The 56,697-nt window shown below is 72.9% G+C and carries 53 protein-coding genes (2 of these 53 only partly in view); 39 read left to right on the top strand and 14 right to left on the bottom strand.

The annotated features are described in order from the left end of the window. The 12 genes from ACZ6JS_RS14430 to ACZ6JS_RS14375 all read left to right on the top strand — a co-directional run. Positions 1-694 carry the 3' portion of an MFS transporter gene (locus ACZ6JS_RS14430; protein ID WP_469297909.1) on the top strand. 569 nt of this gene lie to the left of the window's left edge, so 694 of the gene's 1,263 nt are visible here — the last part of the coding sequence; its start codon lies off the left edge, out of view; its stop codon occupies positions 692-694. A gap of 139 nt (positions 695-833) precedes the next feature. After that, a complete protein-coding gene (gene pafA, locus ACZ6JS_RS14425) occupies positions 834-2,195 on the top strand; it encodes a Pup--protein ligase (RefSeq protein ID WP_030655944.1) in 1,362 nt (453 codons plus the stop codon). 115 nt (positions 2,196-2,310) lie between these two features. Continuing rightward, the gene (locus tag ACZ6JS_RS14420) at positions 2,311-3,252 is read left to right on the top strand and encodes an FKBP-type peptidyl-prolyl cis-trans isomerase (protein WP_469297908.1); all 942 of its coding nucleotides are present in this window, start codon (positions 2,311-2,313) and stop codon (positions 3,250-3,252) included. 38 nt (positions 3,253-3,290) lie between these two features. Then, a complete protein-coding gene (locus tag ACZ6JS_RS14415; protein ID WP_469297907.1) occupies positions 3,291-3,671 on the top strand; it encodes an FKBP-type peptidyl-prolyl cis-trans isomerase in 381 nt (126 codons plus the stop codon). A gap of 131 nt (positions 3,672-3,802) precedes the next feature. Next, a complete protein-coding gene (locus tag ACZ6JS_RS14410) occupies positions 3,803-4,759 on the top strand; it encodes a helix-turn-helix transcriptional regulator (protein WP_469297906.1) in 957 nt (318 codons plus the stop codon). A gap of 120 nt (positions 4,760-4,879) precedes the next feature. Next, the gene (locus tag ACZ6JS_RS14405) at positions 4,880-5,848 is read left to right on the top strand and encodes a helix-turn-helix transcriptional regulator (protein WP_469297905.1); all 969 of its coding nucleotides are present in this window, start codon (positions 4,880-4,882) and stop codon (positions 5,846-5,848) included. A gap of 16 nt (positions 5,849-5,864) precedes the next feature. Continuing rightward, positions 5,865-6,092, top strand: coding sequence for a hypothetical protein (locus tag ACZ6JS_RS14400; protein ID WP_469297904.1), 228 nt, complete (start codon positions 5,865-5,867; stop codon positions 6,090-6,092). Between the two features lie 26 nt (positions 6,093-6,118). After that, positions 6,119-6,319: a hypothetical protein gene (locus ACZ6JS_RS14395; protein ID WP_469297903.1), complete on the top strand. Its 201-nt coding sequence runs from the start codon at positions 6,119-6,121 to the stop codon at positions 6,317-6,319. 166 nt (positions 6,320-6,485) lie between these two features. Continuing rightward, positions 6,486-6,776, top strand: a complete 291-nt coding sequence (gene tatA, locus ACZ6JS_RS14390; protein ID WP_469297902.1) for a Sec-independent protein translocase subunit TatA — start codon at positions 6,486-6,488, stop codon at positions 6,774-6,776. A 47-nt stretch (positions 6,777-6,823) separates the two neighbouring features. After that, a complete protein-coding gene (gene tatC / locus ACZ6JS_RS14385) occupies positions 6,824-7,789 on the top strand; it encodes a twin-arginine translocase subunit TatC (protein WP_469297901.1) in 966 nt (321 codons plus the stop codon). Positions 7,790-7,845: 56 nt separating this feature from the next. After that, complete coding sequence (locus tag ACZ6JS_RS14380) at positions 7,846-8,733, top strand: diacylglycerol kinase (RefSeq protein ID WP_469297900.1); 888 nt, start codon at positions 7,846-7,848, stop codon at positions 8,731-8,733. A 46-nt stretch (positions 8,734-8,779) separates the two neighbouring features. Beyond that, on the top strand, positions 8,780-11,620 hold the full coding sequence (locus ACZ6JS_RS14375; RefSeq protein ID WP_469297899.1) for a DEAD/DEAH box helicase: 2,841 nt from the start codon (positions 8,780-8,782) through the stop codon (positions 11,618-11,620). A 210-nt stretch (positions 11,621-11,830) separates the two neighbouring features. Here the strand turns inward: ACZ6JS_RS14375 and ACZ6JS_RS14370 are convergent, their stop codons facing one another. The 4 genes from ACZ6JS_RS14370 to ACZ6JS_RS14355 form a co-directional block, all read right to left on the bottom strand. Then, a complete protein-coding gene (locus ACZ6JS_RS14370) occupies positions 11,831-12,787 on the bottom strand; it encodes an RluA family pseudouridine synthase (protein WP_469297898.1) in 957 nt (318 codons plus the stop codon). Between the two features lie 19 nt (positions 12,788-12,806). Next, positions 12,807-14,345, bottom strand: coding sequence for a serine hydrolase (locus tag ACZ6JS_RS14365; protein WP_469297897.1), 1,539 nt, complete (start codon positions 14,343-14,345; stop codon positions 12,807-12,809). Positions 14,346-15,075: 730 nt separating this feature from the next. Beyond that, the gene (locus tag ACZ6JS_RS14360; protein ID WP_469297896.1) at positions 15,076-15,915 is read right to left on the bottom strand and encodes a siderophore-interacting protein; all 840 of its coding nucleotides are present in this window, start codon (positions 15,913-15,915) and stop codon (positions 15,076-15,078) included. A gap of 48 nt (positions 15,916-15,963) precedes the next feature. After that, positions 15,964-16,869: a 5'-3' exonuclease gene (locus ACZ6JS_RS14355; protein ID WP_469298119.1), complete on the bottom strand. Its 906-nt coding sequence runs from the start codon at positions 16,867-16,869 to the stop codon at positions 15,964-15,966. Positions 16,870-17,089: 220 nt separating this feature from the next. On the opposite strand from ACZ6JS_RS14355, the gene ACZ6JS_RS14350 reads away from it, so the two are divergent. Further along, on the top strand, positions 17,090-17,725 hold the full coding sequence (locus ACZ6JS_RS14350; protein ID WP_469297895.1) for a helix-turn-helix domain-containing protein: 636 nt from the start codon (positions 17,090-17,092) through the stop codon (positions 17,723-17,725). Next, positions 17,722-18,453 carry a helical backbone metal receptor gene (locus ACZ6JS_RS14345; RefSeq protein ID WP_469297894.1) on the top strand — a complete coding sequence of 244 codons (732 nt, stop codon included), beginning with the start codon at positions 17,722-17,724 and terminating at the stop codon, positions 18,451-18,453. The genes ACZ6JS_RS14350 and ACZ6JS_RS14345 overlap by 4 nt, the downstream gene beginning before the upstream one ends. A gap of 714 nt (positions 18,454-19,167) precedes the next feature. Here ACZ6JS_RS14345 and ACZ6JS_RS14340 read toward each other — a convergent pair. Beyond that, positions 19,168-20,280 carry a TDT family transporter gene (locus ACZ6JS_RS14340; protein WP_469297893.1) on the bottom strand — a complete coding sequence of 371 codons (1,113 nt, stop codon included), beginning with the start codon at positions 20,278-20,280 and terminating at the stop codon, positions 19,168-19,170. A gap of 70 nt (positions 20,281-20,350) precedes the next feature. Here ACZ6JS_RS14340 and ACZ6JS_RS14335 point away from each other — a divergent pair, with 70 nt between their 5' ends. Continuing rightward, positions 20,351-21,274, top strand: coding sequence for a LysR family transcriptional regulator (locus tag ACZ6JS_RS14335; protein WP_469297892.1), 924 nt, complete (start codon positions 20,351-20,353; stop codon positions 21,272-21,274). A 309-nt stretch (positions 21,275-21,583) separates the two neighbouring features. Here the strand turns inward: ACZ6JS_RS14335 and ACZ6JS_RS14330 are convergent, their stop codons facing one another. The 4 genes from ACZ6JS_RS14330 to ACZ6JS_RS14315 form a co-directional block, all read right to left on the bottom strand. Beyond that, a complete protein-coding gene (locus tag ACZ6JS_RS14330) occupies positions 21,584-22,393 on the bottom strand; it encodes a hypothetical protein (RefSeq protein WP_469297891.1) in 810 nt (269 codons plus the stop codon). 143 nt (positions 22,394-22,536) lie between these two features. Then, entirely contained in the window at positions 22,537-23,244 is a 708-nt protein-coding gene (locus tag ACZ6JS_RS14325) for a gamma-glutamyl-gamma-aminobutyrate hydrolase family protein (protein WP_469297890.1), read from the bottom strand. A gap of 55 nt (positions 23,245-23,299) precedes the next feature. Continuing rightward, on the bottom strand, positions 23,300-24,778 hold the full coding sequence (eat, locus tag ACZ6JS_RS14320) for an ethanolamine permease (RefSeq protein ID WP_469297889.1): 1,479 nt from the start codon (positions 24,776-24,778) through the stop codon (positions 23,300-23,302). Positions 24,779-24,914: 136 nt separating this feature from the next. Continuing rightward, positions 24,915-25,661, bottom strand: coding sequence for a FadR/GntR family transcriptional regulator (locus tag ACZ6JS_RS14315; RefSeq protein ID WP_469297888.1), 747 nt, complete (start codon positions 25,659-25,661; stop codon positions 24,915-24,917). A gap of 77 nt (positions 25,662-25,738) precedes the next feature. Between ACZ6JS_RS14315 and ACZ6JS_RS14310 the strand changes: the two genes are divergently transcribed. The 4 genes from ACZ6JS_RS14310 (at position 25,739) to ACZ6JS_RS14295 (ending at position 30,762) form a co-directional block, all read left to right on the top strand. Then, positions 25,739-27,109, top strand: a complete 1,371-nt coding sequence (locus ACZ6JS_RS14310) for a glutamine synthetase family protein (RefSeq protein ID WP_469297887.1) — start codon at positions 25,739-25,741, stop codon at positions 27,107-27,109. Between the two features lie 70 nt (positions 27,110-27,179). Continuing rightward, positions 27,180-28,526: an aldehyde dehydrogenase family protein gene (locus tag ACZ6JS_RS14305; RefSeq protein ID WP_469297886.1), complete on the top strand. Its 1,347-nt coding sequence runs from the start codon at positions 27,180-27,182 to the stop codon at positions 28,524-28,526. Positions 28,527-28,529: 3 nt separating this feature from the next. Then, positions 28,530-29,321, top strand: a complete 792-nt coding sequence (locus tag ACZ6JS_RS14300) for a 3-oxoacyl-ACP reductase (protein WP_469297885.1) — start codon at positions 28,530-28,532, stop codon at positions 29,319-29,321. Between the two features lie 88 nt (positions 29,322-29,409). Further along, on the top strand, positions 29,410-30,762 hold the full coding sequence (locus ACZ6JS_RS14295) for an HAD family hydrolase (protein ID WP_469297884.1): 1,353 nt from the start codon (positions 29,410-29,412) through the stop codon (positions 30,760-30,762). Here ACZ6JS_RS14295 and ACZ6JS_RS14290 read toward each other — a convergent pair. Beyond that, positions 30,713-31,915 carry an alanine racemase gene (locus tag ACZ6JS_RS14290; RefSeq protein WP_469297883.1) on the bottom strand — a complete coding sequence of 401 codons (1,203 nt, stop codon included), beginning with the start codon at positions 31,913-31,915 and terminating at the stop codon, positions 30,713-30,715. The genes ACZ6JS_RS14295 and ACZ6JS_RS14290 overlap by 50 nt on opposite strands. 758 nt (positions 31,916-32,673) lie before the next feature. Here ACZ6JS_RS14290 and ACZ6JS_RS14285 point away from each other — a divergent pair. The 3 genes from ACZ6JS_RS14285 to ACZ6JS_RS14275 are packed head-to-tail and all read left to right on the top strand — an operon-like array spanning position 32,674 to position 35,444. After that, positions 32,674-33,477, top strand: a complete 804-nt coding sequence (locus ACZ6JS_RS14285) for a hypothetical protein (protein ID WP_469297882.1) — start codon at positions 32,674-32,676, stop codon at positions 33,475-33,477. Next, the gene (mycP, locus tag ACZ6JS_RS14280) at positions 33,474-34,682 is read left to right on the top strand and encodes a type VII secretion-associated serine protease mycosin (protein ID WP_469297881.1); all 1,209 of its coding nucleotides are present in this window, start codon (positions 33,474-33,476) and stop codon (positions 34,680-34,682) included. Before ACZ6JS_RS14285 ends, mycP begins: the two co-directional genes overlap by 4 nt. A 21-nt stretch (positions 34,683-34,703) precedes the next feature. After that, positions 34,704-35,444 (top strand): SseB family protein, encoded by a 741-nt coding sequence (locus ACZ6JS_RS14275; RefSeq protein ID WP_469297880.1) that lies wholly within the window; start codon positions 34,704-34,706, stop codon positions 35,442-35,444. A gap of 71 nt (positions 35,445-35,515) precedes the next feature. On the opposite strand, the gene ACZ6JS_RS14270 is transcribed toward ACZ6JS_RS14275, so the two are convergent. Continuing rightward, positions 35,516-35,899: a DUF1844 domain-containing protein gene (locus ACZ6JS_RS14270; RefSeq protein WP_469297879.1), complete on the bottom strand. Its 384-nt coding sequence runs from the start codon at positions 35,897-35,899 to the stop codon at positions 35,516-35,518. A 325-nt stretch (positions 35,900-36,224) separates the two neighbouring features. Between ACZ6JS_RS14270 and infC the strand changes: the two genes are divergently transcribed. The 10 genes from infC (at position 36,225) to ACZ6JS_RS14220 (ending at position 47,354) form a co-directional block, all read left to right on the top strand. Beyond that, positions 36,225-36,938: a translation initiation factor IF-3 gene (gene infC / locus ACZ6JS_RS14265; RefSeq protein ID WP_469297878.1), complete on the top strand. Its 714-nt coding sequence runs from the start codon at positions 36,225-36,227 to the stop codon at positions 36,936-36,938. A 104-nt stretch (positions 36,939-37,042) separates the two neighbouring features. Beyond that, positions 37,043-37,237, top strand: coding sequence for a 50S ribosomal protein L35 (gene rpmI, locus ACZ6JS_RS14260; RefSeq protein ID WP_030012385.1), 195 nt, complete (start codon positions 37,043-37,045; stop codon positions 37,235-37,237). A gap of 107 nt (positions 37,238-37,344) precedes the next feature. Beyond that, the gene (gene rplT / locus ACZ6JS_RS14255; RefSeq protein ID WP_007263143.1) at positions 37,345-37,731 is read left to right on the top strand and encodes a 50S ribosomal protein L20; all 387 of its coding nucleotides are present in this window, start codon (positions 37,345-37,347) and stop codon (positions 37,729-37,731) included. 134 nt (positions 37,732-37,865) lie between these two features. Continuing rightward, positions 37,866-38,726, top strand: coding sequence for a TrmH family RNA methyltransferase (locus ACZ6JS_RS14250; RefSeq protein WP_469298117.1), 861 nt, complete (start codon positions 37,866-37,868; stop codon positions 38,724-38,726). 55 nt (positions 38,727-38,781) lie between these two features. Then, on the top strand, positions 38,782-40,023 hold the full coding sequence (locus tag ACZ6JS_RS14245) for a sensor histidine kinase (RefSeq protein ID WP_469297877.1): 1,242 nt from the start codon (positions 38,782-38,784) through the stop codon (positions 40,021-40,023). Positions 40,024-40,176: 153 nt separating this feature from the next. After that, positions 40,177-41,304, top strand: a complete 1,128-nt coding sequence (pheS, locus tag ACZ6JS_RS14240; protein ID WP_469297876.1) for a phenylalanine--tRNA ligase subunit alpha — start codon at positions 40,177-40,179, stop codon at positions 41,302-41,304. Further along, the gene (pheT, locus tag ACZ6JS_RS14235) at positions 41,304-43,832 is read left to right on the top strand and encodes a phenylalanine--tRNA ligase subunit beta (protein WP_469297875.1); all 2,529 of its coding nucleotides are present in this window, start codon (positions 41,304-41,306) and stop codon (positions 43,830-43,832) included. Before pheS ends, pheT begins: the two co-directional genes overlap by 1 nt. Positions 43,833-43,983: 151 nt before the next feature. After that, positions 43,984-45,087, top strand: coding sequence for a PP2C family protein-serine/threonine phosphatase (locus tag ACZ6JS_RS14230; protein ID WP_469297874.1), 1,104 nt, complete (start codon positions 43,984-43,986; stop codon positions 45,085-45,087). A 336-nt stretch (positions 45,088-45,423) separates the two neighbouring features. After that, positions 45,424-46,764 (top strand): transcriptional regulator, encoded by a 1,341-nt coding sequence (locus tag ACZ6JS_RS14225; protein ID WP_469297873.1) that lies wholly within the window; start codon positions 45,424-45,426, stop codon positions 46,762-46,764. A 53-nt stretch (positions 46,765-46,817) separates the two neighbouring features. Further along, positions 46,818-47,354 carry an NUDIX hydrolase gene (locus ACZ6JS_RS14220; protein ID WP_469297872.1) on the top strand — a complete coding sequence of 179 codons (537 nt, stop codon included), beginning with the start codon at positions 46,818-46,820 and terminating at the stop codon, positions 47,352-47,354. A 32-nt stretch (positions 47,355-47,386) separates the two neighbouring features. Here ACZ6JS_RS14220 and ACZ6JS_RS14215 read toward each other — a convergent pair whose 3' ends face one another. Further along, on the bottom strand, positions 47,387-48,280 hold the full coding sequence (locus ACZ6JS_RS14215) for a 3-hydroxybutyryl-CoA dehydrogenase (RefSeq protein ID WP_469297871.1): 894 nt from the start codon (positions 48,278-48,280) through the stop codon (positions 47,387-47,389). Between the two features lie 139 nt (positions 48,281-48,419). Between ACZ6JS_RS14215 and ACZ6JS_RS14210 the strand changes: the two genes are divergently transcribed. Next, positions 48,420-49,661, top strand: coding sequence for a glycoside hydrolase family 10-like protein (locus ACZ6JS_RS14210; protein WP_469297870.1), 1,242 nt, complete (start codon positions 48,420-48,422; stop codon positions 49,659-49,661). Between the two features lie 2 nt (positions 49,662-49,663). On the opposite strand, the gene ACZ6JS_RS14205 is transcribed toward ACZ6JS_RS14210, so the two are convergent. Together ACZ6JS_RS14205 and ACZ6JS_RS14200 are read right to left on the bottom strand one after the other, a co-directional pair. Then, the gene (locus tag ACZ6JS_RS14205; protein WP_030841812.1) at positions 49,664-49,861 is read right to left on the bottom strand and encodes a DUF1918 domain-containing protein; all 198 of its coding nucleotides are present in this window, start codon (positions 49,859-49,861) and stop codon (positions 49,664-49,666) included. A gap of 33 nt (positions 49,862-49,894) precedes the next feature. Further along, entirely contained in the window at positions 49,895-50,824 is a 930-nt protein-coding gene (locus tag ACZ6JS_RS14200; protein WP_469297869.1) for a DMT family transporter, read from the bottom strand. Here ACZ6JS_RS14200 and ACZ6JS_RS14195 point away from each other — a divergent pair. The 6 genes from ACZ6JS_RS14195 to ACZ6JS_RS14170 all read left to right on the top strand — a co-directional run. After that, complete coding sequence (locus tag ACZ6JS_RS14195; protein WP_469297868.1) at positions 50,823-52,271, top strand: aminotransferase-like domain-containing protein; 1,449 nt, start codon at positions 50,823-50,825, stop codon at positions 52,269-52,271. The two genes, ACZ6JS_RS14200 and ACZ6JS_RS14195, sit on opposite strands and share 2 nt — an antisense overlap. Positions 52,272-52,302: 31 nt before the next feature. After that, positions 52,303-52,878, top strand: a complete 576-nt coding sequence (locus tag ACZ6JS_RS14190; RefSeq protein WP_469297867.1) for a histidine phosphatase family protein — start codon at positions 52,303-52,305, stop codon at positions 52,876-52,878. Between the two features lie 265 nt (positions 52,879-53,143). Further along, positions 53,144-54,172, top strand: coding sequence for an N-acetyl-gamma-glutamyl-phosphate reductase (argC, locus tag ACZ6JS_RS14185; RefSeq protein WP_469297866.1), 1,029 nt, complete (start codon positions 53,144-53,146; stop codon positions 54,170-54,172). After that, positions 54,169-55,341: a bifunctional glutamate N-acetyltransferase/amino-acid acetyltransferase ArgJ gene (gene argJ / locus ACZ6JS_RS14180; RefSeq protein WP_469297865.1), complete on the top strand. Its 1,173-nt coding sequence runs from the start codon at positions 54,169-54,171 to the stop codon at positions 55,339-55,341. The genes argC and argJ overlap by 4 nt, the downstream gene beginning before the upstream one ends. Further along, a complete protein-coding gene (argB, locus tag ACZ6JS_RS14175) occupies positions 55,338-56,282 on the top strand; it encodes an acetylglutamate kinase (protein ID WP_469297864.1) in 945 nt (314 codons plus the stop codon). The genes argJ and argB overlap by 4 nt, the downstream gene beginning before the upstream one ends. After that, on the top strand, positions 56,279-56,697 hold the 5' end (the start) of the coding sequence (locus ACZ6JS_RS14170) for an acetylornithine transaminase (protein ID WP_469297863.1). It continues 787 nt past the right edge of the window; 419 of the gene's 1,206 nt are visible here — the first part of the coding sequence; its start codon is at positions 56,279-56,281; its stop codon lies off the right edge, out of view. Before argB ends, ACZ6JS_RS14170 begins: the two co-directional genes overlap by 4 nt.

Below are 56,697 nucleotides of genomic sequence, written 5' to 3'. Positions count from 1 at the left end.
CGAGCCGTCGCGGACGTGGCGCTCGGAGCCGCGGGAGGCCCACTGGCTGGGCGCGCTGCGCTCGCGCGGGCTGCTGGCGCTGTTGGGCGCATTCTTCTTCGTGGGTATGGCGCTGGGTTCGATCACGGTGGCCGGTGTGGCGTACGCGGACGACAACGGGGGCCAGGCGGTGTACGGCTGGCTGATGGCGGCGCTGGGGCTCGGCGCGCTGATCGGCGGCGTGTTCTACGGCGCGCGGCAGTGGGCCGGCGCGCCCGAGCGGCGGCTGCGCCTGTTGGTGGCGCTGCTGGCGGTGGGCTACCTGCCGCTGCTGCTGATCCCGGGGCCGGTGGCGATGACGGCGCTGGCCGCGCTGTCGGGCGTGTTCCTGGCGCCCTCCCTGGCGTGCGCGTTCATCGTGGTGGACCGGCACGCGCCGTCGGGCACGGTGACGGAGGCCTTCTCGTGGCTGGTGACGTTCTTCGGCGTGGGCGCGGCGATCGGTACGGCGGCCGCGGGGCCGGCCGTGGAGCTGGGCGGCACCGCGTGGGGCTTCGGCGTGGCGTGTGCCGCGGGCGGTGCGGCCCTGCTGGTTCTGATGGTGACTCAGCGGGCGCTGTCAACTGCGGGCCACAGCCGTGCGGTGGCGGGTTCGGCGCAGGGAGTGCCGGGCGGAGCCGACGAGGTGGCCCCGCAGGCCCGGTCGGCGCAGTGACGGGCGGGCGCGCCGGTGCGGCGCGCCGCGGCTTTCACCGGTCGCCTGCCCGGTGTTCGGCGGCCTCCTCGGGGGAACTGATCGAAACGGCGCCTGCGAACCCGGTTTCAGAAGAGGGCAGAAGGCGTAATGTTCAGTCATGGACCGCCGCATTTTCGGGCTGGAGAACGAGTACGGCGTCACGTGCACGTTCAGGGGACAGCGCCGACTGTCTCCTGACGAAGTGGCGCGCTACCTCTTCCGCCGTGTCGTGTCATGGGGCCGCAGCAGCAATGTCTTCCTGCGGAACGGCGCCCGCCTGTACCTCGACGTGGGTTCGCATCCGGAATATGCAACTCCCGAATGCGACAACGTGACCGAGCTGGTCACGCACGACAAAGCAGGCGAGCGCATTCTCGAAGGACTGCTCGTCGACGCCGAACGCCGCCTGCACGAGGAGGGAATCGCGGGCGACGTCTATCTCTTCAAGAACAACACCGACTCGGCGGGCAACTCGTACGGCTGCCACGAGAACTACCTGGTGGCCCGGCACGGGGAATTCTCCCGCCTGGCGGACATTCTCATTCCGTTCCTCGTCACGCGGCAGCTGATCTGCGGTGCCGGCAAGGTGCTGCAGACCCCTCGGGGTGCGGTCTACTGCGTGAGCCAGCGGGCCGAGCACATCTGGGAGGGCGTCAGCTCCGCGACGACGCGTTCCAGGCCGATCATCAACACGCGCGACGAGCCGCACGCGGACGCGGAGCGTTACCGCCGCCTCCACGTGATCGTGGGCGACTCGAACATGTCCGAGACGACCATGCTGCTGAAGGTCGGGGCGACCGACCTGGTGCTGCGCATGATCGAGGCGGGCACGGTGATGCGGGACCTGACCCTGGAGAACCCGATCCGGGCCATCCGCGAGGTGAGCCACGACATCACGGGCCAGCGCAAGGTGCGCCTGGCGAGCGGCCGGGAGGCCTCCGCGCTGGAGATCCAGCGGGAGTACTACGACAAGGCGGTGGACTTCGCCGAGCGGCGGGGCATCCGGACCGGCGTGGTGGACCAGGTGCTGGAGCTGTGGGGCCGCACGCTGGACGCGATCGAGGCCGAGGACCTGGACCGGATCGGCACCGAGATCGACTGGGTCATGAAGTACCAGCTGATCGAGCGGTACCGGGGCAAGCACAACATGACCATGTCGAATCCGCGGGTGGCTCAGATAGACCTCGCCTACCACGACATCCACCGCCGGCGCGGGCTGTACTACCTGCTGGAGCGCAAGGGGCAGGCGGCGCGGATCTGCAACGACCTCAAGATCTTCGAGGGCAAGTCGGTGCCTCCGCAGACGACGAGGGCGCGGCTGCGCGGCGACTTCATCCGGCGGGCGCAGGAGCAGCGGCGGGACTTCACGGTCGACTGGGTGCACCTGAAGCTCAATGACCAGGCACAGCGCACGGTGCTGTGCAAGGACCCGTTCCGGTCGGTCGACGACCGCGTGGAGAAGCTGATCGCCGGCATGTAGGCAGCCGGTGTGACGTCCCTCTTCTCACCAGGGCCCCGTACGTTTCTCGTACGGGGCCCTGTGCACGGCTTAGAGTGGCGGGCGACCGTCTTGCCGTCTGAGATCTGAGGAACCCGTGCGCCGACTTGCCGGCCTGCTTGTCGTACCCCTTCTGCTGCTGTCGACAGCGGCGTGTGGCGACGACAGCGGCTCCGACTCCGCCCAGATGAAGAACGGAGCGCCTGCGATCACCAAGGGCGCCGAGTTCGGGGAGACTCCCACCCTGTCGAAGGGGAAGGGCGAGCCGCCCAAGGAGCTGAAGGTGGTGACCGTCAAGGAGGGCACCGGGCCGGCGCTGAAGAAGGGCGACATCGCCCAGGTCAACTACTACGGCCAGGTGTGGGACGGCACCGAGCCGTTCGACCAGAGCTTCGGCAAGGGTCAGCCGTTCGACGTGACGATCGGCGCGGGCGCCGTCATCAAGGGCTGGGACCAGGGCCTCGAGGGTCAGAAGGTCGGCAGCCGTGTCCAGCTGGTGATCCCGCCGGACCTCGGTTACGGGGCCCAGGGCTCGCCCCCGAAGATCAAGGGTGATGCCACGCTGGTGTTCGTCGTGGACATCGTCAAGGGCGCCACGGTCCCCGCCTCGGCCACGGGCAAGGAAGTCGCCCAGGAGAACAAGGACCTGCCGAAGATCGGTACGAACACGGACGGCAAGGAAGTCTCCGTGGCCGTCCCGAAGGACGTCACCCCGCCGGCGAAGCTGGTCTCCAACTACGTCCTCGAGGGCGACGGCCCGGCCGTGACGGACAAGAACAGCGTCGTCGTCAAGTTCCACGGCAAGACGTGGAAGGACGACAAGACGTTCGAGAGCACCTACACCTCCGGCCAGTCGGTGACCTGGCCGCTGGAGCAGCTCCAGGTGAAGGGCCTCAAGGACGGCATCGTCGGCAAGAAGGTCGGCAGCCGCATCCTGCTGGTCATCCCGCCGGACATGGGCTTCGGCGACAAGGAGCAGGGGACCATCCCGGCGAACTCGACGCTGGTCTTCAGCCTCGACATCCTCGCGGTGATGTAAGACTGTCCCGGTTGTCCCATAGTTTGAGGAGCAGTTCCGTGAGCGACAAGCTCGAAAAGCCCGAGATCGACTTCCCCGAGGGCGAGGCCCCCGCGGACCTCGTGATCGAGGACATCTGGCTGGGTGACGGTGCCGAGGCCAAGGCCGGCGACATGGTCGCCGTCCACTACGTGGGCGTGGCCTTCTCCACCGGCGAGGAGTTCGACGCCTCCTGGAACCGCGGTTCCGCGCTCCAGTTCAAGCTCGGTGTCGGTCAGGTCATCAGCGGCTGGGACCGCGGTGTCCAGGGCATGAAGGTCGGCGGCCGCCGCAAGCTGGTCATCCCGGCCCACCTGGCGTACGGCGACCGTGGTGCGGGCGGTGCGATCGCCCCGGGCGAGACGCTGATCTTCGTCTGCGACCTGGTCAAGGTCGGCTGAGCGGAACATCCGCGAGCAGTGCAGGGGCCCCCGCCGTGAGGCGGGGGCCCTCGCTTTTTGTCCGGGACCGCCGGGGCGGTACGGTCAACGGTCACGAGTGTGTGTGTGTCGAGAACGGGGGATGGGCGTCGATGGCGATTGCCAAGGCCGAGCGTCTGATGAATCTGGCGCTGTGTCTGCTGGGGACCCGCCGGCCGCTGAGCAAGCGCGAGCTGCGCGGTTCCATCGAGGCCTACATGGAAGCCGGCAACGACGAGTCCTTCAACCGCATGTTCGAGCGGGACAAGGACGACTTGCGCGAACTCGGTCTGGTCATCGAGACGGTGGAGAACCTGGAGGGGGAGACGGGCTATCTGGCCCGCCGGGACAGCAACCGGCTGCCGCCGGTCTCCCTGGACGCCGAGGAGGCCGCGGCGCTGGGGCTGGCGGCCAAGGTCTGGCAGCAGGCCCGTCTCGCGGGAGCCGCCAGCGGCGCCCTGCAGAAGCTGCGGGCGGGCGGGATGCCGGAGGCGGACAACCCGTACGAGGGTCAGCACAGTGCCATCGAGCCGCGCATCCCGGTCCACGAGGCGGCCTTCGAGCCGCTGATGCTGGCCTGCCGGGACCGCCGGCCGGTGGTCTTCGACTACCGCAAGTCGACCGCCGCCCGGCCCGAGACCCGTCAGGTGGAGCCGTGGGCGCTGGAGTGCTGGCGCGGCCACTGGTACCTGGCCGGCTACGACCGTGAGCGCGGGGCGGAGCGGGTGTTCCGGCTCTCCCGGATCACCGGGAAGGTCCGCTCCCGCGCGGCGAAGTACACCGCCGACGTGCCGGACGTGGTGACCGTGCGGGAGACCGTGGCGAGCTGGGCAGGGGAGAGCGCGGACCGCTCGGCGCTGATCCGGTTGCGGGCCGGGGCGGGCTACCCGCTGCGGGCCAAGGCCACGTCGGTGCGCGAAGGCGCCGACGGCTGGGACGAGCTGGAGATCCCCTACGGGCACGGGCTCGACGCCTGGCTGGTGGAGTTCGGTCCCGACGTCGTCGTGGTCGGACCCGCCGATCTGAGGGCGGACGTGGTGGACCGGCTGCGGGCCGTCGCCGGGGCCTGACACGCTGTCCGGGTGACACCCGCCGTCCGGGTACCGCCCGCGGTGCGGGGCAGGTTCGCCCGCCGCACCATTCGAAACCGCGACATCCACAGACGTGCCCTGAGGGGGAGACGTACCAGCATGGCTGCCAACGCCATCGACCAGACCCGCCGGATGCTGTCCCTGGTGACGTACCTGCGCGAGCGCCCGGGTGCGCACGTGGCCGACGTCGCGCGCGCCTTCGGCATCACCGAGGACGAGCTGATCTCCGACCTCGACGTGCTGCCCATGTGCGGGACCAGCTTCCGGGGCGGGGACCTGCTCGACATCGACACCGACGGGGAGCGCATCTGGTGGCGCAATCCGGATGCCTCGGGGGAGTCCACCGCCGAGCCGCTGCGGCTCGCCGCCGACGAGGCGACCGCGCTGCTGGTCGCCGCGCGCGCCGTGGCGACCCTGCCGGGGCTGCGCGAGAGCGACCGGGACGCCCTGCTGCGGGCGACCGCGAAGCTGGAGGCTGCCGCGGGCGAGGCGGCCGGGGCCAGCTCCCGACTGTCGGTGACCTTCGAGTCCGAGGGCGGGGTCTTCGCGGACGTCGACCGGGCCATCGCGGAACGCCGGCGGCTGTGGCTGCGCTACTACTCGCCGGCCCGTGACGAGCTCACCGAACGCGAGGTCGACCCGATCCGGCTCTTCGCGGTGGGACACACCTACATGGAGGGCTGGTGCCACCTCTCCGAGGACCGGCGCACCTTCCGGCTCGACCGGGTGGCGGAGATCCGACTGCTGGACGAGCGGGCGGAGCCGCCCGCCATCGAGCCGCGCGACCTGTCCGAGGGCCTCGTCCAGCCGTCCGCCGAGGACCCGGAGGTCGTGGTCGAGGTCGGGCCCGGCGGGCGATGGGTGGCCGAGTACTACCCGCACGACAGCGCCGAGGAGCTCGCGGACGGCGGCCTGCGGATCACCCTGCGCACCCCGGACCCGGGCTCCCTGCGCCGCCTCGCGCTGCGGCTGGGCCGCGAAGGGCGGATCACGGCTCCCGCCGAGCTGGCGGACAGCGCGCGCAGCGCCGCCCGGGAGGCACTCGCGGGGTACGGGGAACAGGTCTGAGGGGAGGGCGGTCGAGATGTCGCCAACGTCCGGGCCGGTCGCGTTCAAGGCCTCCTGTCCCGAATGCCGCGCCCGGTTCGAGCTGGACGCGGGCGCCCTGCGGCTGGCCATCGGCGGCAGCCGCAGGGCCACCTTCTACTCCTTCACGTGTCCTGAATGCGGGTCCGCGGTCCGCAAACCGGCCGGGGACCGCATCGTGGAGCTGCTGACCGGCGGCGGCGTGAGCACCCTGCGGAGCATGTGAGGCGGCCGTGGCCTAGGCTCGGCCCCATGCTGTGGCCGATGTTCGCAATTGCCCTGGGTTTCCTCGGAGTGGCCGTGCTCGCCGTGCTGGCCGTGCGCGTGTACGCGGAGGTGCGCCGGCTCTCCGCGGAGGTCGCGCTGGCCAGCCGCCGGATCACCGCCGCATCGGGTGAGCTGGAGCGGGAGGCCCTCGGGCTGGCAAAGGCAGGCGGCGACGTGCGGCCGTAACGAATCCGACAGCCGTGTGACCGGGGGATTGACAACCGGCCAGGACGCAAGACGGGGTACGCCGGGGGATTGCCGGGCGTTAACCCCCTGGGGTTACGATCCTCGGTAGAGACATCCCAGGCGCCCGTACCGGTGCGCTGCAGACCTCGGAGAAAAGGAAGACTTCATGGGCAACCTCAGGGGTTGGGAAATCCTCGTCATCGTCGGCGTGATCATCCTGCTGTTCGGCGCCAAGAAGCTCCCCGACATGGCCCGCTCCCTCGGCAAGTCGGCCCGCATCCTCAAGAGCGAGGCCAAGGCCATGAAGAAGGACGGCGAGGCCGACGACGCGGCCGCCGCCCCCGCCGCCGACCAGTCCGCGCAGCAGCCGGTCGCCCCGCGCACCATCCAGGCCGCGCCCGGTGACGTCACCAGCTCCCGGCCGGTCAGCGAGCCGAACCGCACCGCCCAGGGCTGACGGACGCCCTTCACGCCAGTCATCTGCAACGAGACAAGGGACGTGGGTTGCTCAAGTCTGCCCGCAAGCAGGGGAAACAAGAACGAAAGGCAAAGGACGCCGAAGGGCGCATGCCTCTCGTCGAGCACCTGCGCGAACTGCGTAACCGCCTGCTGAAGTCGGTTCTGGCGATCCTCGTCATCACGATCGTCGCGGCCTTCTTCTACCGGGACATCATCAACTTCCTGCTGAAGCCGATGCTGGACTCCGTCGGCTGCACGAACGGTGTGGTGACCCAGCGCAACGGGCGCCCCTGCGCCGACATGACCGTGAACGGCCTGATCTCGGCGTTCTCGATCGCCCTGAAGGTCTCGCTGATGGCCGGAGTGGTGCTCTCCGCACCGGTGTGGCTGTACCAGCTGTGGGCGTTCGCCGCGCCCGGACTGCACAGCCACGAGAAGAAGTACGCTCGGAGCTTCGTCGCGGTCGGAGCGCCCCTTTTCATGGCCGGCGCCGTGCTCGCGTACAAGATCCTCCCGCAGACCGCGATGATCATGCTCGAGTTCACGCCCGACCACGCGCGCAACCTGCTGCCGGTCGACGACTACCTCGACCTGGTCACCCGCATGGTGATCGTCTTCGGTCTGGCCTTCGAGCTGCCGCTGCTGCTGATCCTGCTGAACTTCACCGGCGTCCTCACCGGCAAGCGCCTGGCGGGCTGGTGGCGGGGCATGGTCCTCGGCATCACGGTCTTCGCCGCCTTCGCGACGCCCACCGGCGACCCGCCGACCATGCTCGCGCTGGCCCTGCCCATCGTGACCCTCTACTTCGCGGCCGTCGGGCTCTGCCTCCTCAACGACCGCCGGCGCCGGCGCAGCGACCCCGACGCCGGACTCGGCGACGACGAGGCCTCGGAGCTCGACCTGACCCCGGCGCCGATCGGCGCGATGGACGCGGTGCCCGCCCCGGCCGCCCTGCCCGGACAGGCCGACGGCGGACGACAGCGGATCAACGGGTACGACGACGCCACCTGACGGGTACGCCCCCGGGGGCGCCCGGGACCGGGAACGGCCTCCGGTACATTCCCGGGGTGAGCTACGAGGTCACCCTCTTCGTCAATCCCACCGCGGGACGCGGCCGGGGCGCGCACGCCGCGCAGCCGGCCGCTTCCGCTCTGCGGGCGGCCGGTTTCTCCGTACGGACCCTGGTGGGCGCCGATGCCCCGGACGCGCTGGCCCGGCTGAGGGCCGCGGTCCGCGAGGGCACCGGCGCCGTGGTCGCGGTGGGCGGCGACGGCATGGTCTCCCTGGCGCTCCAGGCGCTCGCGGGCACCCCGGTGCCGCTCGGGGTCGTCGCGGCGGGCACCGGTAACGACTTCGCACGGGCCGCCGGACTGCCTGTGCGGGAGCCCGCGACGGCGGGCCGGATGGCCGCCGAGGCGCTCAAAGAGGGCCGGATCCGCGAGATCGACCTCGGGCGCGTGGGCGGCACCTGGTACGGGACCGTGCTGTGCTCCGGCTTCGACTCGAAGGTCAACGACCGCGGCAACCGGATGCGGCTGCCCGCGGGCCGTTTCAAGTACGACCTCGCGATGATCGCGGAACTGGCCGCCTTCCGGCCCTTTCCCTACCGCATCACACTCGACGACGGCCCGGTGATCGAGACCGAGGCGACGCTCGTCGCCGTCGGCAACGGCTCCTCCTACGGCGGCGGCATGCGCATCTGCCCGGGCGCCGCCCCCGACGACGGCCTTTTCGACGTCACCGTCGTCGGCGACTGCAGCCGGGCCACCCTGGTGAAGGTGTTCCCGCAGGTCTACCGGGGCGGACACCTCTCCCACCCGAAGGTGAGCGCCCACCGCGCCCGGAAGATCACCCTGGAGGCGCCGGGCCTGACCGCGTACGCGGACGGGGAGCCGCTGGGGCCCCTCCCGGTGACCGCCGAGTGCATACCCGGGGCGGTCCGGCTCCTCACATAAATGATCGCGACTGTTGTCAGACCCGGCGGGTAGGCTCGACAGCAAGATGACCGAAGAACTCTCACCCGCCGAGCGGTACGCCGCTGCCCGGATCCGCGCCGCCGAAGAGGCCACCGCCCTGGCCCCCTTCCGCGAGATGTACGACTTCGACCTGGATCCGTACCAGGTGGAGGCCTGCAAGGCGCTGGAGGCCGGCAAGGGCGTCCTCGTAGCCGCCCCGACCGGCTCGGGCAAGACCATCGTCGGCGAGTTCGCCGTGCACCTGGCCCTCGCACAGGGCCGCAAGTGCTTCTACACGACGCCGATCAAGGCGCTGTCGAACCAGAAGTACGCCGACCTCGTCAAGCGCTACGGCGCCGACAAGGTGGGCCTGCTGACGGGCGACAACAGCGTGAACTCCGAGGCGCCGGTGGTCGTGATGACCACCGAGGTGCTCCGCAACATGCTCTACGCGGGCTCTCAGTCGCTGCGCGGCCTCGGCTACGTCGTGATGGACGAGGTCCACTACCTCTCCGACCGGTTCCGCGGAGCCGTCTGGGAGGAAGTGATCATCCACCTGCCCGAATCGGTGACCCTGGTCTCCCTGTCGGCCACCGTGTCCAACGCCGAGGAGTTCGGCGACTGGCTGGACACCGTGCGCGGGGACACCGATGTGATCGTCTCGGAGGAGCGGCCCGTACCGCTGTGGCAGCACGTCATGGCCGGCCGCCGGATCTACGACCTCTTCGAGGAGGAGTCCGACCACGGCGGCCGCGGCTCCGCGCGCCGCGAGGTCAACCCCGACCTGCTGCGCATGGCGCGCGAGGAGAACAGCCGCACCTACAGCCCCAAGGACCGGCGCCGCGGCAAGATGGTCCGCGAGGCCGACCGCGAGCGCGAGCGGCGCTCCCGCGGCCGGATCTGGACCCCGTCCCGGCCCGAGGTCATCGCCCGCCTCGACAACGACGGGCTGCTGCCCGCCATCAACTTCATCTTCAGCCGCGCCGGCTGCGAGGCCGCCGTCCAGCAGTGCCTGTACGCGGGCCTGCGCCTCAACGACGAGTCCGCGCGGCTCAAGGTCCGCGAGATCGTGGAGGCGCGCACCGCCTCCATCCCCACCGAGGACCTGCACGTCCTCGGGTACTACGAGTGGCTCGAAGGCCTGGAGCGGGGCATCGCCGCGCACCACGCGGGCATGCTGCCGACCTTCAAGGAGGTCGTGGAGGAGCTCTTCGTCCGCGGTCTGGTGAAGGCCGTCTTCGCCACGGAGACGCTGGCGCTGGGCATCAACATGCCCGCGCGCACCGTGATCCTGGAGAAGCTGGTCAAGTGGAACGGCGAGCAGCACGCCGACATCACCCCCGGCGAGTACACGCAGCTGACCGGCCGGGCCGGCCGGCGCGGCATCGACGTCGAGGGCCACGCGGTCGTGCTCTGGCAGCGGGGCATGGACCCGGCCGGACTCGCCGGGCTCGCGGGCACCCGAACGTATCCGCTGCGCTCCAGCTTCAAGCCCTCCTACAACATGGCCGTCAACCTGGTCAGCCAGTTCGGGCGGCACCGCTCGCGCGAGCTGCTGGAGACGTCCTTCGCGCAGTTCCAGGCGGACCGCTCGGTCGTCGGGATCTCCCGGCAGGTGCAGCGCAACGAGGAGGGCCTGGAGGGCTACCGGGAGGGCATGACCTGCCACCTGGGGAACTTCGAGGAGTACGCACAGCTGCGCCGCGACCTCAAGGACCGGGAGACGGAGCTGGCCAAGCAGGGCGCCGCCCAGCGGCGGGTGCAGGCGGCCAGTTCGCTGGAGAAGCTCAAGCCGGGCGACATCATCCACGTGCCGACGGGCAAGTTCGCCGGGCTCGCGCTGGTCCTCGACCCGGGCGTGCCGGCCGGACGGGTCCACGGGCACCGCGGGTACGAGTACGCCGAGGGCCCGCGTCCGCTGGTGCTCACCGCCGAACGCCAGGTCAAGCGTCTCGCCGCGATCGACTTCCCGGTCCCGGTCGAGGCGCTGGACCGGATGCGGATCCCCAAGACCTTCAACGCGCGCTCGCCCCAGTCCCGTCGGGACCTCGCCTCCCAGCTGCGCAGCAAGGCCGGGCACATCACCCCGGAGCGGCGCGCCCGCGGCCGGGCCGCCGCCGCCGACGACCGCGAGATCGCCAGGCTGCGCACCGAACTGCGGGCGCACCCCTGCCACGGCTGCGACGAGCGCGAGGACCACGCCCGCTGGGCGGAGCGCTTCCACAGGCTGAAGCGGGACACGCAGGCGTTGGAGCGGCGGATCGAGGGCCGGACCAACACGATCGCCCGCACCTTCGACCGGATCCACGCGCTGCTGACCGAGCTCGACTACCTGCGCGAGGACGAGGTCACCGTGCACGGCAGGCGACTGGCCCGGCTGTACGGGGAGCTCGACCTGCTGGCGTCCGAATGCCTGCGCGCCAGGATCTGGGAGGGCCTGAGCCCCGCGGAACTGGCCGCCTGCGTCTCGGCGTTGGTCTTCGAGGCCCGGCAGTCCGACGACGCGGTCGCGCCGAAGGTCCCGGGCGGCGCGGCGAAGGCGGCGCTCGGGGAGATGGTCCGCATCTGGGGCCGGCTCGACGCGCTGGAGGAGGAGCACCGCATCAACCAGGCGGAGGGCGTGGGCCAGCGCGAGCCGGACCTCGGTTTCGCGTGGGCGGCGTACCAGTGGGCCTCCGACAAGAGCCTGGACGAGGTGCTGCGCGAGGCGGAGATGCCGGCGGGCGACTTCGTGCGCTGGTGCAAGCAGGTCATCGACGTGCTCGGGCAGATCGCGGCGGCGGCCCCCTCGGCCACCGGCGACAGCGGCAGCACGGTCGCGAAGAACGCCCGCAAGGCCGTCGACGCGCTCCTGCGGGGCGTGGTGGCCTACAGCTCCGTCGGCTAGGCGGTCTCCTACGGAGCTTGCCGGGCCCGCGCTGACTGTCACCGGACGGCGCGGGCCCGGCCGGCAAGAACCGACGGCACGGCTGTCGCAGACCGTGCTGCTCAGAGCATGAGCCGCGTTGATCCGGTTGCGCCGGATGGTCAACGCGCTCAGCGCGCGAGGATCCGATGACCGGGTCGGGGACGGACGGGCGCCGGGTGGGACGTGGTCTCAGCCGCCCGCCTCCCAGCCTGGCCGGTCGTGCCAGGCCTGGAGGGTGCGGGCGCTTTCGAAACGGTGGGCGGCGCCGGTCACCGGGTCGGTGAACGCCAGTACCCGGGACAGGAGTTGCAGCGGCCGGCGGTAGTCGCCCGGAGCCGGATCGGTGACCTCCGGGTACACCGGGTCGCCCAGGATGGGCAGTCCCAGGCCGTTCATGTGCACCCGCAGCTGGTGGGTGCGGCCGGTGAGCGGGGTCAGCCGGTAGCGGCCCAGACCGCCGCGCACGCCGACGAGCTCGATCCGGCTCTCGGCGTTGGGCGGGCCGGGGACCTCGGTCGCGGCGATCACCCCGCGGAGCTTCTCGATCCGGCTGCGGACCGTGCGGGGGAAGGCGAGCGCCGGGTCGTGGGGCGCGAGGGCCTCGTACTCCTTGCGGACCTCGCGCCGCTGGAACAGGAGCTGGTAGGCGCCGCGGTCCTCGGGGCGGACGCTGAACATCACCAGGCCGGCGGTGAGCCGGTCCAGGCGGTGGGCGGGGCTGAGCCCGGGCAGGCCGAGCTCATCGCGCAGCCGGGCCAGGGCGGTCTCGGTGATGTGGCTGCCGCGCGGGGTGGTCGCCAGGAAGTGCGGCTTGTCCACCACGAGGAGGTGCTCGTCCCGGTGGACCACGCGGATCGCGAACGGCACCCGCGGTTCCGGTTCCATGTCGCGGTGGAACCACAGGTAGGCGCCGGGCTCGTACGGATCCCGCGCATGCAGGACCCGCCCGCCGGGGCCGAGGACCCGGCCCGCGGCCAGCAGCCGGGCCATGGACTCCTCGCCGCGGGTGCCGGCGTAGCGGGCGGCGAGGTATCCGCCCAGGTCCGGCCAGGTGCCGTCCGGGTCGGGCGGCAGCCGCAGCCGGACCGGGTCGATGCCGGCCCGCTGGGGGAGGGGCGAGGAGGGTGCCTGGGCTCTGCGTCTCATCGGAGAACAGGCTATGCGGCTACTGCCGGGTGAAGGTGCCCAGGCGGTTCTCGTCGAGGTACTCCACGCGGAGCGTGCCGTCCGAGAAGAAGACGCCCGTACGGCCGACGGCGTTCTCACCGGTGGTCTCGAAGCTGAAGGTGTCGCCGTCGTAGTGCTTCAGCGGGAACCGCATCGGCTTCGGGCCCAGGGCGAGGGTGAGCGCGCCGTCGTCGGCAGCGGTCACGGTGGCCCTGCCGTAGTAGGGGTTGTCGTAGGTGCCGGTGTACGCGGAGCTGTCGCGGGCCGGCTTCGCGCCGGCGGGCGGGTGGGCGTAGTCGGTGTCGGACCGGCCCGCGTTGAACGTCTGGGCGTAGCTCGCGCCCACGAGCGGCATCCAGTCGGCCGTCGGCTTGCCGTACTGGGCGGTGTCGAAGAAGTCCAGGGCGACGGCATCGGCCAGCCCGACCGGGGCGCCGTTGGTCAGGACGACGATGCCGAGCCGCTCCAGCGGGAGCATCGTGACGTTGGAGTTCACCCCGAGGGCGAAGCCCCCGGAGTGGCTCAGGCGCAGCCGGCCCGCGTCGTCGTAGGAGACGTTCCAGCCGAGCCCGTAGAACTGCGGGGTGCCGCGGCCGGTCACGGCCTGGGACACGATCTCGGGCTGGTAGGTGCGGGCGAGCGCCTCCGCGGGGATGATCCGCTTCCCGTCGAGGCTGCCGGTGTCCAGGTGCAGCCGCAGCCAGCGGGACATGTCGCGGGCGGTGGAACTGGCCCCGCCCGCCGGGGTCTGGGCGTCGGCGTCGCGGACGTAGCGGGGGCTCCAGGTGCCGTCCGGGTTGCGTACGTGGCCCCACGCCCGGTCCGGGGCCTTGGCGTAGGCGTCGAACTCGGTGCTGGTGCGCGTCATTCCGGCGGGCTTGAAGAGCTTGTCCTCGCTGAGCTTCTGCCAGCTCACGCCGTGGTCGCGGGCGACGGCCTCGGCGGCGGCGGTGAGTCCGAAGTTGGTGTAGGCGTAGCTCGCACGGAAGGGGCTCAGCGGCTCCTCGCGCAGGTGGCCGAGGATGTACGACTGGTCGTAGCCCAGGTCCTCCAGGAGGTCCCCGGCGTGATCGGGGAGTCCGCTGCGGTGCGAGAACAGGTCGGCGGGCGTGACGTGCGAGGTCACCCAGGGGTCCTTGAGGGCGAAACCGGGGAGGGAGCCCGCCAGGGGCTCGTCCCAGTCAGCGGGATCGGCCAGCGCGCCGGCGACGACGGTTGAGGACACCGGCTTGGAGACGGAGGCAAGCTGGAAGACGGTGTCGGGGTCGACCTTGGCGCTCTCGCCGGTGCGGCGGACCCCGAAGCCCTTGAGATAGACGACCTCGCCGTTGTGGACGACGGCCACCGCGACGCCGGGCACGCCGGTGCGGCGCATCTTGTCGGCGACGGTGCGGTCGAGGGCGGCGACGGCCTTGTCGACGGCGGCGTCCGTGAGTTGGGGCCGGGGAGCGGGGGGCGGGCTCGGTGCCGCCGCAGCCGCCGAGGCGGTGAGGAGGGCCGCGACCCCTGCTGCCCCGAGCGCGCGGAGCGTACGCATGGGTACATTCTCCCGCCGCACGCCTTTCGGCGCGCGCCGGAGGGGCCTGCCGCGGACGCGTGTGCTGCGCGGCGTGCGGCGCCGCCCGGGGGGCTGCCCCCGGGCCCGCGCTCGATCGCCGCGCAACCGGATCGGCAGGCGCTGCCCCCGCCCGCGGCGCCTCGGGCTCTGCCGCCGGGCCGCCTCTTCCGGATCTCGTGGGCGGGCGGAGGCGGAAGCACAGCCGCCGGCGGCCCGGGGCTCGCGTCCGGCGAGGAGCCGCCCGAGGCCACCCACGCCCGGCCCGGGCAGGGGGTCGCGGCGCCGTGCGCCCCGACGCACCGGCCGAGCGCCGCCGCCCCGCCCGTCCGTCGGGCATCCCCGACACTCGCGGACCGCGCCGTTCGGTCCCCCCGTCGCAGCGCAGGGGCTTGCGCGGACCCGGCGTCGCCGGGGGCAACGACGACGCGGTGAGGTGCGGTGCCGGGCAACGCGGGCCGGGCCGGATCGAAGGGGTCGGTCCGGCGCTGGGAGGGTGCCCCTGGCGGGGCCGGGGAAGGCGGGCGGGCATCGGCCCGGGTCTTCGGGCCAGTGCGCCGCAGCGGCCCCGGGCGTGCGGCCCACGGGCCGCGGGGGCCGTGGACCGGGCCACGGGCTCGGGGGCGCTGCGCCTGCAGGAGGGCCTGCGCGGGCACGGGCCGGGGCCTGCTGGGGAACGGGGGCCGCGTGACTGCGGACCGCCCCCGAAGGGTCAGGCGGCGGCGCGGTGTTCCTGTTCGGCTTCGACCGTGGCGTTCCAGTCGCGCTTGATCGCGCGCCAGCCCTCGTCCGTCTCTCCCAGCCGCCAGTAGCCCGAGATCGACAGGCGTTCGCGTGCGACGCCGCGCTCCAGGCGGAGGTGGCGGCGCAGGTCCTTGACGAAGCCGGCCTCGCCGTGGACGAAGGCGTGCACGTCCGTCGAGGGGAACTCCATGGCCTGGACCGCCTCGACGAGGGCCTCGCCGACCGGACGGCCACCGCGGTGGAGCCAGACCGGGGTGATGCCGTCGGGGGTGGCGACCTTCAGTTCGTCGCCGGGGCCCTCGATTTCCACGAACGCGTGGACCTCCGCGCCCGCCGGCATCCGCTCCATCGCCGCGGCGATGGCCGGCAGCGCGCTCTCGTCGCCGATCAGGAGGTGCCATCCGGCCGCCGGGTCCGGGGCGTACGCGCCGCCCGGGCCGAGGAACCGTACGAGCTCGCCCGGCTGCGCCCGGGCCGCCCAGGGGCCGGCCAGGCCCTCGTCGCCGTGGACGACGAAGTCGAGGGTCAGTTCCAAGTGCTCCGGGTCCCAGTTCCGCACGGTGTAGGCCCGCTGCCGCGGCCACTGCGCCCGCGGAAAGTCGCCGCGGATGCGTTCCAGGTCCCACGGCGCGGGGTAAGTCACACCCTCGGGAGCGAAAAGGAGTTTCACGTAGTGGTCGGTGTACTCGCCCGCGCCGAAGTCGGCCAGCCCCTCACCACCCAGCACGAGTCGCACCATGTGCGGCGAAAGCCGCTCGGTGCGTACGACTACGGCGGTGCCGACGGTGCGGCCGCGTCCTTCTGCCACGGTGACTCCCTGACTCCCATGAAACTTAGCCTTACCTAAGTTAGCACCTCAGGAGTGCAGGGCGCCGCTCAGACGGGACACAGCGCCGCCCAATCCCCACCGATGGGCTAGCGCGTCGACCAGCTCGGGCTGCGCCGGGACCGCCGGCAGGGCCGCTTGGAACTGCGGAATCGGCACGTCGGAGGCCACCTTCACCACCTTCGGCGCCACCGCCAGGTACGGCCGGGACTCGTCGAGCCGCTTGCGCTGCGTGGGCGTCAGTTTCGACTTCGGGTCGTCGATCGCCGCGATGATCCCGGCCAGATCGCCGTAGGCGTCGAGCAGTTTCGCCGCCGTCTTCTCACCGATGCCGGGAACGCCCGGCAGGCCGTCGCTCGGATCGCCGCGCAGCAGGGCGAGGTCCGCGTAACCGGGGCCGTCCACCCCGTACTTCTCCCGCAGCCACGCCTCGTCCGTCATCTGGAGGGTGCCCACGCCCTTGAGGGGGTACAGCACCCGCCGCTGCCGCGCGTCGTCCACGAGCTGGTACAGGTCCCGGTCGCCGGTGACGATGTCGACGGGCCCCGTCGCACGGGCGGTGAGCGTCCCGATCACGTCGTCCGCCTCGTACCCGGCGACGCCGACCCGGGCGATGCCGAAGGCGTCCAGGGCCGCCTCGATGATCGGCACCTGCGGGGCCAGCGTGTCCGGGGTCTCCTCCACGTCGGGACCGGTCTCGGTCTCGACGGCCACCCGGTGGGCCTTGTACGAGGGGATCAGCTCCACCCGCCAGTGCGGCCGCCAGTCGGCGTCCATGCACGCCACCAGGTCGTCCGGCCGGTGGTCCTGGACGAGCCGGGCGATGAAGTCGAGGAGCCCGCGCACGGCGTTGACCGGGGTGCCGTCGGGGGCCTTGACGGAGTCCGGTACGCCGAAGTAGGCGCGGAAGTAGAGGGAGGCGGTGTCCAGGAGCATCAGGCGTCGTGTCGTCACGCAGACGATGATGCCGCAACGCCCCGCACCGCCGTCCCGGCCGCCGGGACGCCCCGTCGTGCTCCCGTCCGCCCCCCTGAACACCACGCACGGTGAGCGGCCGCGTACCGGAAGGCCGGTGCGGGCGAAACCGGAGCCGGTTGCTGCGTAAGGTGCTTACAGCACACCGATGTGCGACGGACATGGGGAGGGCAGCCCCGACATGAACGACAGGGACGGGACGGACGGCCTGCACGGCAAGCTGGACGACGACACGAGCAAGGACAAGGACGGCAAGGAGCCGCTGCGGGTGGGTGTGGCCGTGCGCAAGCGCCGCCGCGCGCTCCACCTCACGCTGGCCGCCGTGTCGGCGCGGAGCGGCCTGTCGGTGCCCTTCCTGAGCCAGATAGAGAACGAGCGGGCCCGGCCCAGCATGCGGTCCCTCGAACGCGTCGCCGACGCCCTGGAGACCACGGCCGTCGAGCTGCTCGCCGCCTCGGACACCGCGCGCACCGTGGACCTCGTACGCGTCGGCGACGAGTCCGGCCTCACCCCGATCCCCGGCGTACGGCCCCTCGTGCGCGGGCACCACCAGCTGCACGCGATGGAGTTCACCGGTGACCAGGACGCCGGGCGCGAGTACCAGCACCGCAACGACGAACTGATGTACGTGGTCGAAGGCGCCTGCCAGGTGGAGGCGGAGGGACGGGCGTACCGGCTGGAGAGCGGGGACGCGCTCTTCCTGTCCGGAGGTGTCCGCCACCGCTGGCGGGCCGTCACCGAGGACACCCGGATCCTGGTGGTCGCCGTGGGGGACCACATCCACGCGACGTCAGAGCCCCCGTCACCCGGACAGTGAGCGGCCGCGTGAGGCGCGTCGTGTCGCTGGTCCCGTCGCTGACCGAAGCGGTGGCCGTGAGCGCGCCGGGGCGCCTGGTCGGGGTCACCGACTGGTGCACCCACCCCGGCGACCTGGGGGCGGCGGAGCGGATCGGCGGGACGAAGAACCCCGACGTGCGCAGGATCGCCGAACTCCGCCCGGACCTGGTGATCGCCAACGAGGAGGAGAACCGGGCGCCGGACCTTGCGGAGCTGCGCGCGGCCGGAGTGGAGGTGCTCGTCACCGAGGTCCGCGACCTGCCTCAGGCACTGCGGGAGCTGGACCGTGTGCTGGTGGGGGCGCTGGGTCTGGCGCGGCCGGGCTGGCTGGCGGACGCGGAGGCGGCGTGGGCCCGCGCGGAGCCGGTGGGAGAGCTCACGGCCTTCGTGCCGGTGTGGCGGCGGCCGTGGATGGTACTGGGCCGGGACACCTTCGCGGGTGACCTGCTGGCGCGGCTGGGGGTGCGCAACGCCTACGCGGGGCACGCGGAGCGGTACCCGAGGATCCCGGTGGAGGAGCTTGCCGCGGCCGACTGCGATCTGGTGGTGCTGCCGGACGAGCCGTACCGCTTCACCGCCGCGGACGGCCCGGAGGCCTTCCCGGGCCTCCCGGCAGCCCTGGTCGACGGGCGGCACCTGACCTGGTACGGGCCGTCGTTGGCCGCCGCGCCGACGGTACTGGCCGAGGCCCTGCGCGCGGCGCGCTGACCGCCGCTCGGCTCCCGCCGGGGGTTGCGGCCCGGGCGGCAGGGTGGGGTGGTGCACCGCCAGCTCGGCGCGTGCGGCCGGTCCCGGCGAGGCGGCTTGGGTTGCACGTTCGTCCTGCGGGGACCCTCCGCCGCCTTCGCCCTGCCCGAGGAACCGGGCTCGGGAGGGGTGTCCCCGCAGGACGAGCGCGCGACCACGGCTCACAGCCGTGACGGCTCGCGCGCGCCGAGCCGAGGAGATACCCCTGCGCGGCCCCGCGACCGACCCGAACGCGGGCCCGGATCCCGCTCCGCCGCTCCCTGCGGAGGGGGACGGTAGCGGGGCCGGGTTCCCGCCCGGCGGGCCGGGCCGGACCCGCTGGGGTTTGCCTTGTGGAACCGGGCTCGCGCCTGTGGAGCGGGGACGGGGAGGGGTGTCCCCGCAGGACGAGCGCGCGACCACCGCTCACAGCCGTGACTGCCCGCGCGCGCCGAGCCGAGGAGATACCCCTGCGCGGCCCCGCGACCTGCCCGCACCGAGCCCGGATCCCGCCCCGCCCTGCTCCCCGCGGAGGGCCCGGCACCGAGCCCGGATCCCGCCCCGCTCCCTGCGAAGGGCCCGCACCGAGCACGGACCCTGCCCGGCCTCCGCTCCCCGCGAGGGGACCCGTGCCGCTGGGTCCCGCCGCGCGAGGGGGCCGCCCGGCCTCGTAGCAATGGGCTCGCCCCGCGCGGCTTACGGCAGGCGACCCGACAGCAGCCCCCGCAGGGTGTGGGCGGCCGCGAGGAGCCACGCCGTCAGCAGGGCGAGGAAGAGGGCCGCGGCGAGCCAGCCGAGGGCGGTGAGCCCGGTGTGGCGGGCCAGGCCGGCGGCGCCGGTGACGCAGGTGCCGACGGGGAAGGTCAGTGCCCACCAGGTCATCGCGAAGCCCATGCCGGCGCGAGCCGCGCGGATCAGCATGCACACGGAGAGGGCCAGCCACAGCAGCGCGAATCCCATCACGGGCACCCCGTAGACGACCGCGAACGCGCCGAGCGCGCCGGCGTAGGGGGCGCCGATGGCCTGGTGGGCCATGTCGGCGAGCTGGTTCACGGCGGTGGTGGACTGCCCGAGCGGGCCGAGGACCAGGAACAGGGTCGGGGTCAGCGCCAGGGGCAGGGGGCCGCCCACGATCAGGCGGCCGAAGACCAGGGGGAGCATCAGCAGGGTGGCGAGCAGGCTGATGCCGAACATGGCGTAGCAGGCGAGCAGCATGGCCTCGCGGGGCTGGCCGGCGGGCAGGTGGGGTATCAGCAGTGGCCCGAGCGCGGCCGAGACCATGGGGGAGACGAGGGGGAGCAGCCATACGGGGCTGGCCTGCTCCGGCTCGACCGTGTGGCGCACCACCATCAGGTAGGGCACGGCCACGGCCGCGACCAGGCCGACCGCGGTGCCCGCGGTGAACAGCACGGCGTCCACGGCCACGGCGGCGCCGGTCCCGATGAGGTCCTTGCCGACGATGAGGGTGCCGCCGCCGACGGCCAGCAGGGCCATCGAGAGGCAGCCGTAGAACGGGGCGACGGCCGGGTCGAGGAGGTGGGCGCGGGCCTGGTCGCGGTGGTGGAGCCAGTGTCCGGCACGGGCCGTCAGCAGGACGGCGAGGGCGGCGGCGGACAGCGCCCAGACGAGCTGGCAGGCCACGCGCTGCCCGGGTAGCTGGTACGGGAGGGCCGTGCCGGCGTTGGCGACGATCGCGGTACCCATGACGGAGGCGTACCAGTTGGGGCCGAGGTGTCGCAGCGCCGGTGCCTTGTGGGCCGTGGGCGCGGGTTCGGTGAGGGTGCGGGGTCGCACGAGGGTGGTGGCCATGGGTTCAGCGTCACGCGGGGACGGGCCGACCGGCAGGGACCACCTTTCTATAAGGCCATAAACTGATGTTATGGGTGATGAAACATGGGTTCCGCTGGCGCACCGCGTACCGGACCTGGGTGCGCTGGAGTTGCTGCTCGCGGTCGCCCGCGTCGGGAGCCTGAGCGGGGCCGCCCGGCGTCTGGGCATCACCCAGCCCGCGGCGAGCAGCCGGATCCGGGCGATGGAGACCCGGCTGGGTGTGGCGCTGGTGGACCGTTCCCCGCGGGGTTCGACGCTGACCGCCGAGGGTGCGCTCGTCACCGACTGGGCCCGGCGGGTGGTGGAGGCGGCCGAGGCCTTCGACGCGGGTGCGCAGGCGCTGCGTGGGCGGCGGGACTCCCGACTGCGGGTGGCGGCCAGCATGACGATCGCTGAGTACCTCCTGCCGGGGTGGCTGATCGCGTTGCGCGGGCAGCGGCCGGACACGGCCGTGTCGCTGCACGCGGGCAACTCGGCGGTGGTCGTGCAGCGGGTGCTCACGCACGAGGCCGACCTCGGCTTCGTGGAGGGGCTGACCGTGCCCGACGGGCTGGACTCGGCGGTGATCGCGCAGGACCGGCTCGTCGTGGCGGTGGCGCCGGTCCATCCGTGGGCGCGGCGTACGAGGGGCGTGGAGGCGGCGGAACTCGCGGCGACGCCGCTGATCCTCCGGGAGCGCGGATCGGGTACGCGGCAGGTGCTGGACGCGGCGCTCGTCGGGCACGGCGGGGTGGCCGCGCCGCTGCTGGAGCTGGCGTCGACGACGGCGGTGAAGGCGGCCGCGCTGGGCGGAGCCGGGCCGTGCGTGCTGTCGGAGCTGGCCGTGGTGGACGAGTTGGCGGCCCGCCGGCTGGTGGAGGTGCCGGTGACGGGTGCCGAGCTCGGCCGGGCCCTGCGGGCGGTCTGGCCCGCGGGCGCCCGCCCGGCGGGCCCGGCCCGGGACCTGTTGTCCCTGACCCGGGGTACCGCGTAGGAGGGTGCGTCCGGTCGGGCGAGGGGGAACGATTCGCCGTTGCGCGGAGGACGCCTTCGGGCGTACCGCCGGAAGGGGTGGCTCCCGCCCGTATCACCCGCCCGTACCAGCCCCGCATACCACCCCCGCGTATCGCCCGCCCGAGGAGAATCCCCTGCGTCTACGCCGTGCCCGATGCGAGGGGGGACCACTTCACGCCGAGCCCCTCACCGGCTTCGGCTCGGAGCGGTCGGAGCTCCGGGCCGGTCCGTCCTCAGCCGCTGAGCGGACGGGAGGCACACCGGGCCGCCTGGCGCCGGGAGCCCGCCGTCAGGCGGGTTCCTGACCGGACCGCGACTGGAGGGCCTTCGTCAGGAGAGATCCCAGGACGATCAGGGCGATGCCCAGCCACCACATGTTGTCGAAGATCAGGACGGCGATGCCGACGGGTACGAGCGTTCCCGCCAGCGGGACCAGGAAGCCCGCCCACGGCGTGGGCTCGGGAGGCAGGCCGGAAGCCTCGCGGACCGCCCGGGCCCGCGCCACGTCCGGGTACCAGACGGTGAACTTCACCGCAGCCACGATCGCCAGGATCTGGATGATCCACCCGGTCCACATGTTGCTCGGGTTGTGCAGGACCAGGTCCCCGTACGCTCCCGCGGCGGCCGCCACGAGGAACGCGGTGCCCCAGGCCCCGGTGATCATGTAGTTCGTCCGCAGGAAGCCGCGGGTGTGCCAGAGCGACGGATCGACCTGCTCGCGGGCGTACTGCAGGGTGAACGGCATCCGGACCGCCATCGAGCCGAATGCGATCACCGCCAGCGCGATGTTGGCGACTTCGCCCGCGTACGTCTCCAGCCAGTTCAGGGTCCCCTCGTCGGCCAGGGCGCCGATCACGGCCATCGTGGCGAAGAAGACGATGTCGGCCAGTTCCAGCAGCTTCCACGAACTGCCGCGGTTGACCAGGTGGCTCAGCACCGTCAGGGCGACCGACACCGCCAGAGCCAGTCCGACCGCGAGTTCGAACCGTCCCGGTCCGACCAGCAGCGAGAAGATGACCCAGGGCGCCATGCCCACGACCGGGTTCTCCAGGAACCCGGCCACCGGCCCGGTCGCCCTGCCGTGTGCCTGTGCGCTCACCCTTCCAGCCTGCACGTCGGACGGCGGCAGGGCCATTCGTGCGGAGGCGGGGCGGAGGCGGGGCGGAGGCGGGGCGCAGGTGGGGGGCCGGGCGCGGGCCCCCGGCGCTGGGGAAGGCACCGGAGCCCGCGCCCGGCGGTCGGTCAGGCCACCGGGACCGCGCCGCGGACGGCCGCCGCCTCGATCAGCGACGCCATCACCCGGGTGTCCTTGTCGCGTTCCGGGTGCCACTGGACGCCCAGCACCCAGCGCGCGGGATCGGGCAGCTCGATCGCCTCCACCGTGCCGTCGAGCGCGTGCGCCGAGGCGACCAGGCCGCGGCCCAGCCGCTCGACCGCCTGGTGGTGGTAGGTCGGGACCTGCGCCTCCTCCGGGACCAGGTCGGCGTACCGGGTGCCCGGGACCGGTCGCACCGGGTGCCAGGACATGGCACCCGGGGTGTCGACGTGGCCGTCGATGTGCTGGATCAGCGTGCCGCCCAGGGCCACGTTCAGCGCCTGCATGCCGCGGCAGATGCCGAGCACGGGCACGTCCGCCTCGAGCGCCGCGCTGATCAGCGCCAGCTCCCAGCGGTCTCGGACGGTGGCGGGGGCGCCCGTACGGGGGTCGCGCGCGGCACCGTAGTGGACCGGGTCCACGTCCGGGCCGCCCGCGACGACCAGGCCGTCCACCCGGCTCAACACCTCCGCCGCCGCACCGGGCTCGTCCGGGGGCAGCAGGACGGCCGCGCCGCCCGCCGCCTGGACGAGTTCGCAGTACCCGGTCGGGACGAGGGACGTCGGGAGGTCCCACACTCCGTAGCGGGTGGATTCCTCGACGTAGGTGGTGATGCCGATGAGCGGCCTGGGCACGTTCTCTACCTCCGTGAGCGGGACGGCGGACGACGGGAAGGGACAGGACAGGATCTCAGTCGCGGGCCAGATCCGCCTCGGCTTCCGCGAGGGCCGCGAACTCCTCCTCGGGAGCCGACGCCACAAGGTGGTGCCGACTGTGGAAGGCGAAATAGGCCAGGGCGACGGCGTACACGGCCAGGGCGATGAACGCCGCGTCCTTGTCCACCAGGAAGGTGGCGACCAGGGCCGACAGGGCGAGTACGAAGGCCACCGAGGAGGTCAGGATGCCGCCCGGGGTGCGGTACGGGCGCTCCAGCTGCGGCTCCCTGCGGCGCAGCACGATGTGCGAGAGCGCCATGAGGGCGTAGGAGATGGTGGCGCCGAAGACCGCGATGTTGAGCATGCGGGCACCGTTGCCGGTGGAGGCCGCCAGGGCGAAGCCGATCGCCCCGGGGATGATCAGGCCCAGGTACGGGGCCTTGCGCTTCGAGGTCAGTGACAGGAAACGGGGCAGGTAGCCGGCGCGCGAGAGGGCGAAGAGCTGGCGCGAGCCCGCGTAGATGAGCGAGAAGAAGGAGGCCACCAGGCCGGCCAGGCCCGCGTAGTTCACGAAACGGCTCAGCGCGGTCGGGCCGCCGTCCCCCTCCAGGGCCACGACCAGCGGGTTGCCGGCCGTCTTGACGGCGTCGGCGCCCTGCGCGCCGGTCGCCGCGAAGAAGGTGATCAGGGCCAGCAGGGCGAGGATGCCCATGGAGATGGCCAGTGCCCTCGGCATGGACCGCACCGGGTCCTTGGCCTCTTCTGCCGCCAGCGGTACGCCCTCCACGCCGAGGAAGAACCACATGCCGAAGGGGAACGCGGCCCAGATGCCGAGCACGCCGAGCGGCAGCCAGGAGTTCGAGCCGAAGGCGCTCGGGTCGACGGGGATGTTGTCGAGGCCGTCCGCGCTGAACTCCGTGAAGGCGCCCACCGCGAAGATCAGGAGCGCGGCGACGGCGACGGCGGTCACGACCAGGCTGAAGCGCAGCGCCTCACCGACGCCCCACAGGTGCACGCCGATGAAGACGACGAAGCAGCCGAGGTACACGGGCCAGCCGGAGGTGAGGCCGAAGAGGCCGAGGGACTCCACGTAGTCGCCGATGAAGATGACGATCGCCGCCGGGGCCAGGATGTACTCGATGAGGATGGCGGTGCCGGTGAGGAACCCGCCCCAGGGGCCCAGCGCCCGGCGGGCGAAGCCGTAGCCGCCGCCGGCCGTCGGCAGGATGGTGGACAGCTCCGCGAGGGAGAAGACCAGGCAGGCGTACATCGCGCCCATCAGGACGGTGGCGATGGCGAGACCGCCGAAGCCGCCCTTGTCGAGGCCGACGTTCCAGCCGGAGAAGTCCCCGGAGACGACGTAGGCGACGCCGAGACCGGTCAGGAGCAGCCAGCCGGCACTGCCGCGGCGCAGCGTGCGGCGCTCCAGGTAGTCGTCCGGGCCGTCACCCCCGGCGGGTGACGTGGTGGATGCGGGCACGGCTGCCAGCCGTGCTTCGATGTCGTCGGCCATCGTGCGCTCCTGCCTCAGGGCAATGGTTGTGGGGCGTACCTTTGTCCTAGTGGAGCGGAGCGCGCAAGACCCCTGCGTAAAACAGAAGTTACGAAACCCTCTCGGGCGCCCCCCCTGCACCCCCGGCCCGGCCGGCTCAGGCGAGGAACCCCCGCAGCAGCGCCGCCGTGCCGCAGCAGTGCTCGCGCATGGTCTCGCGGGCCCGGGCCGCGTCCCCTTCCAGCACCGACTCCACCAGGGCGCTGTGCTGCTGCTGCGAGTGCTCCAGGTTGCGGACCAGCAGCGGGATGCAGTCGAGCAGGTCGTTGACCGTGGCCCGGACGGCCGCGTACTGGGCCGTCAGGGTGGCGGACCCGGCGAGCTCGCACAGGGTGAGGTGGAAGAGCGTGTCCTGGCGGCGGTAGTCGGCGAGCGGGGCGTCGTGGGTGGCGCCCAGGGCGGCGAGCAGCCGCTCGGTGCCCTCCTCGGTCAGCCCCTGTGAGGCGCACAGCCCGGCCGCGCCGACCTCCAGGACCTCGCGGAAGCGCAGGACGTCCTCGATGTCCACGCCGGCCACCCGCCGGCGCAGCTCCTCCTCGGTGCCGCCGGCCGGGGTGTCGGGGCGGGGCAGTACGAACGTCCCGCCGTACCGGCCGCGCCGCGCCTCCACCAGGCCCTGGTCCTGCAGTACCTTCAGGACTTCGCGCAGGGTGACCCGGCTGATCCCCATCCGCTCCGCCAACTCGCGCTCGGGCGGAAGCCTTTCGCCGCCGGGTACCAGACCCAGGCGGACCACCTGGAGGATCTGCTCCAGCGCCTCCTCGAACCCGTTGCCCGCCCGCACCTGGCGCAGCACCGGGTTCAGGCGCCGGGCGGCGTCGCCTTCGCTCGCCGTATCGGTCATCTCGGCTCCTCCCCTTCCCAAGCAATGGTTCTATTCAATACCTTAGGCCTCCTCGGCTCACCGAAGGAGAGATTCCCGTGGTAGACCGCAAGCCGCCGCTCGCGCCCGAGGAGCTCCGCGTCCTCGTCGCCAGCGGTGAGATCGACACAGTCGTCCTGGCCTTCCCCGACATGCAGGGGCGGCTCCAGGGCAAGCGGTTCGCCGCACAGTTCTTCCTGGACGAGGTCCTCGCGCACGGCACCGAGGGCTGCAACTACCTCCTGGCCGTCGACACGGACATGAACACCGTCGACGGCTACGAGATGTCCTCCTGGGACCGGGGCTACGGCGACTTCGCCATGCACCCCGACCCCGCCACCCTGCGCCGCATCCCCTGGAACCCCGGCAGCGCCTTCATCCTGGCCGACCTGGCCTGGAACGACGCCGCGCCCGTCGTGGCCGCGCCCCGGCAGATCCTGCGCCGCCAGCTGGAGCGCCTCGCCGAGCACGGATACACCGCGATGGTCGGCACCGAGCTTGAGTTCATGGTCTTCCAGGACACCTACGAACAGGCCTGGAACGCCAACTACCGCGGCCTGACCCCCGCCAACCAGTACAACATCGACTACTCGGTCCTCGGGACCGGCCGCATCGAACCCCTGCTGCGCCGTATCCGCAACGAGATGCAGGCCGCCGGCCTGGTCGTCGAGTCGGCCAAGGGCGAGTGCAACCTCGGCCAGCACGAGATCGCCTTCCGCTACGACGAGGCGCTCACCACCTGCGACCAGCACTCCGTCTACAAGACCGGAGCCAAGGAGATCGCCGCCCAGGAAGGCGTCTCGCTCACCTTCATGGCCAAGTACGACGAGCGCGAGGGCAACTCCTGTCACATCCACCTCTCGCTCACCGACGCCGACGGACGCAACGCGATGGCCGGAGAGGGCCACGAGGAACACGGCATGTCCCCCGTGATGCGCCACTTCCTGGCCGGCCAGCTCGCCGCGCTGCGCGACTTCTCTCTTCTCTACGCCCCGAACATCAATTCGTACAAGCGTTTCCGGCCGGGATCCTTCGCGCCGACCGCCGTCGCCTGGGGTCTGGACAACCGCACCTGCGCCCTGCGCGTCGTCGGCCACGGCCGCTCCATGCGCTTCGAGAACCGCCTCCCCGGCGGTGACGTCAACCCCTACCTCGCCGTCGCCGGCCTGGTCGCGGCCGGGCTCTACGGCATCGAGAACCGCCTGGAGCTGCCGCCGATCTGCACCGGCAACGCCTACACCGGCGACTACGCACACGTACCGGCCACCCTGCGCGAGGCCGCCGACCTCTGGGAGAACAGCGAGATCGCCAAGGCCGCCTTCGGCCCCGAGGTCGTCGCCCACTACCGCAACATGGCCCGCGTGGAACTCGACGCCTACGACTCCGCGGTGACCGACTGGGAGCTGCGCCGCTCCTTCGAACGCCTGTAGTCACCCACGCCCCCGAACCGAAACTGTGAGGCACCACGTGTCCGATGCGCCGGCCCCTTTCCATCTGAGCGTGCTGAATCCGGCCACCGAGGAAGTCGTCGCCGTCGTCCCGGCCGCCACACGGGACGACGTCGACGCCGCCGTAGCCCGGGCCGCCGCGGCCCAGCGGGCCTGGGCCGCGGCCGCCCCCGCCGACCGCGCCCGCCTCCTGCGGCGCTTCGCCGCCGTCGTCGACGGGCACATCGAGGAACTGGCACAACTGGAGGTCCGCGAAGCCGGCCACACCATCGGCAACGCCCGCTGGGAAGCCGGCAACGTACGCGACCTCCTCGACTTCGCCGCCGGGGGAGTCGAACGGCTCTCCGGCCGCCAGATCCCCGTCGCCGGCGGCATCGACGTCACCTTCCTCGAACCCCTCGGCGTCATCGGCGTGATCGCCCCCTGGAACTTCCCCATGCCGATCGCCGCCTGGGGCCTGGCACCGGCCCTCGCCGCCGGCAACGCCGTCATCCTCAAGCCCGCCGAGACCACCCCCCTGACCGCGCTGCGCCTCGCCGAACTCGCCCTCGAGGCCGGGATCCCCGAACACCTCTTCCAGGTGCTCCCCGGCCGCGGCGACACCGCGGGCGACGCCCTCGTCGAACACCCCGGCGTCGCGAAGATCGTCTTCACCGGCTCCACCCGCGTCGGCAAGCAGATCATGGCCAAGTGCGCCGACCGGGTGAAGCGCGTCACCCTCGAACTCGGCGGCAAGAGCCCCAACATCGTCTTCGCCGACGCCGACCTGGAGGCCGCCGCAGCCGCAGCCCCCATGTCCTTCCTCGACAACACCGGCCAGGACTGCTGCGCCCGCACCCGCATCCTCGTCCAGCGCTCCGTGTACGACCGCTTCCTCGACCTCGTCGCCCCCGGCATCGCGGCCGTCGCCGTGGGCGACCCGCTCGACGAGAAGACGCAGATGGGCCCGCTGATCTCACGGACCCAGCTGGACCGCGTACGGTCCTTCGTCACCGACGACCTCACCGCCGTCCGCGGCACCGCACCCGAAGGCCCCGGCTTCTGGTACCCCCCGACCCTCGTCACCGACGTCGCCCCCACCGCACCCGTCGCCGTCGAGGAGGTCTTCGGCCCCGTCGCCGTCGTCCTGCCCTTCGAGGACGAGGAGGACGCCGTACGCCTGGCCAACGCCACCGAATACGGCCTCTCCGGCTCCCTCTGGACCCGCGACATCGGCCGCGCGCTGCGCGTCTCGCGCGCCGTCGCCGCCGGCAACCTGTCCGTCAACTCCCACAGCAGCGTCCGCTACTGGACCCCGTTCGGCGGCTACAAGCAGTCCGGACTCGGCCGCGAGCTCGGACCCGACGCCCTCACCGCTTTCACCGAGACCAAGAACGTCTTCATCAGCACGGAGGCCTGACCCATGTCCGTAGAGCCCACCGAGATCATCTGCCGCCGTCTCGTCGGCCGCACCGCCGTCATCACGGGAGCCGGCAGCGGCATCGGCCTCGCCACCGCCCGCCGACTGGCCTCCGAAGGCGCCAACGTCGTCTGCGCCGACATCGACGAGACGGCCGGCAAGGCCGCCGCCGAGGAGGTCGGAGGCCTCTTCGTGAAGGTCGACGTCACCGACAAGGAAGAGGTCGAAGCCCTCTTCAAGACGGCCTTCGACACCTACGGCTCCGTCGACATCGCCTTCAACAACGCGGGCATCTCGCCCCCGGACGACGACTCCATCCTCACCACCGAGCTCGACGCCTGGCGCCGGGTCCAGGACGTCAACCTCACCTCCGTCTACCTCTGCTGCAAGGCCGCCCTGCCCTACATGCAGCGCCAGGGCCGAGGCTCCATCATCAACACCGCCTCCTTCGTCGCCATCATGGGCGCCGCCACCTCCCAGATCTCCTACACCGCCTCCAAGGGCGGCGTCCTCGCCATGTCCCGCGAGCTCGGCGTCCAGTTCGCCCGCGAGGGCATCCGCGTCAACGCCCTGTGCCCCGGGCCCGTCAACACCCCGCTCCTCCAGGAACTGTTCGCCAAGGACCCCGAGCGTGCCGCCCGCCGGCTCGTGCACATCCCGCTGGGCCGGTTCGCCGAGCCCACCGAGATCGCCGCCGCCGTCGCCTTCCTCGCCAGCGACGACTCCTCCTTCATCAACGCCACCGACTTCCTCGTCGACGGCGGCATCTCGGGCGCGTACGTCACCCCCCTCTAAACACCACCGCACCTCCCCGACAGCCGGGCGTCGCACGACGCCCGGCTGTCGTGCTCCCCACCCCTTCACCGCCAAGGAGCGTTCACCCGTGTCGCCACGCCACACCACCCGGCGCCTCCAGGCGCTCGCCGCCGCCGCGATCACCGTGTCGGCCCTCGTCGCCGTCGCCCCCTCCGCCGAGGCCGCACACCCCGGAGCCCCCTGCACCACCCCGCGCCTGAAGGACGGCTGGTACGGCGACAACCGGGCGCGCCTCCAGCAGCTCATCGACCGCCACGCCCGCTGCAACCCGTACCGGCCCACCCGCGCCAAACCCGTCGCCGTCTTCGACTGGGACAACACCGTCGTCAAGAACGACGTGGGCGACGCCACCATGTTCTGGCTGCTCCGCAACTCCAGGATCCGCCAGCCCGCCCGCGGAGACTGGAGCACCACCAGCCGCTTCCTGACACCCGCCGCCGCCGAGGCCCTCGCCGCCGCCTGCGCCGCCCTCGCCCGCCCCGGCACCCCGCTGCCCACCGGAACCCCCGCCGGAGCCGGCTGCGCGGACGAGGTCAACGCGGTCTACTCCACCGCCGCCACCCGCGCCGGAGCCGCCGCCTTCACCGGCTGGGACCGACGCACCATGGAACCGGGGTACGCGTGGCTGTCCCAGCTGCTGCAGGGCTGGACCGCCCGCGAGATCCGCGGCTTCGCCGCCGCCGCCCGCACCGAGAACCTCGCCGCGCCCGTCGGCGCCACCCAGCAGGTCGGCACCGGCCGGGCCACCGGCTGGGTGCGCTACTACGACCAGCAGAAGGACCTGATCGACGGCCTCCGGAAGGCCGGCTTCGACGTCTGGATCAGCTCCGCCTCCCCGCAGCCGGTCGTCGAGGTCTGGGCCGACGGCGTCGGCATCGACGCCGGCCACGTCATCGGCATCCGCAACACCACGACCCCAGGCGGGGCCTACACCGCCCGCCTCCAGGGCTGCGGATCCGTCCGGGACGGCGCCGACACGATGATCACGTACATCGACGGCAAGCGCTGCTGGATCAACAAGGAGATCTTCGGGGTGCGCGGCCCCGCCGCCGAGAAGGTCCAGCCGGCCGCCCGCCGCCAGGTGTTCGCCGCGGGCGACTCCGACACCGACGTCTCCTTCCTGCGCGACGCGACCGACCTGCGCCTCGTCGTGAACCGGAACAAGAACGAGCTGATGTGCCGGGCCTACGACAACAGCGACGGCAAGTGGATCGTCAACCCGATGTTCATCGAGCCGAAGAAGCAGAAGACCGGCCGCTACCCCTGCTCCACCACCGGATACGTCGACCACGACGGCACGCCGGGACCGGTCCGCCGCGGCGACACCACCGTCATCCCGGACCAGACGGACACCGTGTACCAGCAGACCCTCACAGGAAGGTGCGGCCCTCGCCCCGGTACGTCGGCACGCTGCCCGTGACCCGGTCGCCCCCGACGAGGTGCAAGGTGTCGAACCGCTCGCACAGTTCGCCCGCCTTGGCATGGCGGAACCAGACCCGGTCGCCGATCAGCAGGTCGTCGGCCGGGCTCCCCAGCAGCGGCGTCTGCACCTCGCCGGCACCCTCCTGCGGGTCGTAGCGCAGCCCCCGCGGCAGGTACGGGACCGGCAGCCGGTCCGGGCCGGCCGCACCGGACGCCGGATAACCCCCGCCGAGCACGGTCACCACGCCCACCCCCGGCCTGCGCACCACCGGCTGCGCGAACAGGGCCGCCGGACGCCCGCGAAACGACGTGTAGTTGTCGAACAGTCGCGGCACGTACAGCCCCGACCCGGCGGCGATCTCCGTCACCGCATCCTCGGCCGCCGTCTGCTGCACGCTGCCCGTACCGCCGCCGTTGACGAACTCCAGGTCCGGTATGACGTCCCGCACGGCAGCCACCACCGCGGCCCGCCGCGCCGCCAGCTCCCTGCGGGCCGCGCCCTGCATCAACCGGATCGCCCGGGACCGCAGCGGCCGCCCCGCCAGCGCGTCCCCGACCCCCGCGACATGCCCCTCGTACGCCATCAGCCCCACCACCCGGAACCCGGGCCTCGCGGCGACGGCCCGGGCCAGCGCGGCCAGCTGCGCGGGCTCCCGCAGCGGGGAGCGGCGCGCACCCACGCGGACCCGGCCGCCCAGCAACTGCAGGGCGGTGTCCAGCTCCAGACAGACCCGGATCTCCTCGGCGCCGCCGTCACGGGCCGCGTCCATCAGCTCCAGCTGTGCGGGGTCGTCCACCATCACCGTGACGGCGGCGGCCAGCTTGGCGTCGTGCGCCAGCTCGCCGAAACCGGCCCGGTCCGCGGAGGGATAGGCGAGGAGCACGTCCTCGAACCCGGAGCGGGCCAGCCAGAGCGACTCGGCGAGCGTGTACGACATGATCCCGGCGAACCCGGGCCGCGCCAGTACCCGTTCGAGCAGGGCGCGACACCGGACCGACTTGCTGGCGACCCGGACCGGCTTGCCGCCGGCCCGGCGGACGAGATCGTCGGCGTTGGCGTCGAAGGCCTCGAGATCCACGATGGCCAACGGCGCGTCCAGGTGCGCGGTCGCCCGGTCGTACCGGGCGCGGTCGGCGGCGGGGGAGTTCATGGGCGGCAGCTTGCCAGAGGTCTGTACCGGTGGGTAGGGGCCCGCACCACTCGCAGGCCCCGGTGGCAACCGGCCGCGCCGTGCGCCACACCGCGCCCAGCGCCCGGCGGGCTGGAGCGGGAGCCCGTGGCTCCGCGCCTCAAACACCGGCGGGCTGGAGGGGGCCCGGCGGAGATGAAGGGAACTCGGCCCGGGCACAAGGGAACTTGGCGAGATGGGAGGGAGGATCGGCGGCCCGGAGGGAGGCAGGGCCGACCAGCAGGCCGGAGGGGGAGCCGGGTGGGGCTGGACGGGAAGCCGGCGCGGTGGGGGGAGGACCGAGGGGCCTGAGGCGAATCGGGCGGGGGCTGGATCCGCCGGGGGTGGGGACGGGGTGGGGTGCCGGCCGGGACGTAGAACGTGATGTGCTGGCGCGGTAGGAGCCCGTACGGGCGGGTCCGCCTCGGGCGCCATGAATCATGCAGTCCCGGACGGCACCCCGCCCCGGCCCCGGCCGCGGCCCCGCTTCGGACCCCCGCCCGACCGTTCTCCGGCCCCGCCCCCGCCCCCGCCCCCGGCCCCGCCTCGGCCCCGCCCGGTCGTTGTCCCGGCCCCGGCCCCGGCCCCGGCCAGGGCCTCCGTACCCACCCGCCCCGCCCCACCCCCGCACCCCCCGGACCCCCGGCCCCGCCGGTCAGGCCCCGCCCCGGGGGGCGGTGCCCGTGAACCCCGTAGAGTACGGACAGGCAGCCGTACGGAACGGGGGGCGGAGCCGCCGGATGACCACGACGACACCGCGGACCACGATCCCGGGCGAGCCCGACCCCTGGTCCCCGCCGCCCCAGCCCGCCCAAGCCCCACCGCGCCGCCACCCCGGCCGGGTCGCGGCCGCCACCCTCTGCGTCGTCCTCGGCGGCGGCCTCATCGGCGGAGCCGCCGTCACCACCTGGGCCGAACACCGCGCCGCGAACCGCCCCCTGCCCGCCGACGCCGCCTACCGCCAGGCCGGATCGCTGTGGCGCGCGGCCCCCGTGGACAGCCTCCTCCCGCCCGTCCTCGCCGGCCCCTCGGCCGGCCCCGGCGGAGCCGACCGCACCTGGACCCGCATCGCGCTCGCCCCCGACGCCGACTGCCCGACCGCCCTCCCCGCCGACTGGCAGGCCGCGGTGGCCGCGACCGGCTGCACCCGCGTGCTCCGCGCCACCTACACCGACGCCACCCGCAGCTCCCTGGTCGCCGTCGGCATGGTGTTCACCCCCGCCGACGAGCCCGCGATGAACGCGCTCGGCGGCCGGCTCACCGCCCCGCCGGCCTACGGCTTCGCCGACCACCAGCGGGCCGCCTGGGCGGCCTCGGTACGCAGGGAGGCCCCCGTCGTCGTCTACGCCGTCTCCGCGTTCGCCGACGGCCGCACGCAGGACGCCCCGCGCCCCGCCGAGGACCTCGTGAAGAAGGACGCCACGGGCGCCGCCGCCCAGGCGGGCCTCGGCCACGAGGCGAAGGCGGTCGCCGCCCGCCTCGGAGACGCCCTGGCCGCTCTCGCCGCACCGCCCGCCACTCCCGCGCCGAAGGCCGCCCGATGACGCCCGCCCCCGCCCCGGGCGCCCTCCGCGGCGCGGCCGTGCTCGCCGCTGCGGCCCTGCTCGCGACCGCCACCGCCGCCCCGGCCGCCGCCGACACCGTCCGCGACCGCCAGTGGGGCCTCCTGGCGCTGCGCGCCGAGGAGGCCTGGGGCACCACCCGGGGCGACGGCGTGACCGTCGCCGTCCTCGACACCGGCGTCGACGAGTCCCATCCCGACCTGGCCGGCCAGGTCCTCGCCGGCACCGACCTCATCGGCATGGGCGCCGGCCCCGGCGACCGGGCCTGGGCGCGCCACGGGACCGCCATGGCGAGCATCATCGCCGGACACGGCCACGGCCCCAGCCGCAGCCAGGGCGTCCTCGGCATCGCCCCGCAGGCACGGATCCTGCCCGTGCGGGTGATCCTCGAGGAGGGCGACCCGGGCCGCGCCAAGGCCCGCGAGAGCAAGGGCGGCGCCCTCGCCGAAGGCATCCGCTGGGCCACGGACCACGGCGCCGACGTGATCAACCTGTCCCTCGGCGACGACAGCGACTCCGCCCACCACGAGGCCGGCGAGGACGAGGCCGTGCAGTACGCCCTCGCCAAGGGCGTCGTCGTCGTCGCCTCCGCGGGCAACGGTGGCGAGACGGGCGACCGGGTCTCCTACCCGGCGGCCTACCCGGGGGTCATCGCCGTGACCGCGGTCGACCGCCGCGGCCGGAAGGCCAAGTTCTCCACGCGCAACTGGTACGCCACCGTGAGCGCCCCCGGCGTCGACGTCGTCATCGCCGACCCCGACCGCTCCTACTACGAGGGCTGGGGCACCAGTGCCGCGGCGGCCTTCGTCTCCGGGGCGGCGGCTCTCGTCAAGGCCGCGCACCCCGACCTCTCCCCGGCCCAGATCAAGAAGCTGCTGGAGGACACCGCCTCCGACTCCCCGGCCGGTGGCCGCGACGACGCGCGCGGCCACGGCATGGTGGATCCCGCGGCCGCCCTCCAGGTCGCCGGGGCGATGCGGCCGGAGGCCGCGGTTCCCGCCCCGGCCGAGGCCGCCAGCCGGTACTTCGGCCCGGGTCCCGAGCCGGTCCGCCCGGCCGAGCGGGGCGCCCGGCTCGGCGCACCGGCCGCCGCGGTCGCCGGGGCAGCGCTGCTCCTGCTGGCCGCCGTACTGGCCCGGCGCCCGCGACGGGGTCCCCGGGGCGGCGACGCGTCCCCGGCACAGTAGGGTCGGGTAACTGTGGCGAACATGGCGAACAAGAACATTCCCGACCCGGGCTTCTCCGACGACGACGGCTCCGCCGACCCCGAGCTGACCGCGGCGCTCGCCGCCTGGGCCGAGGACCGCACCCAGGAGCCGCGAGTGCTGGCGGCGCTCAAGGGCGCCCGGCTCCTCGTCCCGGTGGTCGCCGTGCTCGGCGAGGCGGAGACCGACCCGGAGACGGGCCTCAAGCGGGAGAAGACCAGCGACATGGCCGTCCCGACCCTGCGGGCGGGCGACCGGCGGGCCCTGCCCGCCTTCACCTCGATCGCCTCGCTCGCGCTCTGGGACCCGGCCGCCCGGCCGGTGGCCGTACCGCTCCACCAGGCTCTGGCGGCCGCGGTGCACGAGAAGGCCGACACCGTGGTTCTGGACCTCGCCGGGCCGGTCGCCTACCAGCTGACCGGCCCCGCGCTGCTTGCGCTCGCCGAAGGCCGCACGGACACCGACCCGCTGGCCGACCCCGCCGTACAGGAGGCCGTACGGACCGCCGTGTCCGGCGAGCCGGCCGTGCTGCGCGCCCACCTCGGCCCGGGCGGCGCGGACGCGGACGGAATCCTCGCGATCGTGCTGGCCGCCGACGCCCAGGCCCCGGCCGCGGCCCGGCGCGTCGCCGAGGCCCTGGCGGCGGACACGACCCTGCGGGCCCGCCTGGTGCGCGGCCTCAACCTGGCGCTGCTGCCGTCGGACGCCCCGGTCCCGCCCGGTGAGGCCCTCTTCACCCGCTGAACGACGCGGGAGGGGCGGACCGTGGCATCACGGTCCGCCCCTCCCGCGTCGTACTCCGCGAGCGCGCCGGATCAGCCGAAGACGGGGCCGGTGAACTTCTCCCCCGGGCCCTGGCCCGGCTCGTCCGGGACGATCGAGGCCTCACGGAATGCCAGCTGGAGCGACTTCAGGCCGTCCCGCAGCGGGGCGGCGTGGAAAGAGCTGATCTCGGTGGCGCTCGCGGTGACCAGGCCGGCGAGAGCCGTGATCAGCTTGCGGGCCTCGTCGAGGTCCTTGTGCTCGGAGTCCGGCTTGTCCAGGCCCAGGTTGACCGCCGCGGCGCTCAGCAGGTGCACGGCCACCGTGGTGATCACCTCGACGGCGGGCACGTCCGCGATGTCGCGGGTCATGGCGTCGTAGTCGGGGGTGCCGTCGGCAGCGGGTTCGGTGGAGGTGGAGGGTGTCGCGTCAGTCATGCGCCCCACGATATGCCGTGCGGCGGGCTTGCAACGCGGGTGCTAGTATGTACATCGACCGGCCGGATGCTGTGGTGTCCGGCCCACAAGTGGAGGCTCCGTTCTCCCACCTGACCGCCTTCCGGGGCGGCGGGTCACCGGTCAGGTGGCATCCATCGTTCCGTACGGACGATGGAAAGCCGCCCGAGTTTGCGCCCCGCGTGTTGCATGCGGCGGTGCTCCGGTTGTATTGGAGCCCCTGCCTGTGCCCGGCGGGGCTTTTTTCATTCCCCCGCCGCGGTCGGTCTGACGGAAATACACGTCAGCGGCTGTCTGCCAGGCAGTCGTGTGGTGCTACCGAGGAGGATCCATCAGCACCGAGCCCCGCATCAACGACCGGATTCGCGTTCCCGAGGTACGACTCGTCGGTCCCAGCGGCGAGCAGGTCGGCATCGTGCCGCTTGCCAAGGCGCTTGAGCTCGCGCAGGAGTACGACCTCGACCTGGTCGAGGTCGCGGCGTCCGCACGCCCGCCGGTCTGCAAGCTCATGGACTACGGCAAGTTCAAGTACGAGTCGGCCATGAAGGCCCGTGAGGCGCGCAAGAACCAGGCGCACACGGTCATCAAGGAAATGAAGCTCCGGCCGAAGATCGACCCGCACGACTATGACACCAAGAAGGGTCACGTCGTTCGGTTCCTCAAGCAGGGCGACAAGGTCAAGATCACGATCATGTTCCGTGGTCGCGAGCAGTCCCGGCCGGAACTCGGCTACCGACTGCTGCAGCGTCTCGCTTCGGACGTCGAGGAGCTCGGCTTCATCGAGTCGAACCCGAAGCAGGACGGCCGAAACATGATCATGGTCCTCGGTCCGCACAAGAAGAAGACCGAGGCGATGGCCGAAGCCCGCGAGGCGCAGGCCGCCCGCAAGGCCGAGCGCCAGGGCGCCGCCGCTGCCGACGAGACGGCTCCTTCCCAGGAGGCCGCCCCGGTCGAGGCGACGGACGCCAAGGATGCCGAGGTCACCGAGGCCGACGCCGGTGAGGCGAACGCCGAGGCCTGATTCCGAGGCACCTGTCTCGAATCACCTACACAACATGACGCTCCCACAAGCCGGTCCGGACCGGACCGGCGAGGGAGCGCCACCGACGAGGAGATAACGGCGCCATGCCGAAGAACAAGACGCACAGCGGTACCAAGAAGCGCTTCAAGGTCACCGGCTCCGGCAAGGTGCTCCGCGAGCGCGCCGGCAAGCGCCACCTGCTCGAGCACAAGTCGTCCCGTGTCACCCGCCGCCTCACCGGCAACGCGGAGATGGCTCCCGGCGACGCCGCGAAGATCAAGAAGCTTCTCGGCATCTGACATCCACCGCTCCCCCCGCAGGGAGCGGATGCATGTCGAGACCGGGACCCCATCGAATTTCCGGGCCGTGTGAAGACACCCACGGCCCCGCTACAAGGAGTTAAAAAGTGGCACGCGTCAAGCGGGCAGTAAACGCCCACAAGAAGCGCCGGGCGATCCTCGAGGCGGCCTCCGGCTACCGCGGTCAGCGTTCGCGCCTGTACCGCAAGGCCAAGGAGCAGGTCACCCACTCGCTGGTCTACAACTTCAACGACCGCAAGAAGCGCAAGGGCGACTTCCGTCAGCTGTGGATCCAGCGCATCAACGCCGCTGCCCGCCAGAACGGCATGACGTACAACCGCCTCATCCAGGGTCTGAAGGCCGCCAACATCGAGGTGGACCGCAAGATCCTCGCGGAGCTGGCCGTCAACGACGCCAACGCGTTCGCCGCGCTCGTCGAGGTCGCGCAGAAGGCGCTTCCGGCCGACGTCAACGCCCCCAAGGCCGCCGCGTAAGGCCTGGCCGGCCGCAGAAGCGGTCGGCACCCTCGGACCCGCAGGCGAATCGCCTGCGGGTCCGAGTGCTTTCCCGCACCTTCGCGCCCCCGGCGCCCGCACCCCGAGAGAGAACCGCAGAGACCATGGCTGACCTGGGTCACCCCGCCGAGCTGATCTCCCCCCGATCCCCGCGGGTGGCCGCCGCCAGGCGACTGGCGCGGCGCAACTTCCGCACCAAGGAGCGCCGGTTCATCGCCGAGGGCCCCCAGGCGGTCCGTGAGGCCGTCGAGCACCGCGGCCCCACCGGCGCCTCGACCCTGATCGAGCTGTTCGCCACCGTCGAGGCCGCCGAGCGCTACTGCGAGATCATCCGCGCGGCCCTGGACGCGGGCGCCCGCGTGCACTACGCCTCCGACGAGGTCCTCGCCGAGGTCTCCCAGACCGTCACCCCGCAGGGACTCGTCGGCGTCTGCCACTTCCTCGACTCGCCCTTCGAGCAGATCCTCAAGGCCGAGCCCAGGCTCGTCGCCGTCCTCGCGCACGTCCGCGACCCCGGCAACGCGGGCACGGTCCTGCGCTGCGCGGACGCCGCCGGCGCCGACGCGGTGGTGCTGACCGACGCCTCCGTGGACCTCTACAACCCCAAGTCCGTACGGGCCTCCGTGGGCTCCCTCTTCCACCTCCCGGTCGCCGTCGGCGTCCCGGTGGAGCAGGCCGTCGAGGGGCTGCGCGCCGCCGGCGTACGGATCCTCGCGGCCGACGGCGCCGGCGAGGACGACCTCGACGCCGAACTCGACGCGGGCACCATGGGCGGCCCCTCCGCCTGGGTGTTCGGCAACGAGGCCTGGGGCCTGCCGGAGGAGACCCGGGCCCTCGCGGACGCCGTGGTGCGGGTCCCGATCCACGGGAAGGCGGAGAGCCTGAACCTGGCGACGGCCGCGGCCGTGTGCCTCTACGCGTCCGCGCGTGCACAGCGGGCGCCCGGAGGGTGCCGCTCCGTGACCCCCAGCTAGTAATGTGGCCGCCCGGGGGCCCACTGCGCTACTCGGAGATGTGGGGTACGGGGACATGACCGTCGGAACGAACAGCTCACCCGGAGCCGCGGACGCGGCCGAGGAGCGGTTCCCGGACGCCCTCCGACCCCCGGCCGCGGCCGCCGACGGGCTCTGCGGCGTACCGCCGCAGGCGGTGGACTCGGGCCGGGCCCGCGCCGCCCGCCCGGCGGTCCCCGCCGCCCGGGAGGCCGCCGGGGCCCCCGGCGACCGCCCCGGCTTCGACCTGGACCCCGACAGCCTGCCCGACGGGCTCGTCGTCGCCGACGACACCGGCCGGGTGGTCTGCTTCAACGCGGCCGCCGCGCGGATCACGGCACTGGCGCCGGAGCAGGCGCTCGGTGCCCCCATCGACCGGGCCCTCCCGCTGGAAGACCTCGAAGGCCGCCGTTGGTGGGCGCTGACGGACCCGTACGGGGGCCTCGCCACCCGCCGCGGACAGCCCGAGCGGAACCTGCTGCTCCCCGGCGGCCGCGAGGTGCTCGTCTCCGCCAGCTACATCCGCACCCACCCGACCGGCCCCGTGCGCCGGCTCGTCGTCACCCTGCGCGGCACCGAGGCCCGCCGCCGCACCGAACGCAGCCACGCCGAGCTGATCGCCACGGTCGCCCACGAGCTGCGCTCCCCGCTGACCTCCGTCAAGGGGTTCACCGCGACCCTGCTCGCCAAGTGGGAGAGGTTCACCGACGACCAGAAGCGGCTGATGCTGGAGACCGTCGACGCCGACGCCAACCGCGTCACCCGCCTCATCGCCGAGCTCCTCGACATCTCGCGCATCGACTCCGGCCGCCTGGAGGTGCGCCGCCAGCCGGTCGACATCGCCACGGCGGTGGGCCGCCACGTACAGGCGCTCACCGCGAACGGCCAGGATCCCGGGCGCTTCCTCGTCAGCGTCAGCCGCCCCCTCCCCGACCTGTGGGCCGATCCGGACAAGATCGACCAGATCCTCGGCAACCTCCTCGAAAATGCGGTGCGCCACGGTGAAGGAACGGTCACCATCGGGGTATCGCCGCATGAGAAGGGAACCGCCGTCACCGTGTCCGACGAAGGCCCCGGAATCCCCGAGGAGTCGATGGCCCGCGTCTTCACCCGTTTCTGGCGGGGGAGCAAGCGCGGCGGCACCGGCCTGGGCCTCTACATCGTGAAGGGCATCGTGGAGGCGCACGGCGGCACCATCACGGTCGGCCGCGGCCCCGGCGGCGGCGCCGAGTTCCGATTTATCCTGCCCGTGAGCGCCCCCGCGTACCTCACGCAGTAGCCCTGCGGAGCGTCCCGGCAGGCGGCCCACGGGCTCCTTCACCCCCGGCGACCTTTAGACTCGTCCTTTGGCACCTTTGCGTCCTTGTGCCGAGCGCGTCCTGCGCGTCGCGCGGGGGACCCAACCAGCCAGCCATCGGAAGTACGGGAAGAGATGTCGGCACCGAACAAGTCGTACGACCCTGTCGAGGTCGAGGCACTGAAACCGGAAGAGATCGAGCGCATGCGGGACGAGGCGCTCGCCGCCTTCGCGTCCGCCGGCGACCTCGACGCGCTGCGCGAGGCGAAGACCGCGCACATGGGCGACCGCTCGCCCCTGGCGCTCGCCAACCGCGAGATCGGAGCCCTGCCCCCGCAGGCCAAGGCCGAGGCGGGCAAGCGCGTGGGCCAGGCCCGCGGCGCCGTGAACAAGGCCTTCGGGGCCCGCACCGTCGAGCTCGAGGCCGAGCGCGACGAGCGGGTGCTGGTCGAGGAGGCGGTGGACGTCACGCTGCCCTACGACCGCACGCCCGCGGGCGCCCGCCATCCCCTGACCACGCTGATGGACCGCGTCGCGGACATCTTCGTCGGCATGGGGTACGAGGTCGCGGAGGGTCCCGAGGTCGAGGCGGAGTGGTTCAACTTCGACGCCCTCAACTTCACGCCCGACCACCCGGCGCGCCAGATGCAGGACACCTTCTTCGTCCGGGGGCCCGAGGGCACCGAGGGCGACGAGTCCGGTGTCGTGCTGCGCACCCACACCTCCCCGGTGCAGGCGCGCTCGCTGCTGGAGCGCAAGCCCCCCGTCTACATCGTCTGCCCGGGCCGCGTGTACCGCACCGACGAGCTCGACGCGACGCACACCCCGGTCTTCCACCAGGTCGAGCTGCTCGCCGTGGACGAGGGCCTGACCATGGCGGACCTGCGCGGCACCATCGACCACATGGTCAAGGAGCTGTTCGGCGAGGAGACCACCACCCGGCTGCGCCCGCACTTCTTCCCGTTCACCGAGCCGTCCGCCGAAATGGACATGCAGTGCTACGTGTGCCGCGGCGAGTCGGTGGGCAACCCCGACCGCCCGTGCCGTACCTGCTCCAGCGAGGGCTGGATCGAGCTCGGCGGCTGCGGCATGGTCAACCCCAAGGTGCTGACCGCCTGCGGTGTGGACCCGGAGAAGTACAGCGGGTTCGCCTTCGGCTTCGGCATCGAGCGGATGCTGATGTTCCGTCACAACGTTGAAGACATGCGAGACATGGTCGAGGGTGACGTTCGTTTCACCCGGCCTTTCGGGATGGAGATCTGATGCGGGTCCCGCTTTCGTGGCTGCGGGAGTACGTCGACCTCCCCGCCGGTGAATCCGGTCGCGACGTCGCGGCCAAGCTCGTCGACGCCGGCCTCGAGGTCGAGACGGTCGAGCAGCTCGGCGCCGGGCTCAAGGGCCCCCTCGTCGTCGGGCAGGTGCTGACCATCGAGGAGCTCGAGGGCTTCCGCAAGCCGATCCGCTTCTGCACGGTCGACGTCGGCTCCGCCAACGGCACCGGCGAGCCGCAGGAGATCGTCTGCGGCGCCCGGAACTTCTCCGTCGGCGACAAGGTCGTCGTGGTCCTGCCCGGCGCCGTCCTGCCCGGCGACTTCGCGATCGCCTCGCGCAAGACGTACGGCAAGACCTCGCACGGCATGATCTGCTCCGGCGAGGAGCTCGGCATGGGCGACGACGGCACGCACGGCATCATCGTGCTGCCGCCGGAGCACGAGACCGGCACCGACGCGATCGAGCTGCTCCAGCTCGTCGACGAGGTGCTGCACATCGACGTCACCCCGGACCGCGGCTACTGCATGTCCCTGCGCGGCATCGCCCGCGAGGTGGCCACCGCCTACGGCCTGCCGCTGCGCGACCCCGCCCTGCTCGACGTGCCCGGGCCGAACTCGTACGGCTACCCGGTCAAGATCGACGACCCGGTCGGCTGCGACCGCTTCACCGCCCGCACCGTCACCGGTCTCGACCCCGAGGCCCGCTCCCCGATCTGGCTCCAGCGCCGCCTCCAGAAGGCGGGCATGCGCCCGATCTCGCTCGCCGTCGACATCACCAACTACGTGATGCTCGAGCTCGGCCAGCCGCTGCACGCCTACGACCGCTCGCGGATCGACGGCACCATCGGCGTCCGCCGCGCCGAGCAGGGCGAGAAGTTCACCACCCTCGACGGGGTCAGGCGCACGCTCGACGCCGAGGACCTGGTGATCACCGACAACAGCGGGCCGATCGGCCTCGCCGGTGTCATGGGCGGCGCCGACACCGAGATCGCCGACTCCGTCACCGACCCCGAGACCGGCGCCGTCACCGGGACCACCGACGTGGTCATCGAGGCCGCGCACTTCGACTCCGTGTCGATCTCGCGCACCGCCCGCCGCATGAAGCTCTCCTCCGAGGCCTCCAAGCGCTTCGAGCGGGGCGTCGACCCGCAGGCTGCCGCCGCGGCCGCCCAGCGGACCGTCGACCTGCTCGTGCTGCTCGCCGGCGGCACCGCCGAGGCCGGTGTCACCGAGGTCATCGCCCCGGGCGCGCCGCGCACCATCGCGATGGCGGCCGACCACCCGGACCGGGTCGCGGGCATGGACTACGGCCGTGAGACCGTCGTGCGCCGCCTCCAGGAGATCGGCTGCGACGTCTATGGCCAGGACGAGCTCGTCGTCACGCTGCCCTCGTGGCGGCCCGACCTCGCCGCGCCCAACGACCTCGCCGAAGAGGTCATCCGGCTGGAGGGCTACGGCAACCTCCCGTCGACCCTGCCGCAGGTGCCCTCCGGGCGCGGTCTGACCGCCCGGCAGCAGCTGCACCGCCGGGTCGGCCGCGCGCTGGCCGGCGCCGGCTACGTCGAGGCGCTCAGCTACCCGTTCCTCGGCGAGGGCGTCTTCGACCAGCTCCAGCTGCCGGCGCACGACGCCGCCCGACAGGTCGTCAAGCTGGTCAACCCGCTCTCCGACGAGGAGCCGGCGCTGCGCACCACGCTGCTGCCGGGTCTGCTCGGCGCGCTGCGCCGCAACGACAGCCGGGGCAGCCACGACCTCGCGCTCTTCGAGACCGGCTCGGTCTTCCGGGCCGCCGCGCAGCCGGGTGTCGCGGTACGGCTGCCCGTCGACCGGCGCCCCACCGACGAGGAGATCGCCACCCTGGACGCGGCTCTGCCGGCGCAGCCGCGGTACGCCGCGGTCGTGCTGGCCGGCGCCCGTGAGCAGGCCGGCTGGTGGGGCAAGGGCCGCCCCGCCGACTGGGCCGACGCGATCCAGGCAGCCCGCGCGCTGGCCGTCGAGGCCGGCGCCGAGCTCGTCGTACGCCAGGGCCAGTACGGCCCCTGGCACCCGGGCCGCTGCGCCGAGCTGGTCGTCACCGTCGACGGCGTGGAGCAGGTCATCGGCCATGCCGGCGAGCTGCACCCGCGGGTGGTCAAGGCCATGGGCCTGCCGGCGCGCACCAGCGCGATGGAGCTCGACCTGGACCGCCTCGCGGCGGCCGGCGGAGACGCCGTCCTGGCGCCCCGCATCTCCTCCTTCCCGGTGGCGACCCAGGACGTCGCGCTGATCGTGGACGCGTCCGTCCCGGCGTCCTCCGTGGAGGCCGCCCTGCGCAAGGGCGCGGGCGAACTCCTCGAGTCGCTGCGCCTGTTCGACGTGTTCACCGGTGAGCAGGTCGGCGAGGGCAAGAAGTCCCTCGCGTACGCGCTGCGCTTCCGCGCGAGCGACCGCACGCTGACCGCGGAGGAGTCCACGGCCGCGCGCGACGCGGCGGTGGCGCTCGCCGGCGAGCGGACCGGGGCGGTGCTCCGGGGCGCGTAGCCGACCGGTCCTCGGACCGTTCAAGGCCTGATGAGGGGCGTATCCGCGACTGGATGCGCCCCTCACTCATTCGGGTGAGAACCCCCTGGGGCCATGTCGGGGGCCGCCGTCCGGTCGACACAATCGATCCGGCCGGAGGGGAGTCCTACGGATGATCACGCGCGGGGAGATGGCCCGGGTGCGCCGGGTGTGCGTCGCGGCCTGGGGCGGCGCCGCGGTGTCCTGGGAGCTGTCCACCCCAGGCATGCTGCTGCCCAGCCTTGCCACGTGCGCCGCCTTCCTGCTGCTGGCCACCGGGTGCGCCCTGCACATCCGGCGCGGCCTGCTGGCCGAGCTGCGCCGGTCGCAGGAGATCGCGGGCGCTGCGCAGCGCGTCCTGCTGCGGCCGCTGCCCGGGCGGATCGCCGGCCTGACCCTCGCCGCGGCGCAGCTCTCCGCGAGCCGGGGCGCCGCGGTGGGCGGCGACCTGTACGAGGCGGTGCCGACGGCCCACGGGATCCGGGTCGTCATCGGGGACGTACGGGGCCACGGGCTGCCTGCGCTGGGAGCGGCGGCCGCCGTCCTCGGCGCCTTCCGCGAGGCGGCGTACGACGAGCCCTCGCTCGGCGGCGTCCTGCGGCGGATGGAACGGGCCCTGGGCCGGCACGTACGGGACCGCGCCCGGGCCGAGCACCCGTCGGCCTGCCCGGCGGAGCCGGACTCACCGGCGGCGGAGGAGTTCGTGACCGTGCTGCTCCTCCAGATCGGCCCGGACGACTCCCTGACGGCCCTGAACTGCGGCCATCCCTGGCCGTACCTGATCCGCCCGGCCCCGGAACCCTGCGCGGCGCGCAGCCGCGGCTCCACCCCGGTCTCCGCGCCTGGAACGTCCCCGTTCACCGCCGGGAGGCACCCCCGGGCGGGGCTGTATCCGGAGTCCGGCACAGGGGAACGCCCCCCGCGGCCGGCCTCGGTCGTAAGACCGCTCGACGGGGAGACGCTGCCGCCGCTCGGGGTGATTCCGTTACCGCCGCACCCTCGGGCGCACCCGTGCGGTGAACTCCGGCCCGGGGAGACGCTGTTCCTGCACACCGACGGCGCCGAGGACGCACGCGACCCCGCCGGGCGGTTCTTCCCGCTGCGGAGCGTCCTGGCTGGGGCACCGCTCACGCCCGCGCGGCTGGTCGCGGGCGTGCACGCGGCCCTGCTCCGGCACACGGGCGGGCGGCTCGGCGACGACGTCGCCCTGGTGGTTCTCCGCAACGACCGGTACTGACCACGTACGCCGGGCCCGGTGGATGGGCCCGGCGCACGTCCGGTCCGGTTCACTGCCGGAGCCCGGCGACCAACCGGACGCCGACGGAACCGGAAGGCGCCGCCCGCCTGCCATGGAGTGTCGGGCAGACAGCAGGACGGGCGGCGCGGTGACGGGTCGTCGCACTGTTCGAGGGGGAGCCGACGACCCGAGCTCCTCTTGGCGAGGGTCTTCAGTGAAGCGCCTCCAGGGGTCCGTGCGGCAGAGTGCGGATCGCATTTATGCGCGTACTCACTTCACACCCCGTGTGAACCGCGCACCCACTAGCCTGATACCGACGAGCTCCGGGAGCGGCCCATGCAGCCCAATGTCCTGCTCGACGCCCTCCTCGCCGAGGCGGGCATGTCCCACGCCGGGCTCGCCGCCCACGTGAACCAGGCGGGGCGCACGCGGGGGTTGGCCCTGCGCTACGAACACACCGCCGTGACACGGTGGTTGAAGGGCCAGCGCCCCCGCGGCCAGGTCCCCGACCTGATCTGCGAGGTGCTCGGCGGCCGGCTGCGGCGGCCCGTCGGACTGGACGACATCGGCCTCGGGGTGTCGGACCACCCGGTGTCCCTGCACGCCTCCCCGCTCAGCGGGTTCGTGGACCGGGCCGCCGCCCTGTGGCGCTCCGACGGCCAGGCCCGGCCGCAACTGCTCACCGCCGAGGCGGTCACCGGCACCCCGGCCGTGATCCCGGTCTGGGAATGGGAGAATCCGCCGGAGGACGTCGACGTCTCGCGCGACGGCCCCCACCGGATCGGTCCCGAGCACGTGGAGATCCTCAAGGCTGCCCGAGCCCACTACGAGCTGATGTACCGCCGGACCGGCGGCATGGCCACCCGCGACCGGATCGTCCGCTTCCTCGGTACGGAGACCGCGCCGATGCTGCGCGGGAGTTACCCCGACGACCTCGGCCGCCGACTGCACCGGGCCACCGGGTCCCTGGTCGCGGTGGCGGGGATCTGCGCGTACGACTCGGACGCGCACGGGCTGGCGCAGCGCTACTTCCACCAGGCGCTGCGCCTGGCCAAGGCGAGCGGGGACCGGGGGCTCGGCGCGTACGTGATCGCCCTGATCGTCAACCAATGCCTGCACCTGCGGGAATACCGCCAGGCCGTCGCCTTCGCCGAGGCCGCGCTGCGCGCCGCCGGCCGGCACACCACCCCGGCGCTCGCCGCCGACCTGCACGCCATGCAGGCCAAGGCGTACGCCCAACTGGGCGACGGGCAGGCCGCGCTGGCGTGCATCCGCGGCGCCGAGGCGGCCGCCGCGCGGATCCGCCCGGGCAGTGAACCGGACGAGACCGGCTACGTCCAGCCCGGCCTCGTCAACGTGCAGGTCGCTGAGGCACTGCTCAGTCTGGGGGATCTGGAGGCGGCGCGGGTCCAGGCGGCCGCTGCCGTCGGCACCCCCGCGCACGACCGCGGCCGGGTGCACCGGCTGGCGATGCTCTGCGAGATCCAGCTCCGTCAGGGAGAGGCGGACCGGGCCGCTGCGAGCGCGGCCGAGATGGCCGAGCGGGCCCGCGGCATGGAGTCGCTGCGGCTGCGCGATCGGCTGCGGGCGGTCCGCCAACAGCTTCTGACCAGCGGTTGTTCGGACGCGCAGGAGACCGTACGGCTCATCGACGGGGCGCTGCGCGTTCCGCTGTGACAGGGCAGCTGCTGCCATGTTTGCCACCTACTCGAACGGAAGGTGGCACAGCCGTGCAGTGGACGAACCTGAGTGAGCAGACTGTGTACAAGAACCGATGGTTCGATGTGAATCTCGCCGACGTGGAACTCCCCGACGGCCGGCACCTGGACCACTTCGTGATCCGGCTGCGCCCGGTGGCCGTGGCCACGGCCGTCAACGAGGCCAACGAGGTGCTGCTGCTCTGGCGGCACCGCTTCATCACCGACAGCTGGGGCTGGGAACTGCCCGCCGGGGTCGTCGAGGACGGCGAGGACATCGCCGCCGCGGCGGCCCGGGAGATGGAGGAGGAGTCGGGCTGGCGGCCCGGCCCGCTCCACCACCTGATGACCGTCGAGCCGTCCAACGGGCTGACCGACGCCCGCCACCACCTGTACTGGGCGGACGGGGCCACCTGGACCGGCCACCCCGAGGACGACTTCGAGTCCTCGCGCCGCGAGTGGGTCCCCCTCAAGCTCGTGCCGGACATGATCGCGGACGGGGAGATCCCGGCCGCCAACATGGCTGCCGGGCTGCTCCTGCTGCACCACCTGCGGCTCGGCCGGCCGTAGCGGTCGGGCCACCCCTGCGGCCGGCCGCGCGGTCAGCCGTACGGGTAGAAGCCCGCGCCCGTCTTGCGGCCCAGGCGGCCGGCGTCGACCATCCGCTGGAGCAGCGGGGGAGCGGCGTACAGCGGCTCCTTGTACTCGGCGTACATCGAGTCGGCGATCGAGGCGATGGTGTCCAGACCGATGAGGTCGGACAGCTTCAGCGGGCCCATCGGGTGGGCGCAGCCCAGCTCCATGCCGTTGTCGATGTCCTCGCGGCTCGCGATGCCCGACTCGAACATCCGGATCGCGGACAGCAGGTAGGGGACGAGGAGCGCGTTGACGACGAAGCCGGAACGGTCCTGGGCGCGGACCGCGTGCTTGCCGAGCACGTCCCGCACCAGGGCCTCTGCCCGCTTGATCGTCTCCTCGCCCGTGGTCAGCGCCGGGATCAGCTCGACGAGCTTCTGCACGGGGGCGGGGTTGAAGAAGTGGATGCCGATGACCTGGTCGGGCCGCGAGGTCGCGACGGCCAGCTTGACCAGCGGGATCGAGGAGGTGTTGGAGGCGAGGATCGCGTCCGGGCGGGTGATCACCTGGTCGAGGACCTGGAAGATCTCCGTCTTGATCTGCTCGTTCTCGACGACCGCCTCGATGACGAGGTCGCGGTCGGCGAACTCGCCGAGGTCGGTGGTGAAGGTGAGGCGGGCCAGGGTGGCGTCCCGCTCCTCTTCGGTGATCTTGCCGCGCTCGGCGGCCTTGGTCAGGGAGTTCTGAAGCCGGGTACGGCCGATCTCCAGGGCTTCCCCGGTGGTCTCGGCGACCTTGACCTCAAGGCCGCTTCGGGCGCACACCTCGGCGATACCCGCGCCCATCTGGCCACAGCCCACTACGCCGACCCGTGTGATGTCGGAAGGGAGGTCAGTCACTTCGTGCCTTTCGCAGCTCATCCGTCGGCGGGTCCCCCGTGTGATTCCGGCGCCCGCCACGCCCCCCGACGTTACTCCCGACCTTGCGGGGCACGGCGGGCCGGGGCGGGCATGCTGGGCGGACACCGCGGATCGTCACTCAGCGAAACGGAGAGGTCACATGGCGCACATCGGTCGACGGGCACTGCTGGCAGGGGCGGCGGCGGTGATCGCCGCCGCGACGGGGGGAGCGGCGTTCGCCGCGCCGCGGAGCTCGGGCCGGCTTTCCGGGAGAGGCGCCGGCAGCCCCGAGTTCCGGGGGATGTGGATCGCGTCCGTCTCGAACGTGGACTGGCCCTCGCGCAGCGGGCTGTCGGCCGCGGCCCAGCGCAGGGAACTGCTCGGCCTGCTCGACACCGCCGTGCGCCGCCGGCTCAACGCGGTGGTCCTCCAGGTCCGGCCGGCTGCCGACGCGCTGTGGCCGTCCCCCTTCGAGCCCTGGTCGCAGTGGCTGACGGGACAGCAGGGCGTCGATCCGGGCTGGGACCCCCTCGGTACGGCCGTCGCGGAGGCACACGCCCGCGGTCTGGAACTGCACGCCTGGTTCAACCCGTACCGGGTGGCCAACCACACCGACTTCGACCGGCTGGTGCCCGAGCACCCGGCGCGGCAGGACGGCTGGACGGTCGAGTACGGCGGGAAGCTCTACTACAACCCGGGGGTGCCCGAGGTTCGGCGGTTCGTTCAGGAGGCCATGCTCGACGCGGTCACCCGCTACCCGCTGGACGCCGTGCACTGGGACGACTACTTCTACCCCTATCCGGTGGAGGGCGAGTACTTCGACGACGACGACGCCTACGACGAGTACGGCGGCGGCTTCGCGTCGCGGGCGGCGTGGCGCCGTAACAACACCGACACCCTGGTTCGCGAGATGTCGCAGCGGCTGCGCGCCCTGCGTCCCGCGGTCAGGTTCGGCATCAGCCCCTTCGGGATCTGGCGCAACTCCGACCGGGACCCGGCCGGCTCGAAGACCCGTGGCCTCGCGGCGTACGACGACCTGTACGCGGACACCCGCAAATGGGTCAGGGAGGGCTGGATCGACTACGTCGTGCCGCAGGCCTACTGGCACATCGGGCACTCGACGGCCGACTACGCGGCGCTCGTCCCCTGGTGGGCCCGGACCGTCGCGGGCACGAAGGCGGACCTGTACGTGGGGGAGGCGCTGTACCGCTGCGATGCGGCCAGCCCCACCGCGGCCTGGCGGGATCCGGCGGAGCTGTCGAAGCACGTGCGGTTCGCCCGGGGATACCCGGAGGTCCGCGGCCACGTCTACTTCTCGGCGAAGCAGGTGGCCGCGGACCCCAACGGGGCGATGGCACGTGTGGTCGCCGACCACTACGGCTCGGCTGTGCCCCCGCGGTGAATTCAGTGCCCGGGCTCAGCGGGGTGGCGGACGACGCAGTCGGGTCCGGGAGCCATCAGCGCTTCGTGTCCGTCCTGGAAGCGGACCCGGTACGGGGGCGTCCCGTTCTCGCCGAGCACCTGGGTGATCTCGCCCACCTTGTCGGGTTGTCCGACGATCCTGCCGTGCTGCACCAACTGGTCGCCCTCGGTAGCTCGCATGTCTGACCTCCTCGGTGGCGCTCCGATCCGGTGCTAGCAGTTTAGGTCGTTCTGTGGCTGTTTGACCCGTTGGGTCACCGCAATGCAGATGAGAACCGCGCAGGCCGCGGCCGGTGCGGCGGGGGCGAGGTGCTCCCCGAGCAGTGCCACGGACCAGACCAGGGTCAGCAGCGGCTGCGCGAGCTGGAGCTGGCTGGCCCGGGGTGCTCCGATCTCGGCCATGCCGCGGTACCAGACGTACAGGCCGAGGAAGGTGGAGCCGGCCGCCGCCCAGGCCAGCCCGGCCAGGCCGTGGGCGGTGAGGTGCACCGGCTCGTACATGAGCCCGAGCGCCGAGCCGGCCACGGTGAGGGGCAGGCACAGCACGAGGGCCCAGCCGATCACCTGCCAGCCCGGCAGGACGCGGGCGAGCCGGCCGCCCTCGGTGTACCCGGCCGCGCACACCAGCAGTGCGGCGAACAGGTAGCCGTCGCCGGTGGAGAGGGAGCCGCCGCTCTGCGCCAGGGTGAAGCCGAGCACCACCGCGGCCCCGGCCACAGCCGCCGCCCAGAAGGCCCGCGGGGGCCGGTGGCCGGTACGCAGCGCGGACAGGGCGGCCGTGGTCAGCGGCAGGAGGCCGACGACGACAGCGGCGTGCGAGGTGGTGGAGGTCCGCAGCGCCAGGGTCGTCAGCAGGGGGAAGCCGACGACCACCCCGGCGGCGACGACGGCGAGGCCCGCCCAGTGCTCGCGGGCCGGCGGCGCCACCCGGCGTGCCAGCAGGAAGACTCCCGCGATTGCGGCGGCCAGGACGCTGCGCAGGGCCACCAGTGACCACGGGCCGAAGCTCTCCAGGCCCCAGGCGGTGGCGGGGAAGGTCAGCGAGAAGGCGACGACGCCGAGCGCGGCGAGGGCCGTGCCCCGCAGGAGCGGATTCTTCACCGCTATCGCGGTCGGGAGAGTAGCGCTATTCTGTCCTGTCATGTATGAGCGTAGCAGTGTCGCGGAGCTGGCCGATTCTCTGAGGTCCGAGCTCAACCGCTACTCGACAGGTGGAAAGCTGCCCTCGAGTCGTGCTCTGGTCGAGCGCTTCCGGGTCAGTCCGGTCACCGTTTCCCGGGCGCTCGCGCAGCTCGCCGCCGAGGGCCTCGTCGTCACGCGGCCCGGCGCCGGCGTCTTCCGTGCCGCCCCGCGTACGGGGCTCCCTGCGGCCGGCGACACCTCCTGGCAGGAGGTCGCGCTCAGCGCCGAGGGGGCCGGCGACGTCGTCCCGCGCTCCGTGGACGCCTCCGGCGTGCTGGCCTGCCTGGCCGCGCCGCCGCCGTCGGTCATCCCCCTCAACAGCGGATACCTGCACGCCTCCATCCAGCCCGAGCGGGCCATGGCCGCCGCCCTCGCCCGGGCCGGGCGGCGCCCCGGAGCCTGGGACAGGCCGCCCATGGAGGGGCTGCCCGAGCTTCGCGACTGGTTCGCCCGCGAGATCGGCGGGGCGGTCGGGGCCGCCGACGTCGTGGTGACCGCGGGCGGGCAGAGCGCGCTGACCACCGCCCTGCGGGCGTTGGCCCCGCCCGGGGCGCCGATCCTCGTGGAGTCCCCGACCTACCCCGGGCTGCTGGCCATCGCCCGCGCCTCCGGGTGCCGGCCTGTGCCCGTGCCGGTGGACGCCGACGGGGTCCGGCCGGAACTGCTGGCCGCCGCCTTCGAAGCGACCGGGGCGCGCGTGTTCGTCTGCCAGCCGCTTTTCCAGAACCCGACCGGTGCGGTGCTGGCCCCGGCGCGCCGGGCCGAGGTGCTGCGGATCGCCCGGGCAGCCGGGGCCTTCGTGGTCGAGGACGACTACGCCCGCGCCCTCGGGCACGACGACTGCGGGCCGCTGCCCGCGACCCTGGCCGCCGAGGACCAGGACGGGGTCGTCGTGCACGTCAGGTCCCTGACCAAGGCCACCTCGCCCAGCCTGCGGGTCGGCGCGCTGGCCGCCCGCGGCCCGGTGGTGGACCGGCTGCGCGCCGTCCAGGTCGTGGACAGCTTCTTCGTGCCCCGGCCGCTCCAGGAGGCGGCGCTGGAGCTGGTCGGCGCGCCCGCCTGGCCGCGCCACCTGCGCATGGTGGCCGCCGAACTGCGCCATCGGCGGGACGTGCTCGCCGGCGCGCTGCGGCGGGAGCTGCCCGGCCTGACCGTGCACCGTCCGCCGTCGGGCGGCTATCAGCTGTGGGCCAGGATGACCGGGGGCGGCGACGACGCGTCGTTCGCTGCCACGGCCCTGCGCGCCGGGGTGGCGGTGGCCCCCGGCCGCCCCTACTTCTGCGCCGAACCACCCGCTCCCTACGTCCGCCTGAGCTTCGCCGGGGTCTCCGGCCCGGGCGAACTGGTGGAGGCCGTGCAGCGCGTGCGCGTGGGGCTGGGGGAGGAGGCGCCTGCCCGGGACGCTTGACCCGCCGCCCCGCGCGGCCCACCATCACCGCATGCATGTTCGGGTTTCGCTTGTCGCCGCAGCCCGTAGTTCCTCGCTGCTCGCCGAGCGCTTCGACGACGACCGCCCGCTGGACGGGGTCGGCTGGCGGGCGGTGGAGTGCGCCGCGCAGGGCCTCGTACCCCTGGGCGCGGCCGAGTTGCGCTACTGCTCGCCGACCCCGCGCAGCCGGGCCACCGGCGAGGCCCTCGGGTACGCGCCCCTGGCCCAGCCGGCGCTGCGCGAGTGCGACATGGGCCGCTGGCGGGGGCTCACCCTCGGCGAGGTGACCGCCCGGGAGCCCGAAGCGGTGGACCTGTGGCTCAGCGACCCGCGGGCCGCCCCGCACGGCGGGGAGTCGCTGCTCGCCTTCATCTCCCGGATCGGCGGCTGGCTCGACACGCGGCCGGCCGACGACGGCGGCGCGATCGTGGCGGTGGCGGAGCCCTCGGTGGTCCGCGCCGCACTGGTCTACGCCCTGAAGGCGCCCCCGCTGACCTACTGGAACGTGGACGTCCGGCCGCTGTCGACGATGACCCTCACGGGCTCCCCCGGCCAATGGCACCTCTGCTTGCAGGCCCCGGCGTAATCCGCTCGGGCCGCACGCGCGGGTCGGGGACCGTCTCGTCGACGGGACCACCGGAGTGGCACCGGGCGGTCCAACACGGTCCACCGCGGCTCCGGCGCCCTGTCACCGGTGCGATCCCCGCCGCGGCGGGTGCTTTCCTGCTAGACATCTTTCGCAGGGTGCGCGCCGCGCCCCTTCCCTCGGCGAGGCCCTTCCACCGCCGCTCCACGACATTGCATAAACGTGCGTCGGTACGTATAGTCATGCCATCGATGAGGAGGGTCCGATGGTGGTACGTGTAGCGGTGGCCGGAGCGAGCGGGTACGCGGGCGGAGAAGTCCTGCGCCTGCTGCTCTCGCACCCCGAGGTGGAGATCGGCGCCCTGACCGGCAACTCCAACGCCGGACAGCTCCTCGGCTCCCTGCAACCGCACCTCGTGCCGCTCGCCGGGCGGACCCTGCAGGCGACCACCCAGGAGGCCCTCGCCGGCCACGACGTCGTCTTCCTCGCCCTCCCGCACGGCCAGTCCGCCGCCGTCGCCGCCCAGCTCGGCGACGACGTCCTCGTCGTCGACATGGGCGCCGACCACCGTCTCAAGGACGCCGCCGACTGGGACAGGTTCTACGGTGCACCGCACGCCGGCACCTGGCCCTACGGCCTCCCCGAACTCCCCGGCGCCCGCGCCGGACTGGAAGGAGCCAAGCGGATCGCGGTCCCCGGCTGCTTCCCCACCGCCGTCTCCCTCGCGCTCTACCCGGCCTACCAGGGGCAGCTCGCCGAACCCGAGGCCGTGATCGTCGCCGCCACCGGCACCTCCGGCGCGGGCAAGGCGCTCAAGCCGCACCTGCTCGGCGCCGAGGTCATGGGCAACGTGACCCCGTACGGCGTCGGCGGCGGCCACCGCCACACGCCCGAGATGGTGCAGAACCTCAGCCCGCTCGCCGGTGAGCGCGTCTGCGTGTCCTTCACGCCGACCCTCGTGCCCATGCCCCGCGGCATCCTCGCCACCTGCTCGGCCAAGGCCCGGCCCGGCACCACGGCGGAATCGCTGCGCGCCGCCTACGAGAAGGCCTACGCCGACGAGCCCTTCGTCCACCTGCTGCCCGAGGGCCGCATGCCGTCCACCAAATCCGTCCACGGCTCCAACGCCGCCCATGTCCAGGTCGCCTACGACGAGTCCGCCCGGCGGATCATCGCCGTCAGCGCCATCGACAACCTCACCAAGGGCACCGCAGGCGGTGCGGTGCAGAGCATGAACATCGCCCTCGGGCTGCCCGAGCAGCTCGGGCTTTCCACGATTGGAGTCGCGCCGTGAGCGTTACGGCTGCACAGGGATTCACGGCGGCGGGCATCGCCGCCGGGATCAAGGCCAACGGCAACCCGGACCTCGCCCTCGTGGTCAACAACGGGCCGCGCCTGGCGGCCGCCGGCGTCTTCACCTCCAACCGCGTCAAAGCCGCGCCCGTGCACTGGTCCGAGCAGGTCCTGCGCGGCGGCACCGTCAGCGCCGTGGTCCTCAACTCCGGCGGCGCCAACGCCTGCACCGGTTCCAAGGGCTTCCAGGACACCCACGCCACCGCCGAGAAGGCCGCCGCCACACTCAACGGGCACGGCCGGGGCGGCGAGCACAACGCCGGCGAGATCGCGGTCGCCTCCACCGGCCTGATCGGCGTCCTGCTCCCCATGGACAAGCTGCTCCCCGGCATCGAGACCGCCGCCGCGGCGCTGTCCGAGGACGGCGGCGAGGCCGCCGCCATCGCCATCAAGACCACCGACACCGTGCACAAGACCGCCGCGGTCTCCCAGGACGGCTGGACGGTGGGCGGCATGGCCAAGGGCGCGGGCATGCTCGCCCCGGGACTGGCCACCATGCTCGTCGTCCTCACCACCGACGCCGACGTGGACGCCGCCGCCCTCGACGAGGCGCTGCGCTCCGCCACCCGCACCACCTTCGACCGGGTCGACTCCGACGGCTGCATGTCCACCAACGACACGGTGCTGCTGCTCGCCTCCGGGGCGTCCGGCCGGACCCCCGCCCCCGCCGACTTCGCCGACGCTGTGCGCAAGGTCTGCGACGACCTGGCCCGCCAGCTGATCGGCGACGCCGAGGGCGCCAGCAAGGACATCCGCATCGAGGTCATCGGCGCCGCCAGCGAGGACGACGCGGTCGAGGTCGGCCGTTCCATCGCCCGCAACAACCTGCTCAAGTGCGCCATCCACGGCGAGGACCCGAACTGGGGCCGCGTGCTGTCCGCGATCGGCACCACCAAGGCCGCCTTCGACCCGGACCGGCTGAACGTCGCCATCAACGGCGTGTGGGTCTGCAGGAACGGCTCGGTCGGCGAGGACCGCGACCTGGTCTCGATGAAGGACCGGGAGGTCCGCATCACCGCCGACCTCTCCACCGGCGGCGAGTCGGCCGTCATCTGGGCCAACGACCTGACCGCCGAGTACGTCCACGAGAACAGCGCCTACTCCTCATGAGCGACGAGAAGGCCGGGCAGCCCGGCACCTCCGGCGGCACCGCCCGCAAGCACACGGCTCTGCCCAAGGCGCAGATCCTGATCGAGGCCCTGCCCTGGCTCCGGCGCCACAACGGCAAGATCGTCGTCATCAAGTTCGGCGGCAACGCCATGATCGACGAGGACCTCAAGGCAGCCTTCGCCCAGGACGTGGTCTTCCTGCACCAGGCCGGCCTGAAGCCCGTCGTCGTGCACGGCGGCGGCCCGCAGATCAACGCCCAGCTCGACAAGCAGGGCCTGGTCAGCGAGTTCAAGGCCGGCCTGCGCGTGACGACCCCGGAGGCCATGGACGTCGTACGGATGGTCCTGGCCGGCCAGGTCCAGCGCGAGCTGGTCGGCCTGCTCAACCAGCACGGGCCGCTCGCCGTCGGCATGACCGGCGAGGACGCCCGCACCATCACCGCGACCAAGCACAGCCCGGAGATCGACGGCGAGCTCATCGACATCGGCCGGGTCGGCGAGATCACCGACGTCGACACCGGTGCCATCGAGGCGCTGCTGGCCGACGGCCGGATCCCGGTCATCTCCTCCATCGCCCGCAGCGCCGACGACCACCACGTCTACAACGTCAACGCCGACACGGCCGCCGCGGCCCTCGCCGCCTCCCTCGGCGCCGAGACGCTGATGGTCCTCACCGACGTGGAGGGCCTCTACGCCGACTGGCCGAACAGCGACGAGGTCATCAGCCGGCTCACCGTCAGCGAGCTGCAGAAGCTGCTGCCCGAGCTGTCCAGCGGCATGGTGCCCAAGATGGAGGGCTGCCTGCACGCCGTGCGCGGCGGCGTCGGCACCGCCCGCGTCCTCGACGGACGCATCCCGCACTCGATCCTGCTGGAGATCTTCACCGACTCCGGCATCGGCACGATGGTCGTGCCCGACCTACCGCCAGGGGGAGCAGCATGACGAAGGGCACCGGAAACCAGGAGTACGGCGCACGGTGGCAGGGCGCGCTGGCCGACAACTACGGCACGCCCGCCCTCGCCCTCGTACGCGGCCGGGGCGCCCAGGTCTGGGACGCCGACGGCAAGCAGTACACCGACTTCGTCGGCGGCATCGCCGTCAACGCCCTGGGCCACGCCCACCCGGCGATCGTGACGGCCGTGACCGAGCAGATCTCGACGCTCGGCCACGTCTCCAACCTCTTCGCCTCCGAGCCGGTCATCGCGCTCGGCGAGCGGCTGCTCCAGCTCTTCGGCCGCCCGGGCGAGGTCTTCTTCTGCAACTCCGGCGCCGAGGCCGTCGAGGCCGCCTTCAAGATCGGCCGGCTGACCGGGCGGACCCGCATGGTCGCCACCCACGGCGGCTTCCACGGCCGGAC

The organism is Streptomyces sp. NPDC046349 (assembly GCF_055587885.1).
The sequence above is the reverse complement of the archived record's forward strand: the minus strand, read 5'-3'. Positions and strand labels throughout refer to the sequence as shown.

Bases quoted from the DNA above. Each gene is read 5' to 3' on its own strand.
- pafA (WP_030655944.1), top strand. From the start codon at position 834: ATGGACCGCCGCATTTTCGGGCTGGAGAACGAGTACGGCGTCACGTGC.
- ACZ6JS_RS14410 (WP_469297906.1), top strand. From the start codon at position 3,803: ATGGCGATTGCCAAGGCCGAGCGTCTGATGAATCTGGCGCTGTGTCTG.
- ACZ6JS_RS14405 (WP_469297905.1), top strand. From the start codon at position 4,880: ATGGCTGCCAACGCCATCGACCAGACCCGCCGGATGCTGTCCCTGGTG.
- ACZ6JS_RS14400 (WP_469297904.1), top strand. From the start codon at position 5,865: ATGTCGCCAACGTCCGGGCCGGTCGCGTTCAAGGCCTCCTGTCCCGAA.
- ACZ6JS_RS14395 (WP_469297903.1), top strand. From the start codon at position 6,119: ATGCTGTGGCCGATGTTCGCAATTGCCCTGGGTTTCCTCGGAGTGGCC.
- tatA (WP_469297902.1), top strand. From the start codon at position 6,486: ATGGGCAACCTCAGGGGTTGGGAAATCCTCGTCATCGTCGGCGTGATC.
- ACZ6JS_RS14375 (WP_469297899.1), top strand. From the start codon at position 8,780: ATGACCGAAGAACTCTCACCCGCCGAGCGGTACGCCGCTGCCCGGATC.
- ACZ6JS_RS14370 (WP_469297898.1), bottom strand. From the start codon at position 12,787: ATGAGACGCAGAGCCCAGGCACCCTCCTCGCCCCTCCCCCAGCGGGCC.
- ACZ6JS_RS14365 (WP_469297897.1), bottom strand. From the start codon at position 14,345: ATGCGTACGCTCCGCGCGCTCGGGGCAGCAGGGGTCGCGGCCCTCCTC.
- ACZ6JS_RS14355 (WP_469298119.1), bottom strand. From the start codon at position 16,869: ATGCTCCTGGACACCGCCTCCCTCTACTTCCGCGCCTACTTCGGCGTA.
- ACZ6JS_RS14350 (WP_469297895.1), top strand. From the start codon at position 17,090: ATGAACGACAGGGACGGGACGGACGGCCTGCACGGCAAGCTGGACGAC.
- ACZ6JS_RS14340 (WP_469297893.1), bottom strand. From the start codon at position 20,280: ATGGCCACCACCCTCGTGCGACCCCGCACCCTCACCGAACCCGCGCCC.
- ACZ6JS_RS14335 (WP_469297892.1), top strand. From the start codon at position 20,351: ATGGGTGATGAAACATGGGTTCCGCTGGCGCACCGCGTACCGGACCTG.
- eat (WP_469297889.1), bottom strand. From the start codon at position 24,778: ATGGCCGACGACATCGAAGCACGGCTGGCAGCCGTGCCCGCATCCACC.
- ACZ6JS_RS14315 (WP_469297888.1), bottom strand. From the start codon at position 25,661: ATGACCGATACGGCGAGCGAAGGCGACGCCGCCCGGCGCCTGAACCCG.
- ACZ6JS_RS14300 (WP_469297885.1), top strand. From the start codon at position 28,530: ATGTCCGTAGAGCCCACCGAGATCATCTGCCGCCGTCTCGTCGGCCGC.
- ACZ6JS_RS14290 (WP_469297883.1), bottom strand. From the start codon at position 31,915: ATGAACTCCCCCGCCGCCGACCGCGCCCGGTACGACCGGGCGACCGCG.
- ACZ6JS_RS14285 (WP_469297882.1), top strand. From the start codon at position 32,674: ATGACCACGACGACACCGCGGACCACGATCCCGGGCGAGCCCGACCCC.
- mycP (WP_469297881.1), top strand. From the start codon at position 33,474: ATGACGCCCGCCCCCGCCCCGGGCGCCCTCCGCGGCGCGGCCGTGCTC.
- ACZ6JS_RS14275 (WP_469297880.1), top strand. From the start codon at position 34,704: ATGGCGAACAAGAACATTCCCGACCCGGGCTTCTCCGACGACGACGGC.
- ACZ6JS_RS14270 (WP_469297879.1), bottom strand. From the start codon at position 35,899: ATGACTGACGCGACACCCTCCACCTCCACCGAACCCGCTGCCGACGGC.
- rpmI (WP_030012385.1), top strand. From the start codon at position 37,043: ATGCCGAAGAACAAGACGCACAGCGGTACCAAGAAGCGCTTCAAGGTC.
- ACZ6JS_RS14245 (WP_469297877.1), top strand. From the start codon at position 38,782: ATGACCGTCGGAACGAACAGCTCACCCGGAGCCGCGGACGCGGCCGAG.
- pheS (WP_469297876.1), top strand. From the start codon at position 40,177: ATGTCGGCACCGAACAAGTCGTACGACCCTGTCGAGGTCGAGGCACTG.
- pheT (WP_469297875.1), top strand. From the start codon at position 41,304: ATGCGGGTCCCGCTTTCGTGGCTGCGGGAGTACGTCGACCTCCCCGCC.
- ACZ6JS_RS14230 (WP_469297874.1), top strand. From the start codon at position 43,984: ATGATCACGCGCGGGGAGATGGCCCGGGTGCGCCGGGTGTGCGTCGCG.
- ACZ6JS_RS14225 (WP_469297873.1), top strand. From the start codon at position 45,424: ATGCAGCCCAATGTCCTGCTCGACGCCCTCCTCGCCGAGGCGGGCATG.
- ACZ6JS_RS14215 (WP_469297871.1), bottom strand. From the start codon at position 48,280: ATGAGCTGCGAAAGGCACGAAGTGACTGACCTCCCTTCCGACATCACA.
- ACZ6JS_RS14210 (WP_469297870.1), top strand. From the start codon at position 48,420: ATGGCGCACATCGGTCGACGGGCACTGCTGGCAGGGGCGGCGGCGGTG.
- ACZ6JS_RS14205 (WP_030841812.1), bottom strand. From the start codon at position 49,861: ATGCGAGCTACCGAGGGCGACCAGTTGGTGCAGCACGGCAGGATCGTC.
- ACZ6JS_RS14195 (WP_469297868.1), top strand. From the start codon at position 50,823: ATGTATGAGCGTAGCAGTGTCGCGGAGCTGGCCGATTCTCTGAGGTCC.
- ACZ6JS_RS14200 (WP_469297869.1), bottom strand. From the start codon at position 50,824: ATGACAGGACAGAATAGCGCTACTCTCCCGACCGCGATAGCGGTGAAG.
- ACZ6JS_RS14190 (WP_469297867.1), top strand. From the start codon at position 52,303: ATGCATGTTCGGGTTTCGCTTGTCGCCGCAGCCCGTAGTTCCTCGCTG.
- argC (WP_469297866.1), top strand. From the start codon at position 53,144: ATGGTGGTACGTGTAGCGGTGGCCGGAGCGAGCGGGTACGCGGGCGGA.
- argB (WP_469297864.1), top strand. From the start codon at position 55,338: ATGAGCGACGAGAAGGCCGGGCAGCCCGGCACCTCCGGCGGCACCGCC.